The organism is Rhodovulum steppense (assembly GCF_004339675.1).
GTDB classification, from domain to species: domain Bacteria; phylum Pseudomonadota; class Alphaproteobacteria; order Rhodobacterales; family Rhodobacteraceae; genus Rhodovulum; species Rhodovulum steppense.
The window spans coordinates 1-55,537 of sequence record NZ_SLVM01000020.1; the positions used below are offsets into that span (position 1 = coordinate 1).

General features: G+C 66.9%; 53 protein-coding genes, 1 tRNA gene and 2 pseudogenes (1 of these 56 cut by a window edge). 28 read left to right on the forward strand and 28 right to left on the reverse strand.

The window, feature by feature from the left end:
- Positions 1 to 95 precede the first annotated feature (95 nt).
- On the forward strand, positions 96 to 476 hold the full coding sequence (locus EV216_RS12960) for a hypothetical protein (RefSeq protein WP_132695959.1): 381 nt from the start codon (positions 96 to 98) through the stop codon (positions 474 to 476).
- A 115-nt stretch (positions 477 to 591) separates the two neighbouring features.
- Here EV216_RS12960 and EV216_RS12965 read toward each other — a convergent pair whose 3' ends face one another.
- The gene (locus tag EV216_RS12965) at positions 592 to 1,953 is read right to left on the reverse strand and encodes an MATE family efflux transporter (RefSeq protein ID WP_132695960.1); all 1,362 of its coding nucleotides are present in this window, start codon (positions 1,951 to 1,953) and stop codon (positions 592 to 594) included.
- 244 nt (positions 1,954 to 2,197) lie between these two features.
- Here EV216_RS12965 and EV216_RS12970 point away from each other — a divergent pair, with 244 nt between their 5' ends.
- Positions 2,198 to 2,917, forward strand: a complete 720-nt coding sequence (locus EV216_RS12970; protein ID WP_165899244.1) for a redoxin domain-containing protein — start codon at positions 2,198 to 2,200, stop codon at positions 2,915 to 2,917.
- Between the two features lie 168 nt (positions 2,918 to 3,085).
- Here EV216_RS12970 and ppk2 read toward each other — a convergent pair whose 3' ends face one another.
- A complete protein-coding gene (gene ppk2, locus EV216_RS12975) occupies positions 3,086 to 4,018 on the reverse strand; it encodes a polyphosphate kinase 2 (protein ID WP_132695962.1) in 933 nt (310 codons plus the stop codon).
- A 188-nt stretch (positions 4,019 to 4,206) separates the two neighbouring features.
- Here ppk2 and parE point away from each other — a divergent pair, with 188 nt between their 5' ends.
- On the forward strand, positions 4,207 to 6,168 hold the full coding sequence (gene parE, locus EV216_RS12980) for a DNA topoisomerase IV subunit B (protein ID WP_132695963.1): 1,962 nt from the start codon (positions 4,207 to 4,209) through the stop codon (positions 6,166 to 6,168).
- A 12-nt stretch (positions 6,169 to 6,180) separates the two neighbouring features.
- Complete coding sequence (locus tag EV216_RS12985) at positions 6,181 to 7,005, forward strand: hypothetical protein (RefSeq protein ID WP_132695964.1); 825 nt, start codon at positions 6,181 to 6,183, stop codon at positions 7,003 to 7,005.
- Positions 7,006 to 7,683: 678 nt separating this feature from the next.
- On the opposite strand, the gene uvrB is transcribed toward EV216_RS12985, so the two are convergent.
- Positions 7,684 to 9,864: an excinuclease ABC subunit UvrB gene (gene uvrB, locus EV216_RS12990; RefSeq protein ID WP_132695965.1), complete on the reverse strand. Its 2,181-nt coding sequence runs from the start codon at positions 9,862 to 9,864 to the stop codon at positions 7,684 to 7,686.
- Positions 9,865 to 10,033: 169 nt separating this feature from the next.
- Between uvrB and EV216_RS12995 the strand changes: the two genes are divergently transcribed.
- Positions 10,034 to 10,345 (forward strand): ETC complex I subunit, encoded by a 312-nt coding sequence (locus EV216_RS12995; RefSeq protein WP_132695966.1) that lies wholly within the window; start codon positions 10,034 to 10,036, stop codon positions 10,343 to 10,345.
- A 466-nt stretch (positions 10,346 to 10,811) separates the two neighbouring features.
- On the opposite strand, the pseudogene EV216_RS13000 reads toward EV216_RS12995, so the two are convergent.
- A pseudogene (locus EV216_RS13000) lies at positions 10,812 to 11,347 on the reverse strand (transposase); the annotation flags it as partial.
- Between the two features lie 59 nt (positions 11,348 to 11,406).
- On the opposite strand from EV216_RS13000, the gene EV216_RS13005 reads away from it, so the two are divergent.
- The 3 genes from EV216_RS13005 to EV216_RS13015 all read left to right on the forward strand — a co-directional run bounded on the left by EV216_RS13005 (position 11,407) and on the right by EV216_RS13015 (position 13,529).
- A tRNA-Arg gene (locus EV216_RS13005) sits at positions 11,407 to 11,483 on the forward strand.
- 143 nt (positions 11,484 to 11,626) lie between these two features.
- On the forward strand, positions 11,627 to 12,586 hold the full coding sequence (locus EV216_RS13010) for a DNA cytosine methyltransferase (RefSeq protein ID WP_132695967.1): 960 nt from the start codon (positions 11,627 to 11,629) through the stop codon (positions 12,584 to 12,586).
- Positions 12,587 to 12,662: 76 nt separating this feature from the next.
- Complete coding sequence (locus EV216_RS13015) at positions 12,663 to 13,529, forward strand: NaeI family type II restriction endonuclease (protein ID WP_341539364.1); 867 nt, start codon at positions 12,663 to 12,665, stop codon at positions 13,527 to 13,529.
- A 27-nt stretch (positions 13,530 to 13,556) separates the two neighbouring features.
- On the opposite strand, the gene EV216_RS13020 is transcribed toward EV216_RS13015, so the two are convergent.
- A complete protein-coding gene (locus tag EV216_RS13020) occupies positions 13,557 to 14,183 on the reverse strand; it encodes a J domain-containing protein (RefSeq protein WP_132695969.1) in 627 nt (208 codons plus the stop codon).
- Positions 14,184 to 14,259: 76 nt separating this feature from the next.
- On the opposite strand from EV216_RS13020, the gene EV216_RS13025 reads away from it, so the two are divergent.
- Complete coding sequence (locus EV216_RS13025; RefSeq protein WP_132695970.1) at positions 14,260 to 14,517, forward strand: BolA family protein; 258 nt, start codon at positions 14,260 to 14,262, stop codon at positions 14,515 to 14,517.
- An 8-nt stretch (positions 14,518 to 14,525) separates the two neighbouring features.
- Here EV216_RS13025 and EV216_RS13030 read toward each other — a convergent pair whose 3' ends face one another.
- A complete protein-coding gene (locus tag EV216_RS13030) occupies positions 14,526 to 14,936 on the reverse strand; it encodes a DUF4177 domain-containing protein (protein WP_132695971.1) in 411 nt (136 codons plus the stop codon).
- Between the two features lie 305 nt (positions 14,937 to 15,241).
- Between EV216_RS13030 and EV216_RS13035 the strand changes: the two genes are divergently transcribed.
- Complete coding sequence (locus EV216_RS13035; RefSeq protein WP_132695972.1) at positions 15,242 to 15,916, forward strand: VPLPA-CTERM sorting domain-containing protein; 675 nt, start codon at positions 15,242 to 15,244, stop codon at positions 15,914 to 15,916.
- An 86-nt stretch (positions 15,917 to 16,002) separates the two neighbouring features.
- Here the strand turns inward: EV216_RS13035 and EV216_RS13040 are convergent, their stop codons facing one another.
- A complete protein-coding gene (locus tag EV216_RS13040) occupies positions 16,003 to 18,045 on the reverse strand; it encodes a tetratricopeptide repeat protein (protein ID WP_132695973.1) in 2,043 nt (680 codons plus the stop codon).
- A gap of 149 nt (positions 18,046 to 18,194) precedes the next feature.
- Entirely contained in the window at positions 18,195 to 19,703 is a 1,509-nt protein-coding gene (gene gatB / locus EV216_RS13045; protein ID WP_132695974.1) for an Asp-tRNA(Asn)/Glu-tRNA(Gln) amidotransferase subunit GatB, read from the reverse strand.
- Positions 19,704 to 19,909: 206 nt separating this feature from the next.
- Between gatB and EV216_RS13050 the strand changes: the two genes are divergently transcribed.
- The 6 genes from EV216_RS13050 (at position 19,910) to EV216_RS13075 (ending at position 24,247) form a co-directional block, all read left to right on the forward strand.
- A complete protein-coding gene (locus tag EV216_RS13050; protein WP_132695975.1) occupies positions 19,910 to 20,506 on the forward strand; it encodes a transglycosylase SLT domain-containing protein in 597 nt (198 codons plus the stop codon).
- A 143-nt stretch (positions 20,507 to 20,649) separates the two neighbouring features.
- The gene (locus EV216_RS13055; protein ID WP_243642077.1) at positions 20,650 to 21,750 is read left to right on the forward strand and encodes an ABC transporter ATP-binding protein; all 1,101 of its coding nucleotides are present in this window, start codon (positions 20,650 to 20,652) and stop codon (positions 21,748 to 21,750) included.
- Between the two features lie 144 nt (positions 21,751 to 21,894).
- Positions 21,895 to 22,110 (forward strand): twin-arginine translocase TatA/TatE family subunit, encoded by a 216-nt coding sequence (tatA, locus tag EV216_RS13060; RefSeq protein ID WP_132695976.1) that lies wholly within the window; start codon positions 21,895 to 21,897, stop codon positions 22,108 to 22,110.
- Positions 22,111 to 22,134: 24 nt separating this feature from the next.
- Positions 22,135 to 22,524, forward strand: a complete 390-nt coding sequence (gene tatB / locus EV216_RS13065; RefSeq protein ID WP_132695977.1) for a Sec-independent protein translocase protein TatB — start codon at positions 22,135 to 22,137, stop codon at positions 22,522 to 22,524.
- Positions 22,521 to 23,405, forward strand: coding sequence for a twin-arginine translocase subunit TatC (gene tatC, locus EV216_RS13070; RefSeq protein ID WP_132695978.1), 885 nt, complete (start codon positions 22,521 to 22,523; stop codon positions 23,403 to 23,405). Before tatB ends, tatC begins: the two co-directional genes overlap by 4 nt.
- Positions 23,406 to 23,449: 44 nt before the next feature.
- Positions 23,450 to 24,247 carry an ATP-binding protein gene (locus EV216_RS13075; protein WP_132696012.1) on the forward strand — a complete coding sequence of 266 codons (798 nt, stop codon included), beginning with the start codon at positions 23,450 to 23,452 and terminating at the stop codon, positions 24,245 to 24,247.
- Positions 24,248 to 24,293: 46 nt separating this feature from the next.
- Here the strand turns inward: EV216_RS13075 and EV216_RS13080 are convergent, their stop codons facing one another.
- The 13 genes and pseudogenes from EV216_RS13080 to pyrC form a co-directional block, all read right to left on the reverse strand.
- Positions 24,294 to 25,463, reverse strand: a complete 1,170-nt coding sequence (locus EV216_RS13080; RefSeq protein ID WP_132695979.1) for a peptidoglycan DD-metalloendopeptidase family protein — start codon at positions 25,461 to 25,463, stop codon at positions 24,294 to 24,296.
- Between the two features lie 52 nt (positions 25,464 to 25,515).
- Positions 25,516 to 26,163, reverse strand: coding sequence for a protein-L-isoaspartate(D-aspartate) O-methyltransferase (locus EV216_RS13085; RefSeq protein ID WP_132695980.1), 648 nt, complete (start codon positions 26,161 to 26,163; stop codon positions 25,516 to 25,518).
- Positions 26,160 to 26,945 carry a 5'/3'-nucleotidase SurE gene (surE, locus tag EV216_RS13090; protein ID WP_132695981.1) on the reverse strand — a complete coding sequence of 262 codons (786 nt, stop codon included), beginning with the start codon at positions 26,943 to 26,945 and terminating at the stop codon, positions 26,160 to 26,162. The genes EV216_RS13085 and surE overlap by 4 nt, the downstream gene beginning before the upstream one ends.
- An 86-nt stretch (positions 26,946 to 27,031) precedes the next feature.
- Positions 27,032 to 27,694 carry an SDR family NAD(P)-dependent oxidoreductase gene (locus EV216_RS13095; RefSeq protein ID WP_132695982.1) on the reverse strand — a complete coding sequence of 221 codons (663 nt, stop codon included), beginning with the start codon at positions 27,692 to 27,694 and terminating at the stop codon, positions 27,032 to 27,034.
- Between the two features lie 71 nt (positions 27,695 to 27,765).
- On the reverse strand, positions 27,766 to 29,223 hold the full coding sequence (gene purF / locus EV216_RS13100) for an amidophosphoribosyltransferase (protein ID WP_132696013.1): 1,458 nt from the start codon (positions 29,221 to 29,223) through the stop codon (positions 27,766 to 27,768).
- 137 nt (positions 29,224 to 29,360) lie between these two features.
- The gene (locus EV216_RS13105; RefSeq protein WP_132695983.1) at positions 29,361 to 29,966 is read right to left on the reverse strand and encodes a CvpA family protein; all 606 of its coding nucleotides are present in this window, start codon (positions 29,964 to 29,966) and stop codon (positions 29,361 to 29,363) included.
- An 18-nt stretch (positions 29,967 to 29,984) separates the two neighbouring features.
- Positions 29,985 to 31,352: a DNA repair protein RadA gene (radA, locus tag EV216_RS13110; protein WP_132695984.1), complete on the reverse strand. Its 1,368-nt coding sequence runs from the start codon at positions 31,350 to 31,352 to the stop codon at positions 29,985 to 29,987.
- 190 nt (positions 31,353 to 31,542) lie between these two features.
- Positions 31,543 to 32,289 (reverse strand): ABC transporter ATP-binding protein, encoded by a 747-nt coding sequence (locus EV216_RS13115; protein ID WP_132695985.1) that lies wholly within the window; start codon positions 32,287 to 32,289, stop codon positions 31,543 to 31,545.
- Entirely contained in the window at positions 32,286 to 33,065 is a 780-nt protein-coding gene (locus tag EV216_RS13120; RefSeq protein WP_132695986.1) for an MlaE family ABC transporter permease, read from the reverse strand. Before EV216_RS13120 ends, EV216_RS13115 begins: the two co-directional genes overlap by 4 nt.
- Positions 33,062 to 34,124, reverse strand: a pseudogene (alr, locus tag EV216_RS13125) (alanine racemase). The gene EV216_RS13120 and the pseudogene alr overlap by 4 nt, the downstream one beginning before the upstream one ends.
- Positions 34,125 to 34,310: 186 nt before the next feature.
- Entirely contained in the window at positions 34,311 to 35,813 is a 1,503-nt protein-coding gene (locus tag EV216_RS13130; RefSeq protein WP_132695987.1) for a replicative DNA helicase, read from the reverse strand.
- Positions 35,814 to 36,036: 223 nt separating this feature from the next.
- Positions 36,037 to 36,714 carry an orotate phosphoribosyltransferase gene (locus EV216_RS13135; RefSeq protein ID WP_132695988.1) on the reverse strand — a complete coding sequence of 226 codons (678 nt, stop codon included), beginning with the start codon at positions 36,712 to 36,714 and terminating at the stop codon, positions 36,037 to 36,039.
- Between the two features lie 73 nt (positions 36,715 to 36,787).
- Positions 36,788 to 37,828 (reverse strand): dihydroorotase, encoded by a 1,041-nt coding sequence (gene pyrC / locus EV216_RS13140; protein ID WP_132695989.1) that lies wholly within the window; start codon positions 37,826 to 37,828, stop codon positions 36,788 to 36,790.
- A gap of 244 nt (positions 37,829 to 38,072) precedes the next feature.
- Between pyrC and EV216_RS13145 the strand changes: the two genes are divergently transcribed.
- Positions 38,073 to 38,279, forward strand: coding sequence for a DUF1127 domain-containing protein (locus tag EV216_RS13145; RefSeq protein WP_132695990.1), 207 nt, complete (start codon positions 38,073 to 38,075; stop codon positions 38,277 to 38,279).
- A gap of 31 nt (positions 38,280 to 38,310) precedes the next feature.
- On the opposite strand, the gene EV216_RS13150 is transcribed toward EV216_RS13145, so the two are convergent.
- Positions 38,311 to 39,531 (reverse strand): acyl-CoA dehydrogenase, encoded by a 1,221-nt coding sequence (locus EV216_RS13150; protein ID WP_132695991.1) that lies wholly within the window; start codon positions 39,529 to 39,531, stop codon positions 38,311 to 38,313.
- 124 nt (positions 39,532 to 39,655) lie between these two features.
- On the opposite strand from EV216_RS13150, the gene EV216_RS13155 reads away from it, so the two are divergent.
- From EV216_RS13155 to EV216_RS13195, 9 genes are all read left to right on the forward strand, one after another.
- A complete protein-coding gene (locus EV216_RS13155) occupies positions 39,656 to 40,582 on the forward strand; it encodes an AAA family ATPase (RefSeq protein WP_132695992.1) in 927 nt (308 codons plus the stop codon).
- 97 nt (positions 40,583 to 40,679) lie between these two features.
- Complete coding sequence (locus EV216_RS13160; RefSeq protein WP_132695993.1) at positions 40,680 to 41,936, forward strand: vWA domain-containing protein; 1,257 nt, start codon at positions 40,680 to 40,682, stop codon at positions 41,934 to 41,936.
- Positions 41,937 to 42,238: 302 nt separating this feature from the next.
- Complete coding sequence (locus tag EV216_RS13165; protein WP_132695994.1) at positions 42,239 to 42,781, forward strand: YeeE/YedE thiosulfate transporter family protein; 543 nt, start codon at positions 42,239 to 42,241, stop codon at positions 42,779 to 42,781.
- 1 nt (position 42,782) lies between these two features.
- The gene (locus tag EV216_RS13170) at positions 42,783 to 43,385 is read left to right on the forward strand and encodes a DUF6691 family protein (protein WP_132695995.1); all 603 of its coding nucleotides are present in this window, start codon (positions 42,783 to 42,785) and stop codon (positions 43,383 to 43,385) included.
- 126 nt (positions 43,386 to 43,511) lie between these two features.
- Positions 43,512 to 44,498 (forward strand): XdhC family protein, encoded by a 987-nt coding sequence (locus EV216_RS13175; RefSeq protein WP_132695996.1) that lies wholly within the window; start codon positions 43,512 to 43,514, stop codon positions 44,496 to 44,498.
- Positions 44,498 to 45,496 (forward strand): molybdopterin-binding protein, encoded by a 999-nt coding sequence (locus EV216_RS13180; protein WP_132695997.1) that lies wholly within the window; start codon positions 44,498 to 44,500, stop codon positions 45,494 to 45,496. The genes EV216_RS13175 and EV216_RS13180 overlap by 1 nt, the downstream gene beginning before the upstream one ends.
- Positions 45,497 to 45,622: 126 nt before the next feature.
- Positions 45,623 to 46,126: a (2Fe-2S)-binding protein gene (locus tag EV216_RS13185; RefSeq protein ID WP_132695998.1), complete on the forward strand. Its 504-nt coding sequence runs from the start codon at positions 45,623 to 45,625 to the stop codon at positions 46,124 to 46,126.
- A 47-nt stretch (positions 46,127 to 46,173) separates the two neighbouring features.
- Positions 46,174 to 48,540 carry a xanthine dehydrogenase family protein molybdopterin-binding subunit gene (locus tag EV216_RS13190; protein ID WP_132695999.1) on the forward strand — a complete coding sequence of 789 codons (2,367 nt, stop codon included), beginning with the start codon at positions 46,174 to 46,176 and terminating at the stop codon, positions 48,538 to 48,540.
- Between the two features lie 12 nt (positions 48,541 to 48,552).
- Positions 48,553 to 49,344: an FAD binding domain-containing protein gene (locus EV216_RS13195; protein WP_132696000.1), complete on the forward strand. Its 792-nt coding sequence runs from the start codon at positions 48,553 to 48,555 to the stop codon at positions 49,342 to 49,344.
- Positions 49,345 to 49,554: 210 nt separating this feature from the next.
- Here EV216_RS13195 and EV216_RS13200 read toward each other — a convergent pair whose 3' ends face one another.
- From EV216_RS13200 to EV216_RS13210, 3 genes are all read right to left on the reverse strand, one after another.
- Positions 49,555 to 50,895, reverse strand: a complete 1,341-nt coding sequence (locus tag EV216_RS13200) for a globin-coupled sensor protein (RefSeq protein ID WP_165899245.1) — start codon at positions 50,893 to 50,895, stop codon at positions 49,555 to 49,557.
- A 189-nt stretch (positions 50,896 to 51,084) separates the two neighbouring features.
- Positions 51,085 to 51,576, reverse strand: a complete 492-nt coding sequence (gene infC / locus EV216_RS13205; RefSeq protein WP_243642078.1) for a translation initiation factor IF-3 — start codon at positions 51,574 to 51,576, stop codon at positions 51,085 to 51,087.
- Between the two features lie 88 nt (positions 51,577 to 51,664).
- Positions 51,665 to 51,850 (reverse strand): hypothetical protein, encoded by a 186-nt coding sequence (locus EV216_RS13210; protein WP_132696002.1) that lies wholly within the window; start codon positions 51,848 to 51,850, stop codon positions 51,665 to 51,667.
- On the opposite strand from EV216_RS13210, the gene EV216_RS13215 reads away from it, so the two are divergent.
- Complete coding sequence (locus tag EV216_RS13215; protein WP_132696003.1) at positions 51,822 to 52,343, forward strand: hypothetical protein; 522 nt, start codon at positions 51,822 to 51,824, stop codon at positions 52,341 to 52,343. The genes EV216_RS13210 and EV216_RS13215 overlap by 29 nt on opposite strands.
- Before the next feature lie 113 nt (positions 52,344 to 52,456).
- Here the strand turns inward: EV216_RS13215 and EV216_RS13220 are convergent, their stop codons facing one another.
- Positions 52,457 to 53,278: a ferredoxin--NADP reductase gene (locus EV216_RS13220; RefSeq protein WP_132696004.1), complete on the reverse strand. Its 822-nt coding sequence runs from the start codon at positions 53,276 to 53,278 to the stop codon at positions 52,457 to 52,459.
- Positions 53,279 to 53,655: 377 nt separating this feature from the next.
- Here EV216_RS13220 and EV216_RS13225 point away from each other — a divergent pair, with 377 nt between their 5' ends.
- Complete coding sequence (locus EV216_RS13225) at positions 53,656 to 54,369, forward strand: Crp/Fnr family transcriptional regulator (RefSeq protein WP_132696005.1); 714 nt, start codon at positions 53,656 to 53,658, stop codon at positions 54,367 to 54,369.
- 42 nt (positions 54,370 to 54,411) lie between these two features.
- Here EV216_RS13225 and tpiA read toward each other — a convergent pair whose 3' ends face one another.
- A complete protein-coding gene (gene tpiA, locus EV216_RS13230) occupies positions 54,412 to 55,161 on the reverse strand; it encodes a triose-phosphate isomerase (protein WP_132696006.1) in 750 nt (249 codons plus the stop codon).
- A 90-nt stretch (positions 55,162 to 55,251) separates the two neighbouring features.
- Positions 55,252 to 55,537: the 3' portion of a HesB/IscA family protein gene (locus tag EV216_RS13235; protein WP_132696007.1), read on the reverse strand. Its footprint extends 83 nt past the window's final position; only the last 286 of its 369 coding nucleotides appear in the window; the start codon falls outside the window, past its right edge; the stop codon is at positions 55,252 to 55,254.

The window sequence follows — 55,537 nt, forward strand, 5'->3', positions numbered from 1 at the left end:
TCCGCGCATAAGGGACGTCGTTACCGACGTCGCTATGCACGTGTCTTAGGCCATCAAGCCCCACGCAGGCAGGCGGTGGCAATCGGGCGGTTACCATGTTTGATGAGGCCGAGTTGAACAAGGCCGCCGTCAATATGGACAAAGCCCTCGAATCGCCGAGGGCCGTGCACACGGAAGATGAGCGTGACGGCGCGATCCACGCGGAGGTCATGCTATTCCTGGAGCAGGCCAACAGAGGGCCGGGGAAGGAGAGGGGGCGTACGGGCGACCGTGGCATAGTGCCGGACATTTCGGAGAATGTGTTGCCCGTCTACTTTCGAAAAAGTATTCAAGGACTTAAGGAGCGGATGCTTCAAGGCGAAGAAAACCCCTTCTCGCTGGTCTTCGTGGTCGATGTTCATGCGAGCAGGGTCGGCAGTGAGGTCAAGGGTTACACCGTCACGGAAATTCACGACAGCTTTCCGAGGGAAGAGTGAACCCAGCCCTTGGTGCGCTTGATACATAAGGCCGGAAATACCCCGGGGGGAGTCCGAAGGACGGGGGGCAGCGCCCCCCGCGGGTCGCCCGGGCGCAAGCCCGGGCGAAACCCGCTCAGCCCGCCGGGCGCGGCGCGCGCATCCAGAACCGCGCCATCATCGCCACCCCCGCCACCGCCAGCCCCGCGGCCAGCCCCAGCCACACGCCGACGCCGCCCCAGCCCAGCCCGAATCCCAGCCCCCAGGCCACGGGCATGCCCACCAGCCAGTAGCCCACCGCGGCAATGACCAGCGGCACGCGGGTATCCTGCACCCCGCGCAACAGCCCCAGCGCCATCACCTGCGCCGCATCGACCAGCTGGAACAGCGCCGCCGCCGCCAGCAGCCCGGTGCCCAGCGCGATCACCGCCGCCCGCCCCGGATCGGCGGGGTCGAGGAACAGCCCGATCAGCGGCCCCGGCAGCGCCAGGAACAGCCCCATCGAGGCCGCCGCCACAGCACCCGCCAGCCCCAGCGCCGCCAGCGCGCCCCGGCGCAGCGCCAGCGCATCGCCTCGCCCCATCGCGCGCCCCGCCCGGATCGTCGCCGCGTTCGACAGCCCCAGATGCACCATGAACACCGCCGAGGTGATCTGCAGCGCGATCCCGTGCGCCGCCAGCGGCACCGCGCCCAGCCAGCCCATCATCACGGATGACGCCGCGAACAGCCCGACCTCGGCCAGGTTGGTCAGCCCGATCGGCCAGCCCAGCCGGAAGACGCGCGCCAGCGCCTCGGCATCGGGCCGCCAGAAGCGGCGGAACAGCGTGTGCTCGGGCGTGGCGCGGATGACGTAAAGCACCATCACCCCCATCGCGGCCGTCTGCACGATCAGCGAGGCCAGCCCCGCGCCGCGGATGCCCATCTCGGGAAAGCCCCAATTGCCGAAGATCAGCAGGTAATTGGCCAGCGCGTTCAGCCCCACCGCCGCCAGCGTGACCCACAGCACGACCCGCGTGCGCTCCAGCGCGGCGAGGTAGCTCTTGAGCACCATCACCACCAGCGCCGGCACCATCCCCAGCCCGTGCGGCAGCAGGTAGTCCTGCGCCAGCGCCGCGATCCCCGGCGCCTGCCCGGCGGCCAGGAACAGCCGCCCCGACGCCAGGAACACCGGCAGCGTCAGCAGCCCGAAGCCGATCGAGATCCACAGCCCCATCCGCGTGACCCGGCGGATCTGCGCCGTCTCGTCCGCCGCCGCGGCGGTCGCCACCAGCGGCATCACCGCCCAGGCAAAGCCCGAGCCCAGCAGGAACAGCACGAAGAACAGCGCGCCGCCCAGCACCTCGGCGGCCAGCGCGTCGATGGAATAGCGCCCCAGCATGATCGCGTCGGTCAGCCCGATGGCGAATTGCGCCAGATGGCTGCCGATCAGCGGCAGGCCCAGCACCAGGACGGCGCGCAGATGGGCGGCATGGCCCAGGGGGGCGGCAGGGGCGGTCATCGCCCGCTGGTAGACCCGGCCCGCCCCCCCGGCAAGGGTCAAGCCATGCGGCAGGCGCATGGCGGGACTGCCCGATTGCGGGCCTTCCGGGCCGCGAATGCCGCAGTTCTGCCCGATTTGCTGTGGATAACGTCGCTGTCCGCCGGGCTTCCCGGGGCCGCCCCCCGCCGTTCCCATGCAAGGATCCGCCATGGCATCGTTTCGTTTCCCGTCGCCCGTCTCCGCCCGCCAGGCGGCCGCCCCCGTGAGACTGCCGCCCGGCTATTGCAATGGCGCGGGCTGGGTGCCGCGGATCGGCGACATCTTCCCCGATCTCGACGCCAGGACCACGCAGGGTCCGATCCGGTTCCACGACTGGGCCGAGGGGCGCTGGACGGTGCTGTTCAGCCAGCCCGGCGCCTTCACCCCGGTCTGCTCCACCGAACTGGCCGGTCTGGCCGAGATCGCCGCCGATCTCGACCGGCGCGGTGTGCAGGTGATCGGGCTTGCGCCCGACACGGTGGCCGATCTCACCGCCTGGTGCGTGGATGTCTCCGTCATGTTCGGCAATCCCGTCCGGTTTCCGATGATCTCCGATCCCGACGGCGCCATCGCGCGGGCCTGTGGCATGACCCACCCCAAGGAAAGCCCCGACCTGCCGATCCGCAAGACGCTGATCCTGGATCCGGCGCTGCGCGTGCGGATGGTCTTCGAATACCCGCTGCGGGTCGGACGCGGCACCGACGAGATCCTGCGCGTTCTGGATGCGCTGCAGGAGCGTGACAGGCTGGATGTGGCGATCCCCGGCGACTGGCAGCCGGGCGACCCGGTGCTGGTTCCCGTCGGCCTGTCCGACGACGAGGCCGATATCCGGTTCGGCGCGGGCGGCTGGCGCGCGCTGCGCCGCTATCTGCGGGTGCTGGCGCCAGCCATCGGGGACCGGGTCGGCGGGACGGTCGCCCTGCGCCAGCCCTGCACGCATTGAGCCGGGCCGCCCCGCCCCGCGCGCCGGACCGACCGGCGCGGCACAGCCGGTCCGGCACCGCAGGGACGAGCTTCACCGGGAAAGCGCCGCGCCCGCATCGCTGATCCTCCCGCGCCCCGCCCGGGCCGGGCCGGGCGCGAGAGGCCGACAAGCCGCGCGGCAGGAGGCTCAATCCTCGCGCGGCTTGCGCAGGTCGGGATGCAGCGAACTGCCGAGGATATGATCGGCCTTGTGCACGACATGCTCGGCCCGCCCGACGATCAGCGGATCGGGCGCGCGCACGATCCGCGTATCCTTGCCCGGATAGTCCAGCGAACTCAGGAAATGGCGCATGCAGTTCAGCCGCGCCCGCTTCTTGTCGTTGGACTTGACGATGGTCCAGGGCGCGTCGGCGGTGTCGGTATAGAAGAACATCGCCTCCTTGGCCTCGGTATAGTCGTCCCACTTGTCCAGGCTCGCCTTGTCGATCGGCGACAGCTTCCAGCGTTTCAGCGGATCGGTCTCGCGCGCCTTGAAGCGGCGGCGCTGTTCCTCGCGGCTGACCGAGAACCAGTATTTGTAAAGCCGGATGCCGGACCGCACCAGCATCCGTTCCAGTTCCGGGGTCTGGCGCATGAATTCCAGGTAATCGACGGGCGAGCAGAACCCCATCACCCGTTCCACGCCCGCGCGGTTGTACCAGGAGCGGTCATAGAACACCATCTCGCCCACGGTCGGCAACTCGCGGATATAACGCTGAAAGAACCATTGCCCGGTCTCTTCCCAGGTCGGCTTGTTCAGCGCGACGACCCGGGCCGAGCGCGGGTTCAGATGTTCCATGAACCGCTTGATCGTGCCGCCCTTTCCGGCGGCGTCGCGCCCCTCGAACAGGATCACGAATTTCTGCCCCGTCTCCTGCGCCCAGATCTGCACCTTCAGCAACTCGGCCTGAAGCCTGGCCTTCTGCGCCTCGTAGCTGCGGCGCGACATCCGCTCGCGATAGGGGTACTCGCCCGAGTCGAAGGCCTGCGCGATGGTCTCGGGCGCGGGCATGACGCGGGCGGGCGTTTCGGCAACGGGGCCGACGGGCGGGTCGGCGGCGGGGGGCAGGGTTGCGTCCATTCCATCCTCCTGCCGACGGCAGGCCGGCGCTTTCGAACGATTCTAACCCGCTTTCCCGACCCCGCCTTGAGCGATGTCAAAAACACGTTACAAAATCGTTACAATCCTCGCTCGGCCCGAGGCCCATTGCCCATCCGGGGCCAAAGCTGTTCTAATGCACCTCCAAACCACCAGAGGACGAGCAGCCCATGTCCGCCGACGACCTGCTTTCCGGCGCCAGCCGGGATACTTATGACGCCTCCTCGATCGAGGTGCTGGAGGGGCTGGAGCCCGTCCGCAAACGCCCCGGCATGTATATCGGCGGCACCGACGACCGGGCGCTGCACCATCTGGTGGCCGAGGTGCTGGACAACTCGATGGACGAGGCGGTGGCGGGTCACGCCACGCGGATCGAGGTCGAGCTGCATGCCGATCATTCGGTCACGATCCGCGACAATGGCCGCGGCATCCCGGTCGACCCGCACCCGAAATTCCCCGACAAATCCGCGCTCGAGGTGATCCTGTGCACGCTGCATGCGGGCGGCAAGTTCTCGGGCAAGGCCTATGAAACCTCGGGCGGGCTGCATGGCGTGGGGGTGTCGGTGGTCAACGCGCTGTCCGACCGGCTGCGGGTCGAGGTGGCGCGGGGCCGCGAACTGTTCGCGCAGGAATTTTCCCGCGGCATCCCGCAGGGCGGCCTGCAAAAGCTGGGCGCGGCGCCGAACCGGCGGGGAACCTCCGTCACCTTCCATGCCGACGAGGAGATCTTTGGCCATCACCGGTTCAGGCCCGCGCGCATGTTCCGGATGGCGCGCTCCAAGGCCTATCTGTTCTCGGGCGTGGAAATCCGCTGGAAATCCGCGATCGAGGATGGCGAGACGCCCCTCGAGGCCGTCTTCCACTTCCCCGGCGGGCTGGCCGACTACCTGACCGAGACGCTTGGCAAGGCCGCCACCTATGCCGACCGCCCCTTTGCCGGAAAGGTCGATTTCCAGTCGAAATTCGGCGTGCCCGGCTCGGTCGAATGGGCGATCAACTGGACGCCCTCGCGCGACGGCTTCATCCATTCCTATTGCAACACGATCCCCACCCCCGAGGGCGGCACGCATGAGGCCGGATTCTGGGCCGCCATCCTCAAGGGCATCCGCGCCTATGGCGAGCTGGCCAACAACCGCAAGGCCGCCCAGATCACGCGCGAGGATCTGCTGACCGGCGGCTGCGCCATGGTCTCGACCTTCATCCGCGAGCCCGAATTCGTCGGCCAGACCAAGGACCGCCTGGCCACGACCGAGGCCGCCCGGCTGGTCGAGGGCGCGGTGCGCGACCATTTCGACAACTGGCTGGCGGCGGACACGAAATCGGCGGGCGCGATCCTCGATTTCCTCGTGCTGCGGGCCGAGGAACGGCAACGGCGCAAGGCGGAAAAGGAAACGGCGCGGAAATCGGCCACCAAACGCCTGCGCCTGCCGGGGAAACTGGTCGATTGCTCGGCCACCTCGCGCGAGGGCACGGAACTTTTCATCGTCGAGGGCGACTCGGCGGGCGGGTCGGCGAAGATGGCGCGCGACCGGCGGATTCAGGCGCTTTTGCCGCTCAGGGGGAAAATCCTGAACGTGCTGGGCGCGGCATCCGCGAAACTGGGCAGCAATGCCGAGATCAGCGACCTGACCCAGGCGCTGGGCACCGGGATCGGTACGAAATTCAACATCGACGATCTGCGCTATGAAAAGATCATCATCATGACCGACGCCGATGTGGACGGCGCGCATATCGCCAGCCTGCTGATGACCTTTTTCTTCACCCAGATGCGCCCGCTGATCGACCACGGGCACCTGTACCTGGCCTGCCCGCCGCTGTTCCGGCTGACGCAAGGCGCGAAACGGATCTATGCGCTGGACGAGGCGGAAAAGGAGATGTGGCTGGAAAAGGGTCTGGGCGGCAAGGGCAGGATCGACGTTTCCCGCTTCAAGGGCCTGGGCGAGATGGACGCCAAGGACCTGAAGGAAACCACGATGGACCCCGCATCCCGCAAGCTGATCCGCGTGTCGATCGACGAGGACGAACCCGGCGAAACCGCCGACCTGGTGGAGCGCCTGATGGGCAAGAAACCGGAATTGCGGTTCCAGTATATCCAGGAGAATGCGAGGTTCGTGGAGGAGGTGGATGTTTGAGGGAAATCGAAATTGCTTTACGCATTATTGGTTAAGGTTTTCGGAGAAACAAAGGTGCGCAGATGGCACCAGTTGGTAGCACGTGCCGCACGGATCAATACGGGCGAAGTCAACGTAAGGCGATTTGAAAAACTTCAGAGCCGCGTTCGACCGACCACGCGGATTGCGCTAGACACAACTGTCTTCCAGATCGCCAATTACGAACGTGGCGCGTGGTACTCAACGGGAAAAGCAATGTGGGGAGATTTCGAGATAGACACCGGCTTTGCCGGCCCGATGAACCCAGTTTTTCCCACCTCTCAACAAGAGCAGATTCCTTTCCTTTACTCCCTTTGTGAACTTGCCCGGAATGGCACAGTAACATTTGTTTTGCTACCAACCGTGGAAGGTGAGAAAGCTGAGGCGAAGGATAAACATTCGCGATCACTCGGCTGCACTCCCTTAGACCATGGCATTCGATACCAGCAGCTCGAATTTTCCTGCACCCGAATGAAGTTCTCGCATTCGGTTTCTTGGGGACCTTTAACCAAACGCAAGGAGGATGAGTGTAAGTTTGATATTGGTCGCCACTCGTTGATATTTCATCACCTTCGTGGTAAATCTCAACAAAAGGATGCATGGCACTTGATGATATGCGATGCCTTTGGCGTTGACGTATTTCTTACCGTGGATGAAAAATTCATCCGATCATTTCGTCAGATTGAGGAACGACTTGTGAACTTGGGGTTTGGAACCAAAGTAATGACACCAAAAGAATTTTGCGAAGCCTGCAACCTACGACCAACACACCCGCCGGACGCTGATCCTCAAGCAATAATGCGCGGATCAATTCGATAGCAAGCGTAGCGTGGGTGCCAACCCACCACCGGGCCACACCCCTACCCTCCCCCCATCCCCGCCCTACCTCCTGAGGGGCAACGACCCGACTGAGCCCCCATGCTGCGCCCGCTTGCCCTTGCCCTGACCCTCGCCGCCCCGGCGCTCGCCGTGCACCCGTAGGGTGGGTGCCAACCCACCACCCGGCCAACGGTGGGTTGGCACCCACCCTACCCCCCCCCGCGCTCCTGCGGGGCAGGGATCCGGCGGCGCCCCGGTCTAGCGGTAAAGCGAGGCCAGCAGGCGGTCGGGGGCTGCGATCGGGCCTTCGCCGGTCAGGATCGCGGCAAGGCCCGGATCGGCCAGCAGGGCGGCCAGCACCCGTAGGGTGGGTGCCAACCCACCACTCCCCACCCCCCACCCACCCCCCGGCCCGGGCATTCCCGGACCGGCGGCTTTCCCGGGGCGGGGGTCATTTCCGGTCGAAGAAGCCTTCGCCCGCCTGGGCCAGCAGGTCCTTGCCCAGCCCCCGCAGGGTGGGGGCCAGCCCGCCGACCCCGGCCCCCCTCCGCACGCCGCGTTAACCGCCCGCCCGTCCGAAAAGGTCATATGGAATTCATATGGAAGTCAGATGCGTTTCCGATCGCCGTTTCCCGGCCGGGCAACGCCGTTAACCCGAGTCGCGGATGCCCCGTCCCGCTACCGCCGTCCCCGCTTGCCGCCCCGCTGTCCGGCCCGTCCCGCCGTCGACCGGCCCCCGGATCCGACCGCTGCCTCCACCGCGTCGTCCACCGCCGATTGTCGCGCCAGCGGGTCGTCGGACAGCACCAGGTCTACTGCCTCCAACCTCTTGATTTCATCGCGCAATCTGGCGGCTTCCTCGAATTCCAGGTTCTCGGCGGCCTTGCGCATCGCCGCGCGCAGCCCGTCCAGATGCGCTTCCAGATTGGCGCCATGCAGCTTGCCGACCTTGGCGGTGACGCGGTTCATGTCCACGTCGCCCTTGTAGAGCCCGGCCAGGATGTCCTCGACATTCTTCTTCACCGTCTCCGGCGTGATCCCGTGCAAGTCATTGTATGCAATCTGTTTTTCCCGCCGCCTCTCGGTCTCGCGCATCGCGCGTTCCATGCTGCCGGTGATCCGGTCGGCATACATGATGACCCGGCCCTCGGCATTGCGCGCCGCCCGCCCGATGGTCTGGATGAGGGACGTTTCGGACCGCAGGAACCCCTCCTTGTCGGCATCCAGAATGGCCACCAGCCCGCATTCGGGAATGTCCAGCCCCTCGCGCAGCAGGTTGATGCCGACCAGCACATCGAACGCCCCCAGCCGCAAATCGCGCAGGATTTCAATGCGTTCGATGGTGTCGATGTCGCTGTGCATATAGCGCACCCGGATCCCCTGCTCATGCAGATACTCGGTCAGATCCTCGGCCATGCGCTTGGTCAGCGTCGTGACCAGCGTGCGGAACCCCCGCGCCGCGACCCTGCGCACCTCGTCCAGCAGGTCGTCCACTTGGCAATCGACGGGGCGGATCTCGATCTGCGGATCCAGCAACCCGGTGGGCCGGATCACCTGTTCCACGAACACCCCCCCGGTCTGCTCCATCTCCCAGGCCGCAGGCGTCGCCGAGACGAAGACCGATTGCGGCCGCATCGCGTCCCATTCCTCGAATTTCAGGGGTCGGTTGTCGGTGCAGGAGGGCAGGCGGAACCCGTGCTCGGACAGCGTGACCTTGCGCCGGAAGTCGCCCCGGTACATGCCGCCGATCTGGGGCACGGTGACATGGGATTCATCTGCGAAAACAATGGCATTGTCGGGGATGAACTCGAACAGCGTGGGCGGCGGCTCGCCCGGCGCGCGGCCCGTCAGATAGCGCGAATAGTTCTCGATCCCGTTGCAGACGCCGGTCGCCTCCAGCATTTCCAGGTCGAAATTCGTGCGCTGCTCCAGCCGCTGCGCCTCCAGCAGCTTGCCCTCCTGCACGAACTGGTCCAGCCGCTGGCGCAGCTCCTTGCGGATCGCCTGGACCGCCTGCTGCATCGTCGGCTTGGGCGTGACGTAGTGGGAATTGGCATAGACCCGGATGCGGTCGAAGGTGTCGGTCTTCTGGCCTGTCAGCGGGTCGAATTCGGTAATCGCCTCAAGCTCTTCGCCGAAGAACGACATCCGCCAGGCGCGATCCTCCAGGTGCGCGGGCCACAGTTCCAGCACATCGCCCCGGACCCGGAAGCTGCCCCGCTGGAACCCCTGGTCGTTGCGCCGGTATTGCTGCGCCACGAGGTCCGCGATCACCTTGCGCTGGTCATAGCTCTGGCCCACGACCAGGTCCTGGGTCATCGCGCCATAGGTCTCGACGCTGCCGATGCCGTAGATGCAGGACACGGACGCCACGATGATCACGTCGTCGCGTTCCAGAAGCGCGCGGGTGGCCGAGTGGCGCATCCGGTCGATCTGTTCGTTGATCTGGGATTCCTTCTCGATATAGGTGTCGCTGCGCGGCACATAGGCTTCGGGCTGGTAGTAGTCGTAGTAGCTGACGAAATACTCGACCGCGTTCTCGGGGAAGAAGCCCTTGAATTCGCCGTATAATTGCGCGGCCAGCGTCTTGTTGGGCGCCAGGATGATGGCGGGGCGCTGGGTTTCCTCGATCACCTTGGCCATGGTGAAGGTCTTTCCCGTCCCGGTCGCCCCCAGCAGCACCTGGTCGCGTTCCCCGGCATTCACGCCCCCGGCCAGCGCGGCGATGGCGGTGGGCTGGTCGCCCGCGGGCTGGAACTCGGTGCGCATGACGAAGCGCCGGCCGCCCTCCAGCTTCTCGCGCGGGCGAGTCGGGGCAGGGGGGGCGTCCAGCGCGGGCGGTTCGGTCGAATAGGGCATGGCGGCGATTCCTCGGACGGCTGTCCCAGACTTGCCCTCCGGGGCGCGGCATTCAAGGGGCAGGCTTCTCGGGGCGCGGCGGGTTGTATCCTGCGGTATGCCGCCCCTTGCAGGCCCCGGCCCGAAGCCCCATAACAGGCGCAGCAGGATTTGGGGAGGACGTCACGCCATGCGCGCCCGCATCTACCAGCCCGCCAGGACCGCGATGCAGTCCGGCCAGGCCAAGACCCATCACTGGATTCTGGACTTCGCCCCCGCCTCCGCCCGCGAGATCGACCCGCTGATGGGCTGGACCAGTTCCGACGACACCCAGTCGCAGGTCCGGCTGACCTTCGACAGCCGCGAGGCCGCCGAGGATTACGCCCGTCGCCACGGCATCGACGCGGTGGTGATCCGCCCCAGGACGCGCAAGCCGAATATCCGGCCGATGGGCTATGCCGAGAATTTCGCGGTCGACCGCCGGGCTACCTGGACCCACTGAGCGCCTGTTGTAAATCGGGGCAAAGATGTCTCGGAATCCTGCCAAGGAACCCGCGAGGACCATCCCTGTTCAACATATGGGGTGCCTTGTGGGGGCCTCCTTCGGATGTTGCGTCCTTGGCTTGGCGGTTTGCAGGATTGCGATCAGTGGCTCCGACTGACACGAAGAAAGGCAAGGCGGGGACACGCTGGCCGATCTTCTGCTGGAGACGGAGAAGGCTGAGCCTGTTTGGCTGAACTCGCTGGACGAAGTGGCCGACTTCCTTCGTGCGGTGCCGAACCGATGCGTGCGAATGGGCCGTGACATCGAGGCATATTCTCATTGACGGAGAGCCGATCTGGGATCCCGGCCCAAAGCGGTTGCCGAATGGTGCGGCGCGCCTCACCATTCCCGTCATACTCTGTCTTCCTGGGCGCGCAGGTGGTGTAGCGTGATCGCTTCAGTGGCTGCTCAAGGAAGATCGGTTGTCGATCAGGTGGGTGTCGGAATAGGCAAAGAATACCGACCCTTTACGGGCCGCGGCCCACGGGCTGGCCGGGTCGGAATGCGGCGTGAACCTGGGCTGGACCGCGCTGGCGGCACCGAACGCGGCCTCGTCCAGTGTGTCGAGATACTCGCGAACCGCGCGGGGCGCATCGGCCGGGTCGATCCGTGCCGCGTCCCAGTCCTCCTTCGGCGTCGAGTTCTGCTTGTTGGCATCCGCCTCGATCGGCTGGCGTCGACCGCCATACGCTGGCCGCCGACACGACCTTCGGCGATGCACCGTGCGACGATCGTCTCGAACAGGTGCCGCAGCAACTCGCTGTCACGAAACCGGCCGTGGCGGTTCTTCGAGAAGGTCGAGTGATCCGGCACCCTGTCGGAAAGATCGAGGCGGCAGAACCAACGATACGCCAGATTCAGATGCACCTCCTCGCACAGCCGCCGCCCCGACCGGATGCCGAAGCAATAGCCGCCCAGAAGCATCCGGATCAGCAGTTCGGGATCGACAGATGGCCGCCCCGCTGGTCGGATTTACAGCTTGCACAACCGGTACCGCCCGGGCAAAACGACGCGCAAGCGGCCCCGTAGCTCAACTGGATAGAGCAGGCGACTTCTAATCGCCAGGTTGAGGGTTCGAGTCCTTCCGGGGTCGCCATCCGGGGTCGCATCCGTCTATTTTCCGACTTGCCACACGGAAATGGCATGGATAGAACAATATATGAACACGGGAGCGCTGCTGACAAGGCAGCAGTGTTGCCCTGCCCAAGCGGTGGTTGCGTCGGACAGGAGCGAGCCAGCATGTTGTCATCGGTGGAGCTGTGCGCTGGCGCTGGCGGTCAGGCCCTCGGGCTGGAACAGGCGGGTTACGCCCATGAGGCGCTGGTGGAGATCGACCCGCACTGCTGTGCGACGCTCCGCGCGAACCGACCCCGATGGACCGTGGTCGAGGATGATCTTCGTCTGTTCAAGGAGCGTGCCGCCGACTTCCGGGGCGTTGACCTGGTGGCCGGGGGGTTGCCCTGTCCGCCGTTCTCGGTGGCAGGCAAGCAACTCGGAGCGCGTGACGAACGCAACCTTTTCCCCGATGCCATCGAGATTGTCGACGCGATCCGCCCCCGGGCCGTGATGATAGAAAACGTCCGGGGCTTCCTCGACGCCGTGTTCCACGACTACCGTGAGGGGCTCAAGCGGCAACTCGGGAAGCTCGGATACACGACCGACTGGCGGCTGCTGAACGCATCTCACTTCGGGGTGCCGCAACTCCGGCCCCGTGTCGTGATTGTCGCTGTTCGCGCGGATCTTGCGGATGGCTTTGAGTGGCCCGAGGAACAGCATCACAACCCGCCGACCGTGGGCGATGTCCTTCACGACATGATGGCCGCGCGCGGCTGGCCCGGGGCGGTGGCGTGGCGGCGGCGTGCGGACGAGATCGCCCCCACGATCGTCGGCGGGTCGAAAAAGCACGGCGGCCCCGATCTGGGGCCGACACGCGCGCGCCGGGCATGGGAGACGCTGGGCGTGAACGGCAAGTCGATTGCCGAGGAACCCCCGGCACCCGACTTCGTGGGGATGCCGCGCCTGACCGTGGAGATGGTGGCCCGCATTCAGGGCTTCCCGGATGACTGGCACTTCGTCGGACGCAAGACGGCTGCCTACCGTCAGGTGGGCAATGCCTTCCCGCCGCCGGTGGCCCGGGCCGTCTCAAGGCAGGTGGCTTCCTGCCTCTCCCGTCCGCGCCTGCATTCGGTCGGCGCCTGACCTCGACCCCGGCGCGCGCCCGTGCAACATTCCATGTCAGACAACGACACGGGAATCATCGGATTTGCGAAGGAAGTTGCCCACCAGCGTTGTCGCTGCTGGACATCCCGACCACGAAATACTCAGTGCGATCGCAGGCGAGCTTGAACGGCGCGCGGGTGCAGCCGGGAGCCTTGCGCGCAAGGTTCCGCCCCTCCTGCGCGAGGTCATCGACGATGTGATCCAGACGCCCAGGACCGGGCGGCGCTCCTATGATGAGCTGGAGAAGACCGAGAAGACATATATCGGGACACGCGTCGAGATCATGCTTCGCGCGCTCCTCGATCTGCCCCGGGGCCGCTTGGACGCCGTTGTGCTTGGCCATGACACGGACATCAAGCACACGATGGGCAAGAACTGGATGATCCCGTCCGAGGCACTCGGGCATCCCTGCATCCTTGTTGCCGCCGATGAGGGTCGGGCGCGCTGCTACCTGGGGCTCATCGTTGCGCGCCCCGAATACCTGACCGCCGGAACCAACCGTGACGCAAAGCGGAGTGTATCCGCCGACGGCTTCCGGCACATCCTCTGGATCTTTGCTGACCATCCCTATCCCCCCAATTTCTGGCGCACCGTTCCACCCGGGGCGGTGGATCGCATCTTCTCCGGGGAAAGCGGCAACGCTCGGGTGATGGCGTTGTTCCGCGAGGTGTCGGGCGTGCCTGTCTCCCGGGAGATTGTGCAGGGGGTTGCCCGCCAGAAGGACTTCATGCGGCGCATCCGTGCAGACGATGGCCGTGGCACGCGGGACCGGCTGGCTGCGGAGGGTATCCTCCTTCTGTCCAGCACCTATGACGGGCCGCTCATCCGTCAGCTTGGTCTCCCCAAAGGTGACTTCATCTCCTGTCGTCCGACAACACCCGGGGAACTCGCGGCGGCGCGTGCGGCAGGCTGGCGGGTCTAGGGGCCGACAGGATCGGCCCCGATCACCTCACCGGAAGCTGCGGCTGTCCTTGATCTGGTCCCAGGCCCAGACCACCTCCTGCAACCGGTCCTCGTCGGCGCGGTTGCCGCCATTCATGTCCGGGTGCAGATCCTTGACCAGCGACTTGTACTGCTTGCGGATCTCCAGCTTGGTCCAGTTGTCCTCCGCGCCCAGGATCTCCAGCGCCTTGCGCTCGGTCGGCGGCAGCCGCCGCGTCGCGCCCTGCTTGCGCCCCGGATTGCGCGTGGCATTCTCGCCCAGCACCTGCATCGGATCGTCCACCCCCAGCCGCGACCAGGCCCGCTGTTCGTCGCGATTGCCAAAGGGCTTGGTCTCGCGCTCCCACACCCGGTCCTTGTCGATCTGGGCCTCGAACTCCTCCTCGCTCACGCCATGGAAGAAGTTCCAGCGCAGGTTGTATTCCCGCACATGCTCCTTGCAGAACCACAGGTACTCGTCGAGATGGTCGGGCGATTTCGGCGCACGGTACTGCCCCGGCAGGTCGCAGCCGGGATGCTCGCAGACCCGCTGCGAGGTCTCGAACGCCCCGGACATCCCGCGCCGCCCGCGCGTGCGCTTCTTCTTGTCCGCCGAGACGGAGATGTCGAACCCGAAGGGATCGGTTTTCGTCATGGCCTGTGCCCTTTGCGACTCGGACCAGAGAGTTTAGTCAGTTGAGTGTGAGAATGAAGGGGGCGCAGGACGAAAAATGAGCATTGCCGAGGAAATCCGTGACCGTCTGATGGCGGAACTCGCCCCCGGGCATCTCGACGTGGTCGATGACAGCGAACGCCATCGCGGCCATTCCGGCTGGCGCGAGGGCGGCGAGACGCATTTCCGCGTGACCATCACCGCGCCCGCCCTTGCGCCGCTGTCGCGGATCGAGCGGCATCGCGCCATCCACCGCGCCCTGGGCCCCGATCTGGTCGCCCGCATCCACGCGCTGGCGCTCGACATCCGGGTCTAGATCCGGGTCTAGTCGTCCCGTGCCGGGCCCAGCGGACGGCCCGGCCGCGGCCCCGGCGCCCGGCTCGGGGCGCCCAGGCTCGGCACCCCCGGCGGCACGCCCCGCCCGGCAAATGGCGACAGCGAGGCCGCCGCCGCCGCCGCGATCGCCTCGGGGCTGTCGGGCAGCGCGCGCCCTTCGCCCGGCATCCGCGCCCGGCGGAACACCAGCAGGTTCTGCGTGACCTCGATCCGCCCGGTCAGCCCCTTGCGCTCGCTGCAGGGCAGGCTCTCGGCGCGCTGGTATTCCCAGCCCTCGGCCGCCATCGCGTTCAGGATCTCGGTCAGCGCCAGCGCAAACCGATCCGCCGCCCCGTTCGTCCCCTTCACCCGCTTGCCCCGCTCGGGGGCAGGCAGCACCCTGTATTCGTAAACGCTCATCGCTTGCACGCCCCCGCGCACCCCGTTGTGTTTTGCCCGATCCTGGCCCGACTGATTCTGACACCCTTTCGGTTGCAGTCCTCCGCGGCGTCAAAACCCATGGACGAGTTGTCCCCTGTCCGGCGAAGTTGCGTTCATTCCGGGAAATCTCATGCCATCAAGCGGTTGCAGAAACTTTCCCGGCGCGGTGCAGACGACGCGGCACCTGACCCGAAATACAGGCGCCAGGCGCTTCGTGAAAGCCGAATATCATGTTACCGTGAAGCGGTTGCAAGGTACCTGCAACTGAATGAGGGGGGTATCTCATGTCGAAATTCCTGAAGACAACCGCCTTGGCCGCAGTGGCGGCTCTGGGCATGACGGGCGCGGTCTCCGCGGCCACGTTCCAGGGGACGATCCCGGGCGGCACGGCGGTCAATGACGGTCTGGTTCCGGTCTACGGTGCCGGAACGACCGAGCGCGACGGCTGGTATGGCGGGCAACTCTGGCTGTTCGGCACCGACGTGACGCTGACCTTCGATTTCCTGGGCAGCGAAGCGGGCTTCAACAACTCGTTCTGGTTCAACGGCAACCCGTTGTTCGCAACCGGCGGGAACACGAACAACTGGTGCACGGTCGACTGCACCGTCCCGCTTGCCAGCGTCTCCGTGTCCGGCCTGTCCACCGGTCTGCTGGACTTCAAGTTCGTCACACCGGTCGGTGAGGCCGTGAACGGGTCCAATCCGGACAACACCACGCCCACCGTCCCGAACTTCTTCCTCAGCTTCGACGGGGCCAACCCGAAAGCGGCTTCGGGCACGTCGGTCGTGCTCTGGCTCGATGATGGTGGCGCGAGTGGCGACGACAACCATGACGACATGGTCGTGCGGATCCGGATCGACAATGGCTCGATCTCGGTCATCCCGCTGCCGGCGGCCGGCTGGCTGCTGCTCGCGGGCCTCGGCGGGCTCGGCGTGGTCGCGCGGCGCAAGAAGTCGTAACGCATCGTCCCGTCTCATGGACGGACCCGAACGGCGGCCCCGGCGGCCGCCGTTTCCTGTTCTGCCCCGGACGAGGCGACCCCCGGTCAGGATTCCGAAAGCGCCATCAGCGCCCCCGCGATCCGCGCGCGCAACCGTGCTGCCTTCTCGTGGTTATAGGCCATATGCGCGGGATCGAAGACCCGCAACGCCGCCTCGACATGGCGCAACGCCGACTTGAGGTGGAGAGTCGGACTGATCGTGCACCCATTCTCCGCAATAGCGACCTCCGCCAGTGCCATGTTCTCCTGCATCATGGCCCAGTCCACCGGGTGCGCGGCCTCGGTGAAGACGCGCAGCGCTTCGCGAAAGGCGGCGACGGCCTCGCCCAGCAGCGCCGCGCCCCGCGGCCCGGCGGTGCGCGCGCCCCGGGTCTGGAGCGCATTTCCGAGGTTCTGCATCGTCATGGCCCAGTCCACCGGGTGGTCGACCTCTGTGCGGACACGCAGCGCGGCGCGACAGGCGGCGGCGGCCTCGCCCAGCAGCGCCACGCCTTCCGGCCCGGCGGCGCGGTTGCCCTGGGTCTCGATCACATTTCCGAGGTTCTGCATTGTCAAAGCCCAGTGCGCCGGGTGCGCGTCCTCGGTGAAGATGCGCAACGCTTCGCGATAGGCGGCGACGGCCTCGGCCAGGAGGGACGAACCCTCCGGGCCAACGATGCGGCTGCCCTGGGTCTGGAGCGCATTTCCGAGGTTCTGCATCGTACTGGCCCAGTCCAACGGGTACTCGACCTCGGTGCGGATGCGCAGCGCGGCACGAATTGCGTCGATGGCTTCGCCCAGTAGTGCCAAGCCCGCCGAACCGGCGGTGCGGGTGCCCTGGGTCCGGAGTGCAAGGCCAAGGTTCTGCATTGTCGTGGCCCAGTCCGCCGGGTGTTCGGCCTCGGTGAACACGCCCAGTCCGCGGCGATAGGCGGCGGCAGCCTCGTCCAGAAGCGCCGTGCCCTCTGGCCCTGCGGTGCGGCTGCCCAAGGTCTGGAGCGCATTGCCGAGATTGTTCTGCGCGCCTGCCCAGTCCCGCGGGGTTTCGTCCCTGTCCAGCCCGTCCAGCGCGGCGCGCCCCATGCGCGCCGCCAGCGCCAGCCCCGGCCCGCCATAGCGCCGCCCGTGATCGGAGAGCCGCTTCGCATAGCCTATCCGCCGCCGCGCCGGTTCGTGTTTTTCGACCGAGGCGAAGCTGTCGGCGGCGGCGCAGAGCAGGCGCCAGGCGTCCTCCACCCGCCCGCGCATCAGCGCGTTGCGCGCCCGCGCCTCCTTGGTCTCTGCGGCGATCTCGGTTTCCACCTCGTCGACGCGGGACAGGAGCGTTTCCACCTCGTCGAAATCCAGCCGCTCGGCGGCGTCCTGCGCCGCCCCCTTGAGGTTCGCGATCGCCGCCACCCGGTCGTCCAGCGCGTCGATCGCGTGGCGATACTCTCGGTATTCCTCGGCCTTCTTGGTCAGGAAATCGAGCAGCGCGCCGGGGGCGGTCATGCCCTTCGCGCCGAACTTGCCCGCCAGCGCGGTCAGGTCCGCAACCGGCACGCCGTCCGGTTGGTCCTGCGGAATCAGGCCCTGCCGGATCAGCAGGTCCACCACCTGTTGCGGGACCTTGTCGATCTTCCCCTCGATCCGGTCCAGATCGCCCAGCACCTCGGCCATGAAGGCGGGTGTCAGATCGTCGGCGAAGCTCCGGCTTTCCAGCAGCCGCGCGAAGGCGGGGGTGACGATGGCCCGAAACAGGTCGGGCATCGGCGGTCTTGTATGTTCGATCTCGGTATGGCGGGCCAGCATGGTCGCGACGATCCGCCCGGCATCCATCCCGTCCGCCACGATCTGCCGCGGGTCGGGCAGGGCGGTCTCCACCATCTGTTCGAACAGGATCTCGGCTTCGAGCCGCAACTCGTGCTTCATGCCGTCGAATGTGGCCCGCGCCTCGGCGGTCAGATCGTCGGCCATCGTCCCGATGCCCGGCGGCGCCCTGGCCAGCAGGTTGCGTGCAAGGTCGCGGATCTCGACGCCGGTTCTCAGCCCGTCCAGCAGGCTTGGCTTTGCCACGAAACCGCCGATGGCAACGATCAGCTTGATCCCGTTTTTCAGGGGGTCGGCCATGGGCGGCGGTCCAATCGACAACACAATGCCGCCCAGCCTAGGCCGGGGCGGGGGGGCCGATCAAGCGGCGGCCCGCCCGCGAAAAAGGTCATATGGAATTCATATGGAAATCATATGGAATTCCGATCCTCACGGCGCCGTGAGGCGGATCAGAGCCCCAGCTTCCGCGCGACGATCTCGCCCGTTGCCTGCGGGTTGGCCTTGCCCCCCGTGGCCTTCATCACCTGGCCCACGAACCAGCCTGCAAGCTTCGGATTCTGCTTGGCTTTTTCCACCTGCGCCGGGTTCGCCGCGATGCATTCGTCGACCGCCGCCTCGATCGCCGACAGGTCGGTGACCTGCCGCATCCCCCGCGTCTCGACGATTTCGCCCGGATCCCCGCCTTCGGTATAGACGATCTCGAACAGGTCCTTGGCAATCTTGCCGGAAATGTCGCCCGAGGTGATAAGGTCGATGATCTTTCCCAGTTGTTCCGGGCTGACGGGGCTGTCGGTAATCTCCCGGTCATCTTTCCTGAGCCGTCCGAACAGCTCGTTGATGACCCAGTTCGCCGCCGTCTTCCCGTCCCGCCCTTTCGCCACCTCCTCGAAATACCCCGCCGAATCCACCTCCGCCGTCAATACGCCGGCATCGTATTCGGTCAGGCCGAAGTCGTTGACAAAGCGGGACTTTTTCTCGTCGGGCAGTTCGGGCAGCGCGGCCTTGATCTCGTCCACCCAGGCCTGGTCGATCTCCAGCGGCAACAGGTCGGGGCAGGGGAAGTAGCGGTAGTCATGCGCTTCTTCCTTCGAGCGCATCGACCGCGTCTCGCCCTTGTCGGGATCGTAGAGCCGGGTTTCCTGCACGACCTGGCCGCCATCCTCGACGATGGCGATCTGGCGCCGGGCCTCGTACTCGATCGCGGCCTGGATGAAGCGCATCGAGTTCATGTTCTTGATTTCACAGCGCGTTCCCAGCGCGTCCTTGTCGCCCGCAAGCCATGCCTCATAGGCGCCGGGGCGGCAGATCGAGACGTTCACATCGGCGCGCAGGTTGCCGTTCTGCATGTTGCCGTCGCAGGTGCCCAGATAGCGCATGATCTGGCGCAGCTTGCCGACATAGGCCGCCGCCTCCTCGGGGCCGCGGATGTCGGGGCGGCTGACGATCTCCATCAGCGCGACGCCGGTGCGGTTGAGATCGACAAAGGACATGGCGGGATCCATGTCGTGGATCGACTTGCCCGCATCCTGTTCAAGATGGATGCGCTCGATCCGCACAAGCCGCGCGATGCCCGGCCCCATGTCGACCAGCACTTCGCCCTCGCCGACGATGGGGTGGTAAAGCTGGCTGATCTGATAGCCCTGCGGCAGGTCGGGGTAGAAATAGTTCTTGCGGTCAAAGGCCGAGACAAGGTTGATCGCCGCCTTCAGCCCCAGCCCGGTGCGCACGGCTTGCGCCACGCAGAACTCGTTGATCACGGGCAGCATGCCGGGCATCGCGGCATCGACAAAGGCGACATTGGCATTGGGCTCGGCGCCAAAGGCGGTCGAGGCGCCCGAGAACAGCTTGGCGTTCGAGGCCACCTGGGCATGGACCTCGAGCCCGATCACCAGTTCCCAATCGGCCTTGGCGCCGGAGATCACCTTGGGTTTGGGGGCTTGATAGGCAAGGTCGAGCATCGGGGCGGTCCTTTCTCAGCGGAGCCTGTCTAAGGCAGGGGGCGCGCGCGGGCAAGGGGGACGGGGCGGCGGAGGATTGCCGATCGGCCCCCCCGCGATCGGCGGCGCATCGCGCATGTCCGAAGGGCAGGGTTGCCCGATGACCCCTTGCCGGGCATTACCCCCCGGCCGGTCAAACTGCGTCCGGTGCAACACCAGGACGACCGATGCGCCTTTTGCCGCTTGCCCTCTGCCTTGTCATGGCCGCCAGCGGATGCGTGAAATCCCCCGACAGCGCCAGCCGCGCTGCCTACTTCCCCGGGGATCTGCCGCGGATGGGATGGGATCACCGGCCCGAGGCGCCCGCCTGGACCGAGGCAAGCCTGCAAGCATTGTCGAGCCATGGCGCAACGCTGGCCCAGACCGTCCCGGCCGATATCGCGCATTGGTGCCCGGCCTATCAGAAAGCGGGAACGGCGCAGCGGCAGGCCTTCTGGGCGGGGATGTTCTCGGCGCTGGCCAAGCATGAAAGCACCTGGAACCCGCAGGCGGTCGGCGGTGGCGGGCGCTGGTTCGGGCTGTTGCAGATCTCTCCGGCTACCGCGCGTCATTACGGGTGCATGGCGACCAGTGGCGAGGCGCTGAAGGACGGTTCGGCCAATATCAGCTGCGCGATCCGCATTGCCTCGCGCACCGTGCCGCGCGATGGCGTGGTGGCGGCGGGCCGTGGGGGCGTTGCCGCCGATTGGGGGCCGATGTCGGTTTCGGCCAAGCGCGAGGAAATCGCCGCCTGGACCCGGTCACAGCCCTATTGCAGGGGCTGAGCGGCGCGGATTTCATCCCTTGCGGCAGCGCCCGCCCATTCGACGGGCAGGGGACACTGCCCAGCCTTGCGGCATTGGCGCCGCGTTGATATCTGCCCCTCAAGCCCGATAGTTTCCATCGGAAAACGCGTGCGAGGCAGGTCTTGAGTTCCCTTACCCCCCGGCTGGAAATCCAGAACATCACCCGCGTCTTTGGCGGGCGGACGGTGGTCGATGACGTGTCGCTCAAGGTCATGCCGGGGCAGGTGACCTGTCTGCTGGGGCCTTCGGGCTGCGGCAAGTCCACGACGCTGCGGGTGATCGCGGGTGTGGACATGCAGGACAGCGGCAATATCTTCATCGACGGCAACCTGGTCTGCGACACGGTGTTCCGCGTGCCGCCCGAGCGCCGCTCTGTCGGGCTGATGTTCCAGGATTTCGCGCTGTTCCCGCATCTGAGCGTGGCCGAGAACGTCGCCTTCGGGCTCAGCGGCAGCCGCGCCGAGAAACGCCGCCGGGTCGAGCAGTTGCTGGAGCGGGTGGACCTGCTGGGCCATATCGACGATTACCCGCACCAGCTTTCGGGTGGCGAACAGCAGCGCGTGGCGCTGGTGCGCGCGCTTGCGCCGCGGCCCAAGATCATGCTGATGGACGAACCCTTTTCGGGGCTGGACAACCGGCTCAGGGACGAGATCCGCGACGACACGCTGAGCGTTCTGAAGGAAGAGGGCGCCGCCGTTCTGCTGGTCACGCACGAGCCCGACGAGGCGATGCGCATGGCCGACGAGATCGCGTTGATGCGGCACGGCAAGATCGTGCAGCAGGGCGCACCCTACAACATCTACAACGCGCCGGTAGACCGGGCTGCGGCGGCTTTCTTCAGCGATATCAACGTGATCCGGGGCAAGGTCAAGAACCTTCTGACGGAAACCGCCTTTGGTCAGTTCCTGACGCCCGCCATGCCCGATGGCTCCGAGGTGGACATCATCATCCGCCCCCAGCATATCCGCATCGACTTCGACCGCAACGGCCGCGGCCCGAACCCGACGCCCGAAACCGGCGTGGCGGCGCGCGCGGTGGTGGAGCGCGCCCGCTTCATGGGCTCGGAAAGCCTGGTCGAGTTCCGGATGGATTATGACGGCACGATGCTGAAGGTGACCGTGCCCGCGGTGTTCCTGCCCCGGCCGGGCACGGCGATGTGGCTGATGATCCGGCGCGACCGCTGCTTCGTCTTCCCCGCGCCGGGACATGAACGCGCGGCCTGACGGGGTGCAGTCGGCGGAATTCGGCAAATAATCGCGAGATCGCGATGGAATGGGTCTTTGATCTGGCCGTTGGACCCAATAGATGTGACAGACAGAATTCCATGCGGGGCGCGGGGTGCGCCCGCCAGACAATCGGAGATTGACATGGGAGTTGGAAACATCGGGGTTGGTGGCCTGCTGCTGATCGCTGTCGTCGTGCTGGTGCTGTTCGGACGGGGGAAAGTCTCGTCTCTGATGGGCGAGGTCGGCAAGGGCATCAGTGCCTTCAAGAAGGGCGTCAAGGAAGAGACGGAAGAGGCCAAGCAAAGCCTCGAGGCCGCGCGCGACGTCACCCCCGAACAGGAGAAGGACAAGGCCTGATCCGCCTGTCCCGCGCATAGCCCCATGTTCGACCTCGGCTGGACCGAACTTCTGCTGATCGGCATCGTGGCGCTGATCGTGGTGGGCCCCAAGGACCTGCCGGGCATGTTCCGCACGCTTGGCCGCTTCACCGCCAAGGCGCGCAACATGGCGCGCGAGTTCCAGCGCGCCATGGACGATGCCGCCGACACGGCCGGCATGAAGGACACGGTCAAGGACCTGAAGGACATCGCCAATCCGCGCAAGATGGGCCTCGACACGCTGAACGAGGCGGCCGAGGCCTTCGAGAAATGGGAACCGAAGCGGTCCCCCGGCGCACCGACCGCCGACACCGCGACGCCCCCGGGGACCGCGGCGCCTTCGGCAACGGCCCCCGCAGCCGCGCCCGCCCCCGAGACCAAGAGCGACGCATGAAGACCGAAGAGATCGACGACAGCTCTGCCCCGCTGATCGAGCATCTGGCGGAACTGCGCACGCGGCTGATCTATTCGGTCTCGGGCTTCATCACGGCCATGGTGGCCTGTTTCCTCGTGTGGCAGCCGATCTTCAACTTCCTGACCCGGCCGATCTGTTCGGCGCTGGCCTCGCGCGGGCAGGATTGCGGGCTCTACCTCATCAAGTTGCAGGAAGGCTTCTTCGTCGCGATCCAGATTTCGCTGGTGGGCGGGCTTGCGCTGGCCTTCCCGCTGATCGCCTACCAGATGTGGCGCTTCGTGGCGCCGGGACTTTACCGCTCGGAAAAACGCGCCTTCCTGCCCTTCCTGATCGCCTCGCCTTTCATGTTCTTCCTCGGCGCGTCCTTCGCCTATTACGTTGTCACGCCGCTGGCCTTCGATTTCTTCCTCGGCTTCCAGCAGGTCGGTGCGATCCCGGTCGAGGGCGGCGAGGTCATGTCGCAGACTGCGGGCGTGACCTTTCACGGCTCGGTGCAGGAATACCTGTCGCTGACGATCAAGTTCGTGCTGGCCTTCGGGCTGTGCTTCCAGTTGCCGGTGCTGCTGACGCTGATGGGCAAGGCGGGGCTTGTCTCGGCGGCGGGTCTGGGGTCGATGCGCAAATATGCGGTGGTCGCCATCCTTGTGCTGGCAGCCCTTGTCACGCCGCCCGATGTCATCACGCAGATCATCCTGTTCGTGGTGGTCTACGGGCTTTACGAGATCTCGATCCTTCTGGTCCGCCGCGTCGAGAAGAAGCGCGAGAAGGAGCTTCGCGAACAGGGGCTTTGGTTCGAGGATGACCCGGACGATGACCCGCTGATGAAGGAGTTCGACCAGGGCGGGGACGCGCGCCCGTGACCGGGGCGGATGCGCTCAGACGGATTGCCGAGGCGCTGGAACGGATGAGCCCCGCCCCCGCCGAGGCCCCCGATTTCGCAGGTGCCGATGCCTTTGTCTGGCATGTCGCGCCCGACCGTCTGGCCCCGGTGGCCGAGGTGAACCGGGTGGACCTGGGCCTGTTGCAGGGGATCGACCGCGCCCGCGACACGCTGCTGGAGAATACCCGCCATTTCGCGCAGGGACTGCCCGCGAACAACGCGCTTTTGTGGGGCGCGCGCGGCATGGGCAAGTCGAGTCTCGTCAAGGCGATCCATGCGGCCATCGTGGCCGAGGGACACGCGCTGAAGATCGTCGAGGTCCAGCGCGAGGATCTGCCCAGCATCGGGCGGCTGCTGACGCTGCTGCGCGCGGCCCCCGACCAGCGGTTCATCCTGTTCTGCGACGACCTGTCCTTTTCCCATGACGACCAGCATTACAAGTCGCTCAAGGCGGTGCTGGATGGCGGGATCGAGGGGCGGCCGGGCAACGTGGTGTTCTATGCCACCTCGAACCGGCGCCACCTTATGCCGCGCGACATGATCGAAAACGAACGCTCTACCGCGATCAGCCCGTCCGAGGCGGTCGAGGAAAAGGTTTCCCTTTCGGACCGCTTCGGGCTGTGGCTGGGCTTTCACCCGTGCAGCCAGGACGAATATCTCGCGATGATCCGCGGCTATTGCGACGCCCATGGCATAGCCATCGACGATGCGACGCTGCGGGCCGAGGCGATCGAGTGGCAGGCCACGCGCGGGGCGCGTTCGGGGCGGGTGGCCTGGCAGTTCTTCACCGATCTCGCCGCGCGCCGCGGCGTCCGGATCTGAGCGCGCGCGCCTTCCTCCTGGTCCGGATATCCGAATTCCTCCAGGATCACGGCGTCAGATAAGGCATCGGATCGACGCTTTCGAAGCCTTTGCGGATCTCGAAATGCAGGAAGGCGGGGTTGCCTGCGCGCACTTGGGCCAGCGTCTGGCCGCGCTTGACCGTGGCGCCCTTCTCGACCGCGATCCCGTCGATATTGGCATAGACCGACAGCATGTTGTCGGGGTGGCGCACCACGAGGATCGGTACCTGTTCGGTGTCTCGGGTGATCGCGGCGACGGTGCCGTCTGCGGCCGCCTTCACCGGGCTGCCCGCGCGGGCCGAGATGTCGATCCCGTCATTCTTGCCCTTTTGATAGCCGCGGATGATGCTGCCCTGCACCGGCATCGCGAACCGGGCCTGGGTGGTGCTTTCGGACTTCATCTGCGGCGAGGCGGGCGCGGCGGCGGTCGGCGGCGGGGCGGCCGCTGGCGTTGTCGTCTGCTCGCGCGGCAGGGGCGTCGCGGCGCTGGGCGGGGTGGGGGCGGCCGATCCGGCGCCGGGGCGGGTTGCCACGACGGCGGGCGCGGCGGCGACCTCGCGCGCAGGGGTCGGGATCAGCAGAAACTGCCCCTCGCGCACCGCCATGTCGGGGCCAAGCCCGTTCCAGTCGGCCAGCGCGCGCGGCGTCACGTTGTAGAGCCGGGCTATGGAATAGGCGGTCTCTCCGCGTTCGACGCGGTGGCGCACCGGTTCCTGCCCGCGCGGCGCAGCGGGGGCCACGGCCGACGCCGATTGCTGGCCCGAGCGCTGGATCGCGTCGCCCGCGATGTTGGTGATGTCGATCCGGTCATCGCTGCGCAGCCCGCCAATGGCGGTGCCGCCATCCGGCACACGGCGGGGCAGGGCAATGATCTCGCCTTCCCGCAGACGGGCATCGCGCGAGATGCCGTTGTGGCGCGCCAGTTCCTCGGCCGGCAGGCCCACGCGGTTCGCCACATCGCCCAGGTTGTCGCCGCGCCGGGCCACCGCCACCTGGTAATTCGCATAGGAAATCACACCGCGGGAATCCGGATCCGGGCGCGGGCCGCTCTCGACCCTGACAGCCTGAGCTCCGCTGCCGCCCATGTCGCGGAAATCGTAATCCCAGCCGCTTTCGCAGCCAGCCAGCAACCCGGCCCCAAGCCCCAGGGCAAGGACGCGGGCGGGCAAGCGGGCGGCATGGTCGGAGATGGACATCGCTCGATCCTCGCTGATGCGGGGCCCGTTTGTCCGGACCCTCTGGCTGTTCCTAGTCGTTGCCGAGCCCCTCGACCAGCGGCACGAAACGCACCTCGCGAAGCTCGTCGTAATCGAAGCCGGTCTCGCCGCGGGTCACCTTGATCAGCCGCTGCACCGTGTCCGACTGCCCGACGGGCACGATCATGATACCGCCAACGCGCAATTGCGCCAAGAGCGGTCCGGGCGGATCCTCGGCCGCCGCGGTCACAAGGATGCGGTCGAAGGGCGCCTGTTCGGGCAGCCCGAACGACCCGTCGGCGGCCAGCGCGGTGACATTGGTCAGCCCCAGCGCCTCGAACCGCTTCTGCGCTTCGCCGACAAGGCGGCGATGGCGTTCGACCGTATAGACCCGGCGCGCGAGGCGCGAGAGGATCGCGGCCTGATAGCCCGACCCCGTGCCCACCTCGAGCACCTTGTCGCGCGGCTGCACGTTCAGCGCCTGGGTCATCAGGGCGACCACCGAGGGCTGGCTGATGGTCTGGCCGCAGGGGATGGGCAGCGGCATGTCCTCATAGGCGCGGGGGGCGAAATGGCCCTTGATGAACACGCCGCGGTCGATGCGTTCCATCGCGTCCAGCACGCGGGCATCCGTGACCCCCTTGGAGCGCAGCGTGTAAAGGAACTGCATCTTGCGTTCGGAACTGTCCTCGCCGGTCATTCCAGCCTCGACTTCAGCGCGTCCAGCGCGTCATGGGCGGTCAGGTCGGCGCGCATCGGTGTCACAGCAATATAGCCGTCGAGGTTCAGTGCCGCGTCCGAGCCGGGCGCGGTCGGCAGGTTCTGCGCACCGCCCTTGATCCACAGGAACTTGCGCCCCGAGGGCGAGCGGTGCGGCTCCACCCCGAAGGAGGCATCGCGCCGATAGCCCTGCGGTCCCACGCGCAGCCCCTTCACCCGGTCGGCCGGCACCGGCGGGAAGTTCACGTTGTAGAACAGACGGTAATCGGCGCTGTCCCAATGGCCCTGGTCGATCAGGGCGCGCACGGTCGCCACGCCATGGACGCGGGCGGCATCGAATTGCAGCGCCTCGTCGAAATTGAGCGGACCCAGATATTGCGACAGCGCGATCGCGGGCAGGCCCTGAAGCGCGGCCTCCATCGCACCGCCCAGCGTGCCGGAGTAAAGCGCGTTCTCGGCGGCGTTGTTGCCCCGGTTCACGCCTGAAAGCACCAGGTCGGGCCGGGCATCGGTCATCACGTCGTAAAGCCCCGCCAGAACGCAATCGGCAGGCGAGCCTTCCGCGGCGAAGCGGCGGGGGCCAAGCTCGGCGATCATCATCGGGTGGGTATAGGAGATCTTGTGCGCCACGCCCGACTGCTCGAAGGCGGGGGCGACCACCCAGACCTCGCCCCCGGGACCGGCAACCTCCTCGGCGATGGCCTCGAGCACCTTCAGCCCCGGGGCGTTGATGCCGTCGTCATTGGTGATGAGAATGCGCATGTGTCCTGCCCGAACCGTTTTCCACTGCATAGTGGAGCGTCGGGCAGGCGTAAAGCGGCTGCGGAGGTACCGCCTCTGCTCAGGGCTCAGACCAGACCCAGTTCCGTTACCATCCGCGCCGCCTCGTCAGTCGGGCGGGCCAAGCCGGTAGTATCCTCGCCCGGGTAAAGGCGGTTGCGGTGGTTGGTGGGCATCGGTGCGGGCACGAAGCGATGCACATGCACATCCTGAAGCCGCGCCTGTTCGGCGGCCCAGGCCGCGAAGATCGCGCGTTGCGCGGCCTTGCAGGCGGCATAGGCGCCCAGAAACGGGCCTTCGGCAAGATCGTCCACCAGAACGGCATGGCCGCCCCCGGGGGCTGCGCGCAGCAGCGGCGAGATGAAATTCGCCAACACGCCCAGCGCCTCGACATTCGCGGCGACGGCCTTGGTCCAGAATTTCAGGTCGATCTGTTCGGCCGGGCTGAAGGGCGGGGTCTGGATCGCGCAATGCACCCAAAGATCGACATGGCCCCAGCGATCATAGATGCCGCGGCAAAGGGTGCGCATGGCATCGTCAACGGTGATGTCCATGGGGGCAAGCGTCGCATGCCCGCCCGCGGCCTGGATGCGATCGTCCAGCTCCTCGAGCGCGCCGCTGGTGCGCGCCACGGCAACGACGTGATAGCCCCGCCGGGCCAGTTCCTCGGCCACCGCCGCGCCGAAGCCGCGGGAGGCGCCTGTTACAAGGGCGATTTTCTGGTCTGTCATGCTGGGTCTTTCGGTCATCTGCGCGGAGAGGTCAAGATGGGGTCGGCAAAGGGCGACATCCGCGCGCAGCCCTATTCTGCCGCCTTGGTCTGAAAGCCCTTCTCGATCATGTCGGAGGGCGCAACCGGGTAATCGCCCGAGAAGCAGGCATCGCAATATTGCGGGCAGGCCGCGTTCCGGCCCTGCGCTTCGCCCACCGCGCGGTAGAGCCCGTCCAGCGAGATGAAGCGCAGAGAGTCGACGCCCAGATAGTCGCGCATCTCGTCCTCGGTCATGCGGCTGGCCAGCAGCTTCTCACGCTCGGGCGTGTCGACGCCGTAGAAGCAGGGCCAGGCGGTGGGCGGCGAGGCGATGCGGAAATGCACCTCCCTGGCGCCGGCATCCAGGATCATTTCCTTGATCTTGCGGCTGGTCGTGCCGCGTACCACGCTGTCATCGACAAGGACGATCCGCTTGCCCTCGATCAGGGCGCGGTTGACGTTCAGTTTCAGCCGCACGCCCATGTTGCGGATCTGTTCGGTCGGTTCGATGAAGGTGCGGCCGACATACTGGTTGCGGATGATCCCCATGCCGAAGGGGATGCCGCTTTCATGGGCAAAGCCGATCGCCGCGGGCGTGCCGGAATCGGGCACGGGGCAGACCAGATCGGCCTCGGCCGGGGCCTCGCGCGCCAGTTCCACGCCGATCTGGTGGCGCGTCTCGTAGACCGAGCGGCCGCCCAGGATGGAATCGGGGCGCGAGAAATAGACCTGCTCGAAAATGCAGAAGCGCGAGGGCCGCTGCTCGAAGGGCCGGAAGCTTTCCACCCCCTTCTCGGGCGAGATCTGCACCATTTCGCCCGGATCGATCTCGCGCACCAGTTCCGCGCCGATGATGTCGAGCGCGCAGGTTTCCGACGACAGCACCCAGCCATCGCCGAACCGGCCCAGCACCAGCGGGCGCACGCCCAGCGGATCGCGCACACCGATCAGTTTCGTGCGCGTCATGGCCACCACCGAGAACGCGCCCTCGACCCGGCGCAGCGCGTCCTTCATCCGTTCGGGAATGGTCTTTTGCAGCGAGCGCGCCATCAGGTGGATGATACATTCGCTGTCCGACGAACTCTGGAAGATCGAGCCGCGGTCGATCAGCTCGCGCCGCAGCGCCTCGGCATTGGTGATGTTGCCGTTATGGGCGATGGCCGCACCGCCCATCGCGAACTCGCCAAAGAAGGGCTGCACGTCGCGGATCGCGGTCTGGCCCTTGGAGCCGGCGGTGGAATAGCGCACATGCCCGATGGCCAGCATGCCCGGCAGCGTCTCCATCAGGCTGGCCTTGGTGAAATTGTCCCGCACATAGCCGAAGCGGTGGGCCGAGTGGAACCCGGTCCGGCTGTCATGGCTGACGATGCCGCCCGCCTCCTGGCCGCGATGTTGCAGCGCGTGCAGGCCGAGCGCGACAAAATTCGCCGCGTTCGTCAGGCCGATCACGCCATAGACGCCGCATTCCTCGCGCAGCTTGTCGTCATCGAAGGGATGGGCGGGGGGCATGTCGCGCTCGGGCGAAACATGCGGGGTCATCGGGCGCATGGGCGTCGAGGCTCCGAATCCAACTGGCGGGGACTGGCCCCTCTCTACGCGCTTGGGCGCGCGCTGTCACGAAAGGATCACACGGGCGCGCGCGGGCTTCACTGGGCGTCGGCCGGGGGCAGGGGCGTGCCCGCGGGCGCCGGTGCCGCCGGGCGGTCGCAGGCGCCCATCAAGGTCTCGTACTGGCGGGTCAGCCAGCCCAGCGCCTGGTCGGGATCGGCCTCGGCGATCTGTCGGGTCAGCGCGCCGAAGATGTCGGCCGAGCGCGAATTGTCCACCATCGGGTAATCGGCGGTCGTGACCACCATGCCGTAGACGAAAAGCGCCACCGCCACCAGCAGCACGCCGCGCGCCACCCCGAACAGGAAGCCCAACCCTTGGTCAAGCCCGCCCAGAACCGAGCCCTGGATCATCGAGGACAGAAGCGGCGTGAACAGCGAGACCGCCACCAGTGCCACCATGAAGACCCCGGCAAAGGCCGCGAGCATCCCCAGTTCGCAGGAATTCCCGACAAGCGTGCCGAGGAAGGGCACCTCGGAGACCAGCGGCTCGACCGTGGGCGCGAAGATGAAGGCCACGACCGCGGCCAGGATCCAGCCGGCGATCGCCATCGCCTCGCGCACGAAACCGCGCGAATAGGCGAGGATCGCCGAAAGCAGGATGACGACGGCAACGACCCCGTCGACTGCGGTAAACCCTTCCATGGCAATCCCTCCTCGGCCTCAGCCGGCGCCGAACATTTCCCCGACGAAGGCTGCAAGATCCGGCATGCGCCGCAGGCTCAGTCCCGTCGGGGCGCCCGGCTTGCTGTCTGCGGGCGCGATCGCTGTGGAAAAACCAAGTTTCCGCGCCTCTTTCAACCTGTTTTCCGTCTGCCCGACGGGACGCAGGGCGCCCGACAGCGAAATTTCCCCGAAGACGACGCAATCCGCGGGCAGCGCGACATCTTCGCGCGCGCTGATCAGCGCCGCGGCCACCGCCAGATCGGCCGCGGGTTCGGTGACCCGAAGCCCGCCCGCGACGTTCAGGAACACGTCGAGCCCGGTAAAGGGGATGCCGCAGCGCGCCTCGAGCACGGCAAGCGTGGTCGCCAGCCGCCCGGCATCCAGCCCGACCACCGTGCGCCGCGGCGTGCCCAGCGGCGAGGGTGCGACAAGGGCCTGGATCTCGGTCAGCACCGGCCGCGTGCCCTCGATCCCGGCAAAGACGGCTGCCCCCGGCGCGGGCGTGCCGCGGCCCGAAAGGAACAGGGCGGACGGGTTCTGCACCTCGGCCAGCCCCGATCCGGTCATCTCGAACACGCCGATCTCGTCGGCCGGTCCGAAGCGGTTCTTGACCGCGCGCAGGATGCGGAACTGATGCCCCCGCTCGCCCTCGAAATAAAGCACGGTATCGACCATGTGCTCGACCACGCGCGGGCCCGCGATCTGGCCCTCCTTGGTGACATGGCCGACAAGGATCACGGCCGAGCCGCGGCGTTTCGCGAAGGCGGTCAGTTCATGGGCGGCGGCGCGCACCTGGGCCACGGATCCCGGCGCGCTGTCGACCATGTCGGCCCAGAGCGTCTGGATCGAGTCGATGATGGCAAGACCCGGCCGTTCGGCATCCAGCGTGGTCAGTATGTCGCGCAGGTTTGTGTCGGTGGCGAGTTTGACCGGTGCATCGGCAAGACCCAGGCGGCGCGCGCGCATGCGGATCTGGGCGCCGGCCTCCTCGCCGGAAATGTAAAGGCATTTCAGTCCGCTGCGGGCGAAGCTTGCGGTGGCCTGCAAAAGCAGGGTGGACTTGCCGATGCCGGGATCGCCGCCGACGAGGATGGCGGAGCCGGGCACCAGCCCGCCGCCCAGCACCCGGTCGAACTCGGCCATGCCGGAGGCGGCGCGGGGCGGTTCGGGCTCGGTCGCGGCGAGGTCGGAGAGCGGCAGGGCCCGGCCACGAGCGGCACCGAGGGACTTCGCGGCGGGACCGGCCGAAAGCGGCGCCTCTTCGGCGATGGTGTTCCAGGCGCCGCAGGCATCGCAGCGGCCCGCCCATTTCTGGTGGGACACGCCGCAGGCGGTGCAGGTGTAGCTGGGGGCGGCTTTGGCCATGGCCTTTCTTGGCGGAAGGACGCGCGCCGGGCAAGGGGGGGCTCCCGCCCCCGGCCCGCGCGGGGCTTTCGCCCCGCTTGTCCGGGGTTGGGCATGGCGCGGCCGCGGCCGCGGGGGGGCGCTGCCCCCGTCGCCCGTTCCGGGCGACTCCCCCGGGGTATTTCGGGCCAGAAGAAGGAGGAGGCGGCGGCTAGCGCACCGATGCGATCGGGCCTTCGGCACGGCCATGGATGAACTGTTGCAGATAGGGGTCCGGGGCCGCGTCCATGTCCTTGACCGGACCTGTCCACTGGATCACCCCGTCATGCAGCATGGCGACATCATCGGCGATGGCGCGCACGCTGGTCATGTCATGGGTGATGGTCATGGCGGTGGCGCCCATCTCGACCACGATCTCGCGGATCAGTTCGTTGATGACACCGGCCATGATCGGGTCGAGGCCGGTGGTGGGTTCGTCGAAAAAGATGATTTCCGGCTCGGCGGCGATGGCGCGGGCAAGGCCGACGCGCTTCTGCATGCCGCCCGACAACTCGGCGGGGAAGAGGTCGGCCACCTCGGGTTTCAGGCCGACGCGGCGCAGTTTCTCGATGGCGATCTCGCGCGCCTCGGCCTTGGGGCGTTTCCCGGGGCCGCGCAAGAGCCGGAAGGCCACGTTCTGCCAGACGGACAGTGAATCGAACAGCGCGCCGCCCTGGAACAGCATCCCGAACCGCGCGAGAAAGGCGTCGCGGTCAAGGCTGGCGGCGTCCTGCCCGTCGATCCGGATGGTGCCTGCATCGGGTTTCACCAGACCCAGGATGCATTTCAGCAGCACCGACTTGCCGGTGCCCGAGCCGCCGATGACGACCATGCTTTCGCCCTTCGGCACGGTCAGGTCGACGCCGCGCAGCACGCGGTTGGCGCCGAAGCTCTTGTGAAGGCCGGACAGCGCGATCATGCCGAGAAGAACAGTTCGGTCAGCAGGTAGTTGGTGGCCAGGATCATGACCGAGGCCGTCACCACCGCCGATTTCGTGGCCCGCCCCACGCCCTGTGCGCCGCGCTCGGAATTCATCCCGAAATAGCAGCCCACCAGCGCCACGATGAAGCCGAAGACCGCGCCCTTGATCAGCCCCGAGGTCACGTCCCAGAGCGTGAGATAATCTACCGTGGTCTTGAGATAGGCGGCCGCGTTCAGTTCAAGCCGCCCCGTGCCGACCAGATAGCCGCCCAGGATGCCGATGGAATCGCCCACCGCGACCAGCACCGGCAGGGCGATGGTCGCCGCCAGCACGCGCGGAACGGTCAGATAGCGCATCGGGTCGGTGGACAGCGTCACCAGCGCGTCGATCTGTTCGGTCACCTTCATCGTGCCGATCTCGGCCGCGATGGACGAGGCCACGCGCGCCGCCACCATCAGCCCGCCCAGCACCGGGCCAAGCTCGCGCACCATGCCGATGGCGACGATCGAGGGCACCACCTGCGAGGCGTTGAACCGCGCGCCGCCTTCGTAGATCTGCAAGGCCAGCGCGCCGCCGGTGAACAGTGCCGTCAGCGCCACCACGGGCAGCGAATTGTAGCCGATCGCCCAGAGCGCCTGAAGGAATTCGCGGAAGTAGAAGGGGGGGCGGAGCATGGCCGCAATCGTCGCCACAAGAAAGATCGCGATTCTGCCGAGGGCTGCCAGCCCGCCAAGCGTCGAGCGGCCGATGGCGGCGACCGGGGCGAGGATCATGGCGCGGCCGCGCCGACATGGCGGCGGGTGTAGCGCGGGCCGAGGCTGGTAAGCACCTCGTAGCCGATGGTCCGGGCGGCGGCGGCGACCTCGTCCACGCTCTGGTCCGGGCCGATCAGGTCGAGCGCATCGGGGATGTCGGGCAGGTCGGTGATATCGGCGGTGATGAGATCCATCGAGACGCGGCCGAGGATCGGGCAGGGGCAGCCATCAGCCCAGAGCGTGCCGCGGTTCGTCAGATAGCGCAGGATGCCATCGGCATAGCCGCCCGCGACGGTGGCGACGATGCGGCGGGTGTCGGCGGTCCAGGTGCAGCCATAGCCGACGCTTTCGCCGGGCTCGACCGCGCGGATCTGGATCACCGGCAGCGACAGGCGCAGTACGGGCGCTGCTTCGGTGAAGGGAAGCGCGCCGTAAAGGCCGATGCCGGGGCGGGTGATCTCGAAGTGATAGGCCGGGCCCAACAGGATGCCGCCCGTGGCCGAAAGCGAGCGCGGCACGCCGCAGCCCTCGGTCATGTCGCGGAAACAGGCGAGTTGTTTCCGGTTGAAGCCGGTCGTGTCCTCGTCGGAGCAGGCGAGGTGGCTCATGATGAGCCGTGGCTCGGCGGCCAGCGCGTCGGCGCGGATCGCGGCCCAGTCGGCGGGTTCCATCCCCAGACGGTTCATGCCGGAATCGAGCTGGATGCCGAAAGGGTGGCCCGGCAGCGCGGCAAGGTGACGGGCAAACTGCTCGGGCGAATTCAGCATGGGCACGAGACCCAGATCGGCAATCAGGCCGGTATCGCCCGCCATGTGGCCGCCGAAGACGCTGATCTCGGGGCCGGGGCCAAGGGCGGCGCGGATCGCGGCGCCCTCTTCGGCGACGGCGACGAAAAAGCGGCGGGCGCCTGCGCGGGCCAGCGTGCGCGCGACCTCGGCCGCGCCAAGGCCGTAGCCATCGGCCTTGACCACCGCACCGGTTTCCACCCCAGCGCCGCTGGCGCGGTCAAGGGCGGTCAAGGGCGGTCCAGTTGCGCGCGATCGCGCCGTGGTCGATGCTGAGCAAACCCGTGGCCATGGCGCTGTTTCCGACAGGGGCAGGGCAGACGTCAAGGCGGATTCCTATTGTCGGCGCGGGAACCTGCCCTCGCCGAGTCCGGTTCGGGCACCAACGGGCCGCGGGGGGATCGCCGCCGATATCCGCGTGCTGTCATCCTCGCGGCGACAACGCCGTGCAATCCGGACGGCAAGGCGCTGAATCGCCTCAGAACCCGTCCGTCTCGCCATGCCCCTGCTGCCAGGGCTTCACCAGATTGCCGAACCGGGTAAAGCGGCCCTCGAAGCTGAGTTCCACCGTGCCGATCGGGCCGTGACGCTGCTTGCCGATGATGACCTCGGCCTTGCCGTGGCATCGTTCCATGACCTCCTGCCACTTGGCCATGGCCTCGAGATTGTCCTCGCCGGGTTTCTCGCGTTCCTTGTAGTATTCGTCGCGGTAGACGAACATCACCACATCGGCGTCCTGTTCGATCGAACCGGATTCCCGCAGGTCCGACAGTTGCGGGCGCTTGTCCTCTCGGCTTTCGACCTGTCGCGACAGTTGCGACAGGGCGATCACCGGGATGTCCAGTTCCTTGGCGATGGCCTTGAGCCCTTGCGTGATCTCGCTGACCTCGTTCACCCGGCTGTCCTTGGCCGTGGCGGGACGGACGAGTTGCAGATAGTCGACGAACAGCACATCCAGCCCATGCGTGCGCTTGAGCCGCCGGGCGCGGGCGGCGAGTTGGCTGATCGGCAGGGCGGGCGTGTCGTCGATGAATAGCGGGCAGGCTTCCAGCGCCTTGGCGGCCTCGACGAAGCGGCGGAATTCGACCTCGGTCATGTCGCCGCGGCGGATCTGTTCGCTGGGCACCTCGGACGCCTCGGACAGGATCCGCGCGGCCAGCTGCTCGGCGCTCATCTCGAGGCTGAAGAAGCCGACGACGCCGCCATCGACCGCGCCCTCGGACCCGTCGGGTTGAAGGCCCCGGCGATAGGATTTCGCGACGTTGAACGCGATGTTGGTGGCCAGCGACGTCTTGCCCATCGACGGCCGCCCGGCAAGGATCAGCAGGTCGGACCGGTGCAGCCCGCCCAGCTTGCGGTCGAGGTCGATCAGCCCGGTCGAGACACCCGAAAGCTGCCCGTCGCGCTGGTAGGCGGCGTTGGCGACGTTCACCGCGTCGGTCACGGCCTTGAGGAAGGACTGGAAGCCGCTTTCCGACTGGCCCTGTTCGCCCAGCTTGTAAAGCGCCTGTTCGGCCTCGACGATCTGGGCGCGTGGCTCGGACGAGATATCGACCTTGGCCGCCTTGTCCGAGATATCCCGGCCAAGCCGGATCAACTCGCGCCGGATCGCGAAATCATAGATCATCTGCGCATAGTCGCGCGCCGCGAAGGTCGAGATCGCCGCGCCCGCAAGGCGCGCCAGATAGGCCGGGCCGCCCAGTTCCTTCAGCCCCTCGTCATCCGCGAGAAACGCCTTGAGCGTGACCGGCGAGGCCAGCGCGTTCTTCTGGATGCGCGCCGCAGCGATCTCGTAGATGCGCTGGTGGACGGGTTCGTAGAAATGATGCGACTGGATGATCGACGCGATCCGGTCGAAGACATCGTTGTTGGTCAGGATCGCGCCCAGCAATTGCTGCTCGGCCTCGATGTTGTGGGGCAGGGTGCCGACCTCGTCCTCGGCCGTCGTACCGCCCGGTTGGATCGTTCTGATCTCGTTCATCGCCCGCCCCTGGATTTCGGTCCGGCCTGCCTAGCGCAAGCGGCCGCCGCGCGACATGGCAAGAACATGGTGGAGAACGCGGCGCGACACCTGTGCATGGCCTGTGGACAACTCGCGTCAATCCCGCCTGTTGTGCCTCAAGGCATTGTAGCCGCAAAATCTGGACCGTGCGAGCGATTCTCTCGGCGAGTTGTCCCCAACATGTCCACAGCGCCGTCCCCGGCTATTTTTGCCGCGCCGCCTGCCACTCCCGCGGCGCAGTCAGGAACGCCTCGACCTCGGCCAGCGTGGCATCATCGAAGGCACCCTGCGCGCGCGCCTCGGCCAGCACATCCCACCAGGTACAAAGGTAATGAAGCTGCACCCCATGCGCGGCCAGCGTCGCCTCGGTTTCGGGGAAGATGCCGTAATAGAAGATCACGGCCGTGTGCCCGCAAGAGGCGCCGGTCTCGCGGATCGCATCGACGAAGCTGAGCTTGGACCCGCCATCGGTGGTCAGGTCCTCGACCAGCAGCACCCGGTCGCCTTCGCCCATCACGCCCTCGATGCGGGCGTTGCGGCCATAGCCCTTGGGTTTCTTGCGGACATAGGTCATCGGCAGCGCCAGCCGTTCGGCCACCAGGGCTGCAAAGGGGATGCCCGCGGTCTCGCCGCCCGCGACATTGTCGAACGCCTCGAACCCCGCATCCCGCAGGACCGTGACGGTCATGAAATCCATCAGCGTCGACCGGATGCGCGGGAAGGAAATCAGCTTGCGGCAATCGATATAGGTGGGCGAGGGCAGGCCCGAGGCCAGGGTAAAGGGGGTCTCGGCGTTGAAATGGACCGCGCCCACCTCCAGCAGCATGCGGGCCGACAACCGGGCAATCTCGGCCTGGTCGGGGAAGGCGGTGGGGATCATGGCGCGGACCTCTCGATCTGGCGGCGGGAGGGTTCGAGCCGTCCCGGCGAAGTGGTTGAAGGAAACAAGCGGCTTACCGCTCTACCCGCCAGTGCAGGGGGAAGCCGGGGTCGAACAGCGTCACCGGCCCGACACCCGTCGCGATCTTGTCGGGGAAGGCCACGGGGGCGCCCTTGACCAGCGTGATCGTTTCGGCGTTCGGTGCAAGGCGGTAGAAGGCCGGGCCGTTCAGGGAGGCGAACGCCTCCAGCCGGTCCAGCGCGCCTTCGCGCTCGAACACTTCCGCCAGGCAGGACAGCGTGTTGGTCGCCGAGAAGATGCCGGCGCAACCGCAGGCCGATTCCTTGGTCGGATCGCTGTGCGGGGCGCTGTCCGTGCCGAGGAAGAACCGGGCGTCGCCCGATGTGGCGGCGGCCACCAGGGCGTCGCGGTGGCGCGCGCGCTTGGCCACCGGCAGGCAGTAGTAATGCGGCTTGATCCCGCCGACCAGGATATGGTTGCGGGTGATGATCAGGTGATGCGTGGTGATCGTCGCGCCCAGATCGGCCGCGTTTGCCTTGACATAGTCCACCCCGTCGGCGGTGGTCAGATGCTCCATCACCACGCGCAGCCCCGGCACCGCCCGGCGGATCGGGTCCAGCACGCGGTCGATGAACACCGCCTCGCGGTCGAAGATGTCCACCTCGGGGTCGGTCACCTCGCCATGCACGCAAAGCGGGCAGCCGATCTCGGCCATCTTCTCCAGCACGCCGCGGACCTTGTCGAAATCCGTCACCCCCGAGGCCGAGTTCGTCGTCGCCCCCGCGGGGTAGAGTTTGACCGCCGTCACCAGGCCGCTGGCATGGGCGGCGGCCACGTCCTGCGGGTCGGTCTCTTCGGTCAGATACAGCGTCATCAGCGGCGTGAAGGCCATATCCTCGGGCAGTGCGGCGAGGATTCGCGCCCGGTAATCGGCCGCGTCCTGCGCCGTGACCACCGGCGGCACCAGGTTCGGCATGATGATCGCGCGGGCGAAGTCGCGCGCCGTCTCTGGCAGGACGCCCGCCAGCATGGCGCCGTCGCGCAGATGCAGGTGCCAGTCGTCGGGGCGGCGGATCGTGAGGCGCTGTGTCATGGGCTGCGCGATACACAATCGCCGCACGGCTTTCCAGTGGCGATCACGACGCCTGCGTGCGAATCGCAGCGCCGGGGCAGGGGCGAACCGCGAAAGGCTGAAGATCCGGTTGAGATTTCACGCCCCCGCTGCCCGCTGGGTGCAAGGCAGGCTTTGCCAGCGGGCATTGGTCATGTCAGCGCGTCTGCCCTAAATTGACGATCATGGGAGGAAACATCTGTGAATCGACAGGAGTTTCCAGAAGATGGCACTTGCAGTTACCGCGATCACCGGTCGCACCGGCTCGATCCTCTCCACCCTCCTCGATGTGCTTGTCCGGGTGATGGAACACCACCCCCGCACCCGCCAGATCGAGCGGTTGAACGCGCTCAGCGACGAGGATCTCGCCGCGCGCGGATTGACCCGTCAGGACGTCGTGCGCCACATCTTCCGCGACCGCTATTATCTCTGAGCGCGGTCGTGCCGCCTGCGGCTTCAGGCCGTCAGAAGAACGCCTGAAGCCCGGTCTGCGCCCGCCCCAGGATCAGCGCGTGGATGTCATGCGTACCCTCGTAGGTGTTCACCGTCTCGAGGTTCAGCATGTGGCGCATCACCGGAAAACTGTCGGAGATCCCGTTGCCGCCATGCATGTCGCGCGCCGCCCGCGCGATCTCCAGCGCCTTGCCGCAATTGTTGCGCTTGACGAGGCTGATCATCTCGGGCGCCGCGCGCCCCTCGTCCATCAACCGGCCGACCTGAAGGCAGGCGTGCAAGCCCAGTGAAATCTCGGTCTGCATGTCGGCAAGCTTCTTCTGGTAGAGTTGCGTGCCTGCCAACGGCTTGTCGAACTGGCGCCGATCCAGCCCATAGGCGCGCGCCGCATGCCAGCAGGCCTCGGCCGCGCCCAGCACCCCCCAGGCGATGCCATAGCGCGCCCGGTTGAGGCAGCCGAACGGCCCCTTCAGACCCTCGACGCCCGGCAACAGCGCATTCTCGCCGACCTCGACGCCCTCCATCACGATCTCGCCCGTGGGCGAGGCGCGCAGGCTCAGCTTGCCCTCGATCTTCGGGGCCGACAGACCCGCCATGCCCTTTTCCAGCACGAAGCCGCGGATCTTGCCGCCATGGGCCTCGGACTTCGCCCAGACCACGAAGACATCGGCGAAGGGGGCGTTCGATATCCAGGTCTTGGTGCCGGTCAGCCGATAGCCGCCCGCGACCTTCTCGGCCCGTGTCTTCATCCCGGCGGGGTCGCTGCCCGCATCGGGTTCGGTCAGCCCGAAACAGCCGATCAGTTCGCCCCGCGCAAGACCGGGCAGATAGCGCTGGCGCTGCGCCTCGGTGCCGTAGGCGAAGATCGGATAGATCACCAGCGAGGATTGCACGCTCATCATCGAGCGATAGCCCGAATCCACCCGCTCGATCTCGCGCGCGATCAGCCCGTAGGTCACATAGGAGGCACCAAGCCCGCCAAGGGCCTCGGGCAGGGTCACGCCCAACAGGCCCGCTTGCCCCATCTCGGCGAAAAGCTCGGGCTCGGCCCGTTCCTCGCGAAAGGCCATCGTCACGCGGGGCTGCAGCCGGTCACGGGCGAAGGCCCGTGCCGCGTCGCGCAACATCCGCTCGTCCTCGTCCAGCCGATCCTCCAGCCGCAACGCGTCCTGCCAGTCGAACCGGGCCAGATCCGGGGCATCCTTCGGGGTCAGGGGCAGGGCGCCTTCCATCGTGATTTCTCCTTCCGGGCTGTGCCCGAGGCTTAGCGCGTCCCGCCGCGCCGGGCAATCTTCGCCATCCCGGCGCTTGACCGTCGCCCGCGCCCATGCAGTTCTAGGCGTAGGGAGGATGCGGATGGACAGGACAGGACCAGGCTCGATCGACGAGGTTCAACAGCTGCTTGCCGGACAGGATTATGTCTGCGGGCGGGCGCTTGCGACCGTCGCCTTTCTGTCGCTCCGCCTGGGCAAGCCGCTCTTTCTCGAAGGCGAGCCCGGCACCGGCAAGACCGAGATCGCCAAGGCGCTGGCCGCAGCACTTGGCCGCCGGCTGATCCGGCTGCAATGCTATGAAGGGCTCGATGCCGCCTCGGCCGTCTGCGACTGGAACTTCGCCGCGCAGATGATCGCGATCCGCACCGCCGAGGCGATGGGTTTCGAGGGCGCGGGCGCCGACCGGACCGCACTGAAGGACGAGCTTTTCTCGGACGAATACCTGATCGAACGCCCGCTGCTCCAGGCCATGCGTCCCCAGGTCGAGGGGCCGCCGGTGCTGCTGATCGACGAGCTCGACCGCACCGACGAACCCTTCGAGGCCTTCCTGCTCGAAGCGCTCAGCGATTTCCAGGTCACCATCCCCGAACTTGGCACGATCAAGGCCCCGCACCCCCCGATAGTGGTCATCACCTCGAACCGCACCCGCGAGGTGCATGACGCGCTGAAGCGGCGCTGCCTCTATCACTGGGTCGACTACCCCGATTTCCAGCGCGAACTCGACATCCTGCATGCCCGCGCCCCCGAAGCGGCCGAAACGCTGAGCCGCGAGATCGTTGCCTTCGTCCAGAAACTGCGCAGCGAAGACCTGTTCAAGAAACCCGGCGTCGCCGAAACCATCGACTGGGCGAAATGCCTGCTTGCGCTCGACGTGATCGACCTGTCGCCCCAGGTCATCGCCGACACGATCGGGGCGCTTCTGAAATACCAGGACGACATCCAGAAGATCGAGGGCTCCGAGGCGAAACGCCTGCTCGACCAGGTCCGCGCGGAACTGGCGCCTGCCTGACGCGAACCGGCCTGTTCTTCTTCTGGCCGGAAATATCCTCGGGGGGGCCGGGGGGCAGACGGCCCCCCCGGCCTCTCCACCAGAGCCGAGGCCGCGAATGGCAGATCTGCACACGCTCGATATCCCCGATGACGGCAAGCTGTCGCACAACATCGTCCATTTCGCGCGCGCCCTGCGAAAGGCGGGCCTGCCCGTCGGCCCCGGCCGGGTGATCGACGCGGTCCGCGCGGTCGAGGCGGCGGGGTTCTCGCAGCGCGCGGATTTCTACCACACGCTTGCCGCCTGCTTTCTCTCGCGCCCCGAGCACCGGCAGGTCTATGACCAGGTGTTCCGGCTTTACTGGCGCGATCCGCGGTTTCTCGAACACATGATGAGCCTGATGCTGCCCTCGGTGCGGGGCGTGGCCGAGGAACGGACCGCGAAGGCTGCCGAGAAACGCGCCGCCGAGGCCCTGCTCGACGGGGTCGAGCGTGACCTTCCCGAACCGCGGGACTCGCCAGCCGACGAGGTCGAGATCGACGCCAGCCAGACCCATTCGGGTCGCGAACGGCTGAAGACGCTGGATTTCGAGCAGATGAGCACCGCCGAGATCGCCGAGGCACGGCGCATGCTGGCCCGTCTCAGCCTGCCGGTGAAGCCGCTGGTCTCGCGCCGCACCCGCGCCGACCGGCATGGCCGGATGCCCGACTGGCGCGCGACGATGCGCAACGCCCTGCGCCGCGGTGGCGAGTTCAGCGAGCTGTCGATGAAGAACCGGCGCAGCCGCTGGCCGAATCTGGTGATGCTTTGCGACATCTCGGGCTCGATGTCGCAATATTCGCGCATGGTGCTGCATTTCCTGCACGCGGTCGCCAATGAAAAGGGGGCGGGCTGGGCGAAGGTGCACGCCTTCACCTTCGGCACGCGGCTGACCAACATCACCCGCCACCTGGCCACCCGCGATGTCGATGCCGCGCTGGCCGCCGCGGGGGCCGAGGCGCAGGATTGGGCGGGCGGCACGCGAATCGCGTCGGCGCTGCATGTGTTCAACCGCGACTGGTCGCGGCGGGTGCTGGGGCAGGGGGCGGTGGTGCTGCTGATCACCGACGGGCTGGACCGGGACGAGGTGGACACCCTGTCGCAGGAGATGCAGCGGCTGCACCTGTCGGCCCGCCGCCTGATCTGGATAAACCCGCTGCTGCGCTGGGACGGTTTCGCGCCGAAAGCCCGCGGAATAAGGGCGATGCTGCCGCATGTCGACTGTTTCCGGGCGGGCCATTCGATCCGCTCGCTCGAAGATCTGGCCCGGGCGATCACGGATGCGGGCGATGCCGGAGAGCGGGGCCGGATGTTGCTGCAGGTGCGACATTCCTGACCGATTGATCCAGATCAAGGCCGCAGCGCAGCATAACCTGCATCCAGCATGCGTCGTTTGCGGCGATGGGCGCAAGTTCCCGGCGCGTATCGCAAAAAACCGCAGACGGTCCCTGTGTTTTCCCGACGCAGGTTCCCGGGCGCCAGAGGGCCCTCCCTCCCTCGGTGCCGACTTACAGAAACGCCGTGGGTCCTCCCTCCCACGGCGTTTTTCTTTGGCGCGGCATCATAGATCTGGATCGGTCCGGTTCACCGTGCCAGAGTTGCATTCGAAATAACGAATGTCATGAGGGGGACAACTCCATGGTTCTGAACTGGAAGATCGGCGGCCCGCTGTTGGGCGTCGTCTTTTTCCTCGCGGTGCTGCTGGTGCAGCCGATCGGCGTGTCGACGCAATTCGTCGTGGCCGACGGCATCCTCTGGCAGCAATACGAGCCCGGCATCATCACCCAGACGGACGACGGCGCCTGGACCTCGTCCAATGCGTATCTCGCGAAATATGCCGACAATGTCGCCAACCCGCTGAACTACGGCTTCATCTTCGTGGCCGCGATGATGGGCGGGGCGTTGCTGTCCTCGATTGCCTTCGGGCGCATCCCGCTGCGCGAGCGCTTCAGCCCGGCGCTTTGGAGCGCCAATTTTCGCACCGGCTGGATCGGCCGCTGGGTGATCGCCTTCTTCGGCGGGGTGCTGGTGCTTTATGGCGCCCGGATGGCGGGGGGCTGCACCTCGGGGCACATGATGTCGGGGATGATGCAGACCGCGGTCTCGGGCTATCTCTTTGCCTTCGGGGCCTTCCTGACGGCATTTCCCACCGCCCGCATGTTGCTGAAGAAGGAGGCCTGAGATGGAGATCGCACTCGCAATCGGGCTCGGCGCGCTGTTCGGACTGATGCTGGAACGCATCGGCGCCACCGATCCGAACTGGATCGGCCGGATGCTGAACCTGACCAATACCCACCTGATGAAAACCATCTTCATGGCAATCGGCACCGCTTCGATCCTGATGTTCGGCGGCCAGATGCTGGGTTTGGTCGAGGTCGGCCACATGTCGGTCAAGGAAATCCATGTTGGCGTGCTGCTGGGCGGCGCGATCCTGGGCATCGGCTGGGCCATTGCCGGGTATTGCCCGGGCACCGGGGTCTGTGCGGCGGCGACCGGGCGGCTTGACGCGCTGTTCTTCATCGCGGGCGGCCTGATCGGCGCAGGGGCCTATGCGCTCAGCTATCCGTTCTGGGAGCAGGTAGGTTTCCTCAACGGCGAGAAATGGACCATCGGCGAGATCCCGGGGGCCGACTATCCGGCGGTTCTGCCCGGTCTGCCGTTCACGGGTGACATGCTCGGCATCGCCATCGGGATCGCCTTCATCCTGATCGCGATCCTGTTGCCGCGGCGGCTGGTCGGCAAGGCCGCGCCTGTGACTGACGCGAAGGCCGAACCGGCCGAGTGAGCCCCTCCGATCAGGGAGGGTGGGCGCTGCGGGGAGATCCCGCAGCGCCCTTTCATTTCTGCGCCGATTCCCTCTGGCGAAGCTTCCCCGCCGCGCCCATTATCCCCCGAGGGAGGAAGGGCGCGCATGCAGACAGGCGATTTCGACGCGATTCCGGAGACCGCGCTCGACTGGCACCGGGCGGGAAAGGGCGCGGTGCTGGCGACCGTGATCGAAACCTGGGGCAGCGCACCGCGCCCGGTGGGCAGCCTTTTGGCGATCTCGGGCGAGGGCGGCATGGCGGGGTCCGTTTCGGGCGGCTGCGTCGAGGGCGCGGTGATCGCCGAGGCGCTGGAGGCGCTGGGCGATGGCCGTCCGCGCCTGCTGGAATTCGGGGTCAGCGATGACGATGCCTTTGCCGTGGGGCTGGCCTGCGGCGGGCGCATCCGGGTGCTGGTCGAACCCGTGGGCGCGGCCCTGCCCGAGGCGCTGCTGGCCGATCTGGTCGCCGCCCGCGCGGCACGGCGCGCCCTGGCATATCTCGTCGATACCGAAAGCTGGGAAAGGCGGCTGGCGGGGCCGGAGGATGCCGACCTAGGGCCGCAGATCGCCGAGCGCATGCGCGCCGACCGCTCGGGCTTCGAGGGGGCGTGCTTCGTCGCGATCCATAACCCGCCCTTGCGGCTGGCCGTCATCGGCGCCGTTCATATCGCTCAGCCGCTGGTGGCGATGGCGCGGCTTGCCGGGTTCGCGCCCGTGCTGATCGACCCGCGTCCCGCTTTCGGTTCGGCCGAGCGGTTCCCGGGCGAGACCATCCTTGACGACTGGCCCGATGCCGCACTTGTCGCCCATGGGCTTGATGCGCGCACGGCGGTCGTGACGCTGACCCATGATCCCAAGCTGGACGATCCCGCGATCCTGGCCGCGCTGGGCTCGGACGTCTTCTATCTGGGCTGCCTCGGGTCGCCCCGGACCCATGCGAAACGGGTCGAGCGGCTACAGGCGGCGGGCGTCCCGGCAGAGCGGATCGCCCGCATTCATGCACCCGTGGGCCTGGATATCGGCGCGCGCAGCCCGGCCGAGATCGCGGTTTCGATCATGGCCCAGATCGTCGCGACGCTGAGGACGGGCTGATGCGCTTCGGCCCTGTGGCGCCTGACGAGGCCGAGGGGGCCATTCTGGCCCATTCGCTGCGCGTCGGCGGGCGGATGCTGAAGAAGGGCCTCGTGCTCGGGAGGGCCGAGATCGCCGCGCTGACCGCGGCGGGCATCACGCGGATCACCGTCGCCCGGCCGGATCCCGCCGATGTGGCCGAAGACGCGGCCGCCGCGCGCCTTGCGCGCGCGCTGGTGCCCGACCCGGCGGCGGCGGGGCTGCGGATCGGTGCGGCGGCGCGGGGGCGGGTCAACCTGCATGCGGATTGCGCGGGACTCGTGGGGCTGGATGCCGAGGCGATCCACGCCCTGAACCGAATCGACCCCAGCGTGACGCTTGCCACGCTTGCGCCGCTAACCCGGGTCACGCCGGGGCTTCTGGTCGGCACGGTCAAGATCATTCCCTATGCGGTGCCCGGCGCGGCCCTTGAGGCCGCCTGTGCCGCCGCGCCGGGCGCGATCCGCGTGCATGGGGTGACGCGCCGGACCGCGGGGCTGATCCTGTCCGAGGTGGCGGGCCAGAAACCGGGAATGAGCGAAAAGGGGCGCGCGGCGTTAGAGACCCGCCTGAGGGCGCTGGGCATGACGCTTGCCGCGGTCGCCATCGTCCCGCACGAGACCGCCGCCATGGCCGCGGCGCTGAGCGCATTGCCGGGTGAGATCGCGCTGATCCTGACCGGCTCGGCCACTTCAGACCCCGAGGATACCGGCCCGGCTTCGGTGCGTGCGGCGGGCGGCACGGTCACGCGCTTCGGCATGCCGGTCGATCCGGGCAACCTGCTGTTCCTGGGCGAACAGGGCGGGCGGCCGGTGATCGGCCTGCCGGGATGTGCCCGCAGCCCTGCCCTGAACGGGGCGGACTGGGTGCTGGAACGGATCGCCTGCGGGCTGGGCATCGGCCCGGACGAGATTGCTGCGATGGGGGTGGGGGGGCTTTTGAAGGAGATCCCGTCGCGGCCGCAACCGCGCGAGGGCTGAGGCCCGGATTCGCCTGGCTCCGCCTGCCCTATTCGACGCGAAGGCTAGACCAGAGCATGCGCAAATCAACGGTTCTCAAACCCTGTTCCCCATGCTTTACTCGGCCCGGATAAAGGGAGGATATCGATGACCAGGGTCACGATGACCGTGAACGGCAAGGCCGTTTCCGGAGAGGTGGAGGGACGCACCCTGCTGTCCCAGTTCCTGCGCGAGGGGCTTGGCCTGACCGGCACCCATATCGGTTGCGACACCAGCCAGTGCGGGGCCTGCGTGGTGCATGTGAACGGGCAGGACGTGAAATCCTGCACCACCTTCGCACTGGAATGCGAGGGCGCCGAGATCCGCACCATCGAGGGGATGGCCAATCCCGATGGCTCGCTCTCGACGATCCAGCAGGCGTTCCAGGATCATCACGGGCTGCAATGCGGCTTCTGCACGCCGGGCATGGTGATGACGGCCTCGGCGCTGCTGGCGAAGAGCCCGACGCCCAGCGAGGCCGAGATCCGGCATTACCTTGAGGGCAATATCTGCCGCTGCACGGGATATCACAACATCGTCAAGGCGATACTGGCAGCCTCGGGACAGGATGTCAGCCATCTGGGCCACGGGGACGCGGTGGCCGCCGAATAGCCGTCCGGCAAGGGCGCACAGCAGACGGATTATCCAGGGAGGATATCATGCCGAAAGATCACGGCATCGGCGCCAGCAGCAAGCGGCGCGAGGATGTGCGGTTCCTGACGGGACGGGGCCGCTATACCGACGACATCAACCTGCAAGGGCAGGCCCATGCCTGTTTCGTGCGCAGCCAGGTGGCGCATGGTCGGCTGAACGGGGTGAACACCGACGCCGCCGCCGGGATGCCCGGTGTCATCCGCGTCTTCACCGCGGCCGATTTCGAGGGGGTGGGCGGGCTGCCCTGCGGCTGGCAGGTGACCGACCGGCACGGCGCCCCGATGCAGGAACCGGGCCACCCGGTTCTGGCCACGGGCAAGGTGCGCCATGTGGGCGATCCGATCGCGCTGGTCGTGGCCGAGACCTATGACCAGGCCCGCGACGCGGCCGAGGCGGTCGTGGTCGATATCGAGGAACTCGAACCGGTGCTCGACATGAAGGCGGCGCTGGCGGATGGCGCGCCCAAGGTGCATGACGACCTGACCTCGAACCTCTGCTATGACTGGGGCTTCGTCGAGGAGAACCGCGAGGCGGTGAACAAGGCGTTCGAGACCGCCCATCACGTCACCACGCTCGATCTGGTCAACCAGCGGCTGGTGCCGAACGCGATGGAGCCGCGGGTGGCCATCGGCGACTACAATTTCGCCACCGACGACTCGACGCTCTACACCACCAGCCAGAACCCACATGTGATCCGGCTGTTGATGGGGGCCTTCGTGCTGGGCATCCCCGAGCACAAGCTGCGCGTCGTTGCGCCCGATGTGGGCGGCGGGTTCGGGTCCAAGATCTTCCACTATGCCGAGGAGGCCGCCGTCACCTTCGCCGCGAAGCAGTTGCGCCGTCCGGTGAAATGGACCTGCACCCGGTCGGAAAGCTTCGTCACCGATGCGCAGGGCCGCGACCACGTTACGAAGATCGAACTGGCGCTGGATGCCGAGGGCCATTTCCAGGCCATCCGCACCGAGACCTACGCCAATATGGGGGCGTATCTGTCGACCTTTGCGCCGTCGATTCCGACCTGGCTGCATGGCACGCTGATGGCGGGCAACTACAAGACGCCGCTGATCTATGTCAACGTCAAGGCGGTGTTCACCAACACTGTGCCGGTGGATGCCTATCGCGGCGCCGGGCGGCCCGAGGCGACCTTCCAGCTTGAGCGGGTGATCGACAAGGCCGCGCGCGAGATCGGGATGGACCCGGTCGAGTTGCGGCGCAAGAACTTCATCACCGAGTTCCCCTATGCCACCCCGGTCGCGGTGGAATACGACACCGGCGATTACAACGCGACGCTCGACAAGCTTCTGGAGATCGCGGATGTCGCGGGCTTCGAGGCGCGGCTGGCGGAGTCGAAGGCCCGCGGCAAGCTGCGCGGCCTTGGCATCAACTGCTATATCGAGGCTTGCGGGATCGCGCCCAGCCATCTGGTCGGCCAGCTTGGCGCCCGCGCGGGTCTTTACGAAAGCGCCACGGTGCGGGTGAACGCAACCGGCGGCCTGGTGGTGATGACCGGCAGCCATTCCCACGGGCAGGGGCACGAAACGTCCTTCGCCCAGGTGGTGGCCGACATGATCGGCATCCCCGAGAACATGATCGAGATCGTGCATGGCGACACGGCCAACACGCCGATGGGCATGGGCACCTATGGTTCGCGCTCTCTGGCCGTGGGCGGGTCCGCGATGGTCAAGGCGACGAACAAGATCATCGCCAAGGCCCGCAAGATCGCGGCCCACCTGATGGAAGCCAGTCCCGAGGATATCGAACTCAAGGACGGCAGGTTCACCGTTGCGGGCACCGACAAGTCGGTGGCCTGGGGGGATGTGACGCTGGCGGCCTATGTGCCGCACAACTATCCCCTGGACGAGATCGAGCCGGGGCTGGAGGAAACCGCGTTCTACGATCCGAACAACTTCACCTACCCGGCAGGCGCCTATGCCTGCGAGGTTGAGGTCGACCCCGAAACCGGCAAGGTGACGGTCGAACGCTTTGCCGCGGCGGACGATTTCGGCAATATCGTCAACCCGATGATCGTCGATGGCCAGGTCCATGGCGGCATCGCGCAGGGGATCGGGCAGGCGCTGCTGGAAACCACGACCTATGACGAATACGGCCAGCTTCTGTCGGGATCCTACATGGATTACGCCATGCCGCGGGCCTCGGACGTGCCGTTCTATGCGGTCGACCATTCCTGCCAGACGCCCTGCACCCACAACCCGCTGGGGGTCAAGGGCTGCGGCGAGGCCGGTGCCATCGGCAGCCCGCCCGCGGTGGTCAACGCGGTCGTGGATGCGCTGCAACGGGCAGGCATGACCCATATCACCCATATCGACATGCCGCTGACGCCCTCGCGCGTCTGGGCGGCCATGCAGGGCTGAGGAGGACCACGCATGTATGCTTTCGAACTCGTGCGCCCGGCAACGCTGGACGAGGCGGTAACGGCCCTGGGCACCGAAGAGGCGCAGGCGCTGGGCGGGGGGCAGACGCTGATCCCCACGCTCAAGCAGCGACTGGCGGCGCCTGCGAAACTGGTCTGCCTGGGCGGACTTGCGGAACTCAAGGGGGTCTGCATTGACGATGATGGCGCGGTCTGCGTGGGGGGGGCGACCCCGCATGCGGTGGTCGCGGCCGAGGCGGCGGCGCATTACCCGGCGCTGGCGGCCCTTGCGGGCAATATCGGCGATCCGGCGGTGCGCAACCGCGGCACCATCGGCGGGTCGCTGGCCAATAACGACCCCTCGGCCTGCTATCCGGCGGCGGCGCTGGGCTCTGGCGCGACGATCCGCACGGTCAACCGCGACATCGCGGCGGACGACTTCTTCCAGGGCATGTTCACCACCGCGCTGGAGGATGGCGAGATCATCACCGAGGTCCGTTTCCCGGTGCCCGAACGCGCGGCCTATCAGAAGTTCGAGCAACCGGCCTCGCGCTTTGCGCTGGTGGGGGTGTTCGTGGCGAAATACGCCGACGGCGTACGCGTCGCGGTGACCGGCGCCTCGGAAGGGGGTGTGTTCCGCTGGGCCGAGGCCGAGGCGGCGCTGTCCGCCGATTTCAGCGCAGCGGCCATCGCGGGGCTGTCGCTGGAGGCCGACATGATGATCGGCGACCTGCACGGTTCGCCCGAATACCGTGCGCATCTGGTCAAGGTGCTGACCGGCCGGGCCGTAACCGCCGCGGGCTGAGTGGCGAGATCAGGCGCCCCCGCGGTGTTATCCCGCGGGGGCGCTCTTGTGTCGGGAGCCGGGGGCATTTCCGCCCGTGAGGGGCCGAATGGGGGGCGACGCGGCAGCTTGCCAAGGTGCCATTGCCCGGCCTCGAACGGCCGAGACGTCTCCGAAACCGCGCGCGGTGCCGGGCCGATCCGGCCCCGACGCCACACCGCAGGACGGTTCTCAGGCCGCGCGCAGCGATCCGAGGAAATTGCGTACCCGTTCCGACAACGTCACCGTCTCGCCCGAGACCGTGGACACAGCATCCTTCAGTGTGCCCGAGGTGGTGCTGGTTCGCTCGACCCGGGTCGAGACGTCTTGGATCATGTCGGCCATCTCGGTGCTGCTGGACGCGGTCGATTCGGCATGCGAAGTGATGTGTTGCGCCGCCTGCTTCTGTTCGTCCACCGCCGTCCGGATGCTCTCGGTGAACTCCCTCATCCGCCGGACGCTTTCGCCGATCTCCGACATCCGGGTCGCCATTGAGCCGCTTTCGGCCTGGATGCGCTGGATGCGGTCGGTAATGGACTGAGTTGCTTCGCTGATCCGCTGGGCAAGCGCCTTCACCTCGAAGGCGACGACGGCAAATCCTTTGCCCGCATCGCCGGCACGGGCGGCCTCGACGGTGGCGTTCACGGCAAGCAGGTTGGTCTGGCGTGCGATCGAGGAAATCAGGCTGACCACCTCGCCGATCTCCTCGACCGCGGTCTGAAGCGCGGCCACCTGGTTCGTCGATGCCTCGGCTTCGGCGGCAGCGGTGACGGAGGCCGAGGCGGCCGAGATGACATCCTGGGTGATCGACGAGATCGAGGCCGACAATTGCTCGATCGCTGCGGCGACGGACTGGGTGCTGGTGGCGATCTGGGCGGCATTGGCCGAGACCGACCCCGCCCCCTGTCGCGCGCCCGTGATTTCGACTTCAAGACCGTTGGCAGCGCCGTGCAACCGGTCCATCGAGGCGTGCAGCACGTCGACCACGCGGCCGACCTCGGCCTCGAAGCTTTCGCCGAGCGCGTGGATCCGGCCCTCGAACGCCTCGGTCTGGGCGTCGTGGAAGCCGGTGATCGCAAGCTCGATGTCGAGCAGGAGCGCGCGGCTCAGCGCATCGACCAGATGGTCGTTGCGTCCCTGGCCAAGGAAGTTGAAGCCGCGGCGGCTGTCTGCGGCGAGCATTTTCTGCAGCCGCGCCGACACGCGCGCATAAGAGGCTACATAGTGACGGAACGGCAGGCCGATGCGGAAATGGACCCGGCCGATCGTGTCGGCGGCCTTGAAATAGTCCGGCGTGAAATCGGTGGTGAACAGCCTGATCCAGTGTTCCTTCTGCTTGTTCTTGGCATGAAGGCGGATCCCCGGCTTCTTGAAGAACTCGGACCACTCGGGCGCATTGTCGACATCGGTGTAGAAATCGTCGAGCATCTCGTCGAGATGCGGGATGATGATCTTTCCGGCCGCCTTGAGCGAGTCCCGGGCCGTGCGGTCAAGACCATAGGCCCAAAGGCGAGCGGTTTCACGTTTCTGCATGGTGGGGCTGACCCTTTGTCGGAAGGTTTGCGGCTGTCTTCCTCCAACAAAGCAGCAAGATGTTGACCCTGCGTTACCGTTACCGAGGCGAATTGAAGGCATGATCAGATATTTGGCGGAAGCATTACCCAAAGCAAAAGGGCCGTCTCTGCGGACGGCCCTTAGCAGATCCGGACATGGCCCGGGCGGCTACTTCAGCGGCCCGATCATCATCACCATCTGACGCCCTTCCATCTTGGGCATGTTCTCGACCTTGCCGAGTTCCTTCACGTCCTCGGCCACCCGTTCCAGCAGCTCACGCCCGAGATTCTGGTGCGCCATCTCGCGACCGCGGAAGCGCAGCGTCACCTTCACCTTGTCGCCACTCTCGAGGAAGCGCACGACGTTGCGCATCTTGACCTCGTAGTCATGGGTGTCAGTGTTCGGGCGGAACTTGACCTCCTTGATCTCGATGATCTTCTGCTTCTTCCGCGCCTCGGACTCGCGCTTCTGGGTTTCATACTTGAACTTTCCGAAATCCATGATCTTGCAGACCGGCGGTGTGGCGTTCGGCGATATCTCGACGAGGTCGAGCCCGGCCTCCTCGGCCAGTGCCATTCCCCGTTCGGGGGACACGACGCCGATATTTTCGCCGTCCGCGCCGATGAGGCGGATCTCGGGGGCACGAATGCGCTCATTCACGCGGGGACCGGTGTCTCGCGTGGGCGGCGCGTTGTGGGGTCTGCGGGCTATGGTGTGGTTCCTTTTCTGCCGTGATTGACGCCTTAAACTACTCGGCGAACCGTTGTGCTTCAAGGCGGTTTTCCCATGGACCTTTCGGCATTAACGCGCCGCTGCGGCGTTCGTTCCGGTTTGCCAGCGCGGCGATTTGTGGCAAAAGCGGGCGGCGTAAGAAATGCGCGATTACGGCAGATGAGGAAACAACCATGAAGAAAGCCCTGATCACGATCGTCATCCTCGCCGCCATCGGGGTCGGCGGCTATGTCTGGTATATCGGCAACATGGCCGAGGACGAAGCGGTGCCCGAGGCCGCGGTCGAGACGCCCGATGACGCCGTCGAAGCGGTTGAAGAAGTGATCGACGAGGCCGAAGAGGCCGCCGACGAAGCCGTCGAAGCGGTCGAAGAGGCCGTCGAGGACGCGGGAGAGGCGGTGGAAGGCGCAATTGGCGAGGCCACCGAGGGCGCTGCCGATGTCGCCGAAGACGCTGCGGAAGCGGCCGAGGAAGCGGCTGCGGACGCGGCCGTCGAAGAGACCGCAACGACCCCGCCGACCGATGTCCTGAGCCCCGAGGGCTTCGATGCGGATGCCGTCATCGGGATGATCGACGACTCCTCGCTGGACGATGCACAGAAAGAAAGCCTGAAGGCTGCGGTCGAAACCGCCCGGAACGTGCCCGACATGCTGGGCGCGGTGCTGGACCAAGTGCGGACCGCGCTGGGCATGTAAGCCCGACGGAAGACCGAGGTGCGGCCGATCCCGGCGTCGCGCGCCCCGGAAGAACGAGAAAGCCCCGCAAGAGCGATCTCTTGCGGGGCTTTTTCATGTCCCGTCGGAGCGTTTCAGCCGACGAACGCCTTTTCGACCACATATTCCGCGGGCTCGGAATTCGCGCCTTCGCGCAGGCCCCAGCCTTCGAGGATCGCCATCACGTCCTTGTTGAAGTCGAGCGAGCCGCAGACCATCGCCCGGTCGATGCCCGGTTCCATCGTCTCGCAGGGCAGGCCGAGATCACGGAACACCTTGCCCGAGGCCAGATTGTCGGTGACCCGGCCCATGGTGCGGAAGTCCTCGCGCGTGGTGGTGGGGTAGTATTTCAGCTTGTCGCCGACGAACTCCCCGATCAGCGGGTCTTCGGGCAGGCTTTCGATCAGCTCGCGCCCGAATTCCAGTTCCGCCACCTCGCGGCAGGTGTGCATCATGATGACTTCGTCATACTGTTCGTATGTCTCGGGGTCGCGCATCAGGCTGGCGAAGGGGGCGATGCCGGTGCCGGTGGCCAGGAACCACAGCCGCTTGCCGGGCAGAAGCGCGTCCAGAACCAGCGTGCCCACGGGTTTGGGACGCAGGATGATCTCGTCGCCGGGCTTGATGTGCTGAAGCCGCGAGGTCAGCGGGCCGTCCTGCACCTTGATCGAGTAGAAGTCGAGGCCGTCATCCCAGGCGGGCGAGGCGATCGAATAGGCGCGCATGATCGGCTTGCCGTCATCGCCGGGCAGCCCGATCATCACGAATTCGCCCGACCGGAAGCGCAGCGATTGCGGCCGGGTCGTGCGGAAATAGAACAGATCGTCGGTGTAGTGACGCACCTCGGTCACGGTCTGCGCGTCGGGCAGAGTCTTCTTGGCGGCGGTTGCTTGGGTCACGGCGCTCTGCTGGTTCATGTGTCAGATGCAACGGGGCAGGACGCCCCGCTCCTTTCCTTCTAGGTGTCCTCGCCCTTCGGGGAAACCCCCAACTGTCCGCACCGGCCGGAATGCCCGGTGCGAACCCTCACGCGGGGTATTCCCGAGAGCGGCGCCCGCGGCCATGACCCAGATCAAGCCATGTTGTCGCACCTTGCGGCAGATCCGCCCGTTTACGAGCCGTTCCGATGGCCGGATGAACGCGGTTGACCGCCGATACGGCCTTTGCAACATGGAGCTTCGCAAGGGATTTCGGGCAGCGGCCATCGGGGGTTTCTTCGTGGATCGCGTTGACGTTACGTTAATGCACCCCGACGGGCAGTTCGGTGTGATTTTTAGAGGTATTCCAACGTATCATGGATGTGACACACGCTCGACGCCGAATTCGCGAGACCGGTTGGCTGAGAAACCTGCCCGGCCCCTTCTGCACCGCATTGCTTGCCGGTTCCCATCTGCGGCGTGTCGGCAATGGAGAGGTGCTGTTTCATCGCGACGATCCCGCCCCGGACTTCCTCGGTCTGGTGGATGGCCTGCTCTACGTCTATGCCGATTCCGGGGACGAGGGGCCGCGGCTTGTCTTCGTGGCCCATCCGGGCTGGTGGGCGGGCAGCGTTGCCATGGTCGGCGGGTCAGGGCGGCGCTGCACGGTCGTGGCCCGCGCGCCATCGGTGCTGCTGTCGGTGCCGCGGATGCATATCGAGGCGCTGGCCCGGCGCGATCCGGCGACCTGGCGCCATGTGGCGGTCAATGTCGCCGCGCAATATGACAGCCTCGCGCTGCTGTTGCTGGCGCAGGCCAATCCCGATCCGCGCGTGCGGCTGCTGATCTCTTTGCAGAGGCTGCACCGGTTCAACGATGGCGCCACCATCTTTCCGGTGACTCAGTCCGAACTGGCCGAGTTGTCGGGGCTGTCGCGGAACTCGGCGAACCGGGCGATGCGCCAGTTCGTGGCCGAGGGGTTGATCGAGACGGGCTATGGCTGGCTGCGCATTGTCGATCCCAAGGCGCTCGACGCGGCGCTGTGCCAGCGAAACGGCAGTGGGGAATGCTGCGAGCGGCGGGCGGGCTAGGGCCACGCATGCGCGCGCGCGGCCCCGTCCGGTTGCCGTGGGTCAGGCCGCGGCTTCGAGCGCGGCGATGATGGCCGAGAAATCCGCCGCCTTCAGCGACGCGCCACCCACCAGCGCGCCATCGACATTCGAGGTCGCGAAGATCTCGGCGGCATTGTCGGGCTTGACCGAGCCGCCGTAAAGCAGCCGGATCCCGTGCCCCGCCTCGCCGAAGCGCGCGACCAGTTCGGCGCGCAGGAAATCGTGCACCTCGGCAATCTGGGCCAGCGTCGGCACGCGGCCGGTGCCGATGGCCCAGACCGGTTCATAGGCGACCACGACAGTCGCGCCGGTCACGCCCTCGGGCAGCGAGTCGGTCAGCTGGCTGCCGACCACGCCCAGGGTCTGGCCCGCATCGCGTTGCGCCTCGGTCTCGCCGACGCAGACCACCGCGATCAGCCCCCCGGCCAGCGCCGCCTCGGTCTTGGCGCGCACGATGGCGTCGGTCTCGGCATGATCGGTGCGCCGTTCGGAATGGCCGAGGATCACATGGCTTGCCCCCGCATCGCGCAGCATGGCGGCCGAAATGTCGCCGGTATGGGCGCCCGCGGCGGCGGCGTGGCAATCCTGGCCGCCCACGGCAATCGCAGACCCGGCGGCCGCGTTTGCCATGCGCTCGACCAGCGTGGCGGGCGGGCAGAGCAGCAGATCGACCGCAGGCGCGGGATGGGCTGCGGCCAGCGCCGTCACTTCGGCCAGCGCCGCACCCGTTCCGTTCATCTTCCAGTTGCCGGCTGCCAGTTTCCGCCGCATGCGCAATCCTCCCTTGCTGCAAATACCGGGCGCCTTCTAGGGCATTTGCCCCGGAAGCGGAACGCCTCTTTTGCGCGCAGCAGGGGGGGGTCAGTCGCCGCGGGCCTCGTCCATCTCGCGGAACTTGATCGATTCGCCGCAGCCGCAGGCATCGACCACATTGGGGTTGCGGAACTTGAAGCCGGATTCCAGCAGGCTGGTCTCGTAGTCGATTTCGGTGCCGAACAGGAACATCTGCGCCATCGGCGCGATCGCGACGCGGGCATCGCCCTGGTCGACCACCTCGTCATGCGGGTCGATCTCGGAGACATATTCCATCGTGTATTCCATCCCCGCGCAGCCGCCCTTCTTGACGCCGATCCGCAACGCGGCGGCG

What these genes read in the sequence shown, in the direction of transcription:
- EV216_RS13145 (WP_132695990.1), top strand. Translation starts at nt 38,073, where the DNA reads ATGGCACTTGCAGTTACCGCGATCACCGGTCGCACCGGCTCGATCCTC.
- EV216_RS13030 (WP_132695971.1), bottom strand. Translation starts at nt 14,936, where the DNA reads ATGAGCGTTTACGAATACAGGGTGCTGCCTGCCCCCGAGCGGGGCAAG.
- EV216_RS13180 (WP_132695997.1), top strand. Translation starts at nt 44,498, where the DNA reads ATGCGCTTCGGCCCTGTGGCGCCTGACGAGGCCGAGGGGGCCATTCTG.
- EV216_RS13135 (WP_132695988.1), bottom strand. Translation starts at nt 36,714, where the DNA reads ATGATCCCCACCGCCTTCCCCGACCAGGCCGAGATTGCCCGGTTGTCG.
- tatC (WP_132695978.1), top strand. Translation starts at nt 22,521, where the DNA reads ATGAAGACCGAAGAGATCGACGACAGCTCTGCCCCGCTGATCGAGCAT.
- tpiA (WP_132696006.1), bottom strand. Translation starts at nt 55,161, where the DNA reads ATGCGGCGGAAACTGGCAGCCGGCAACTGGAAGATGAACGGAACGGGT.
- parE (WP_132695963.1), top strand. Translation starts at nt 4,207, where the DNA reads ATGTCCGCCGACGACCTGCTTTCCGGCGCCAGCCGGGATACTTATGAC.
- EV216_RS13105 (WP_132695983.1), bottom strand. Translation starts at nt 29,966, where the DNA reads ATGGAAGGGTTTACCGCAGTCGACGGGGTCGTTGCCGTCGTCATCCTG.
- EV216_RS13035 (WP_132695972.1), top strand. Translation starts at nt 15,242, where the DNA reads ATGTCGAAATTCCTGAAGACAACCGCCTTGGCCGCAGTGGCGGCTCTG.
- gatB (WP_132695974.1), bottom strand. Translation starts at nt 19,703, where the DNA reads ATGCTCGACCTTGCCTATCAAGCCCCCAAACCCAAGGTGATCTCCGGC.
- EV216_RS13085 (WP_132695980.1), bottom strand. Translation starts at nt 26,163, where the DNA reads ATGACCGGCGAGGACAGTTCCGAACGCAAGATGCAGTTCCTTTACACG.
- EV216_RS13160 (WP_132695993.1), top strand. Translation starts at nt 40,680, where the DNA reads ATGGCAGATCTGCACACGCTCGATATCCCCGATGACGGCAAGCTGTCG.
- EV216_RS13170 (WP_132695995.1), top strand. Translation starts at nt 42,783, where the DNA reads ATGGAGATCGCACTCGCAATCGGGCTCGGCGCGCTGTTCGGACTGATG.
- EV216_RS13150 (WP_132695991.1), bottom strand. Translation starts at nt 39,531, where the DNA reads ATGGAAGGCGCCCTGCCCCTGACCCCGAAGGATGCCCCGGATCTGGCC.
- radA (WP_132695984.1), bottom strand. Translation starts at nt 31,352, where the DNA reads ATGGCCAAAGCCGCCCCCAGCTACACCTGCACCGCCTGCGGCGTGTCC.
- EV216_RS13190 (WP_132695999.1), top strand. Translation starts at nt 46,174, where the DNA reads ATGCCGAAAGATCACGGCATCGGCGCCAGCAGCAAGCGGCGCGAGGAT.
- pyrC (WP_132695989.1), bottom strand. Translation starts at nt 37,828, where the DNA reads ATGACACAGCGCCTCACGATCCGCCGCCCCGACGACTGGCACCTGCAT.
- EV216_RS13225 (WP_132696005.1), top strand. Translation starts at nt 53,656, where the DNA reads ATGGATGTGACACACGCTCGACGCCGAATTCGCGAGACCGGTTGGCTG.
- EV216_RS12995 (WP_132695966.1), top strand. Translation starts at nt 10,034, where the DNA reads ATGCGCGCCCGCATCTACCAGCCCGCCAGGACCGCGATGCAGTCCGGC.
- EV216_RS13025 (WP_132695970.1), top strand. Translation starts at nt 14,260, where the DNA reads ATGAGCATTGCCGAGGAAATCCGTGACCGTCTGATGGCGGAACTCGCC.
- tatA (WP_132695976.1), top strand. Translation starts at nt 21,895, where the DNA reads ATGGGAGTTGGAAACATCGGGGTTGGTGGCCTGCTGCTGATCGCTGTC.
- EV216_RS13220 (WP_132696004.1), bottom strand. Translation starts at nt 53,278, where the DNA reads ATGAACCAGCAGAGCGCCGTGACCCAAGCAACCGCCGCCAAGAAGACT.
- purF (WP_132696013.1), bottom strand. Translation starts at nt 29,223, where the DNA reads ATGCCCCCCGCCCATCCCTTCGATGACGACAAGCTGCGCGAGGAATGC.
- EV216_RS13165 (WP_132695994.1), top strand. Translation starts at nt 42,239, where the DNA reads ATGGTTCTGAACTGGAAGATCGGCGGCCCGCTGTTGGGCGTCGTCTTT.
- EV216_RS13130 (WP_132695987.1), bottom strand. Translation starts at nt 35,813, where the DNA reads ATGAACGAGATCAGAACGATCCAACCGGGCGGTACGACGGCCGAGGAC.
- EV216_RS13155 (WP_132695992.1), top strand. Translation starts at nt 39,656, where the DNA reads ATGGACAGGACAGGACCAGGCTCGATCGACGAGGTTCAACAGCTGCTT.
- EV216_RS12965 (WP_132695960.1), bottom strand. Translation starts at nt 1,953, where the DNA reads ATGACCGCCCCTGCCGCCCCCCTGGGCCATGCCGCCCATCTGCGCGCC.
- EV216_RS13050 (WP_132695975.1), top strand. Translation starts at nt 19,910, where the DNA reads ATGCGCCTTTTGCCGCTTGCCCTCTGCCTTGTCATGGCCGCCAGCGGA.
- surE (WP_132695981.1), bottom strand. Translation starts at nt 26,945, where the DNA reads ATGCGCATTCTCATCACCAATGACGACGGCATCAACGCCCCGGGGCTG.
- EV216_RS12960 (WP_132695959.1), top strand. Translation starts at nt 96, where the DNA reads ATGTTTGATGAGGCCGAGTTGAACAAGGCCGCCGTCAATATGGACAAA.
- tatB (WP_132695977.1), top strand. Translation starts at nt 22,135, where the DNA reads ATGTTCGACCTCGGCTGGACCGAACTTCTGCTGATCGGCATCGTGGCG.
- EV216_RS13040 (WP_132695973.1), bottom strand. Translation starts at nt 18,045, where the DNA reads ATGGCCGACCCCCTGAAAAACGGGATCAAGCTGATCGTTGCCATCGGC.
- EV216_RS13080 (WP_132695979.1), bottom strand. Translation starts at nt 25,463, where the DNA reads ATGTCCATCTCCGACCATGCCGCCCGCTTGCCCGCCCGCGTCCTTGCC.
- EV216_RS13115 (WP_132695985.1), bottom strand. Translation starts at nt 32,289, where the DNA reads ATGATCGCGCTGTCCGGCCTTCACAAGAGCTTCGGCGCCAACCGCGTG.
- EV216_RS13215 (WP_132696003.1), top strand. Translation starts at nt 51,822, where the DNA reads ATGAAGAAAGCCCTGATCACGATCGTCATCCTCGCCGCCATCGGGGTC.
- EV216_RS13020 (WP_132695969.1), bottom strand. Translation starts at nt 14,183, where the DNA reads ATGACGAAAACCGATCCCTTCGGGTTCGACATCTCCGTCTCGGCGGAC.
- EV216_RS13175 (WP_132695996.1), top strand. Translation starts at nt 43,512, where the DNA reads ATGCAGACAGGCGATTTCGACGCGATTCCGGAGACCGCGCTCGACTGG.
- uvrB (WP_132695965.1), bottom strand. Translation starts at nt 9,864, where the DNA reads ATGCCCTATTCGACCGAACCGCCCGCGCTGGACGCCCCCCCTGCCCCG.
- EV216_RS13120 (WP_132695986.1), bottom strand. Translation starts at nt 33,065, where the DNA reads ATGATCCTCGCCCCGGTCGCCGCCATCGGCCGCTCGACGCTTGGCGGG.
- EV216_RS13010 (WP_132695967.1), top strand. Translation starts at nt 11,627, where the DNA reads ATGTTGTCATCGGTGGAGCTGTGCGCTGGCGCTGGCGGTCAGGCCCTC.
- EV216_RS13195 (WP_132696000.1), top strand. Translation starts at nt 48,553, where the DNA reads ATGTATGCTTTCGAACTCGTGCGCCCGGCAACGCTGGACGAGGCGGTA.
- EV216_RS13200 (WP_165899245.1), bottom strand. Translation starts at nt 50,895, where the DNA reads ATGCAGAAACGTGAAACCGCTCGCCTTTGGGCCTATGGTCTTGACCGC.
- EV216_RS13095 (WP_132695982.1), bottom strand. Translation starts at nt 27,694, where the DNA reads ATGACAGACCAGAAAATCGCCCTTGTAACAGGCGCCTCCCGCGGCTTC.
- EV216_RS13075 (WP_132696012.1), top strand. Translation starts at nt 23,450, where the DNA reads ATGAGCCCCGCCCCCGCCGAGGCCCCCGATTTCGCAGGTGCCGATGCC.
- ppk2 (WP_132695962.1), bottom strand. Translation starts at nt 4,018, where the DNA reads ATGGACGCAACCCTGCCCCCCGCCGCCGACCCGCCCGTCGGCCCCGTT.
- EV216_RS13185 (WP_132695998.1), top strand. Translation starts at nt 45,623, where the DNA reads ATGACCAGGGTCACGATGACCGTGAACGGCAAGGCCGTTTCCGGAGAG.
- EV216_RS13210 (WP_132696002.1), bottom strand. Translation starts at nt 51,850, where the DNA reads ATGACGATCGTGATCAGGGCTTTCTTCATGGTTGTTTCCTCATCTGCC.